A 56,897-nucleotide genomic window follows, 5' to 3' on the forward strand; every position below is an offset into this window, starting at 1 on the left:
ACGGTGACATGATCCGCTGCGCGATCCCCTCGATACGCTGGATCCGGTATTCGCGCTTGGCGAGCGTCAGCGGATGCGTATCCACGGCGCCATCTTCTCCGATCACCGTCAGGGTATGGATCAGGGGCGCATCCCGGCCGAAACCGAAAACGAAGGCGCCCTGCTCAGTGACCGGGATCGCCTCGCCATTGAGTTTCACCTGCGCACCGGGCTCGGCCTGGCCCCGGATCAAACTGCCCTGTGTCAGGGCTCCCCTCAGCTCCAGGGCACCTGAAGAAAAAGAAAGGAAAATCAGGATAAAAAAAGAGATAACACGGCGCACGATAAGCTCCATTGTTAGGCAACTGGGGGCTAAAACGTTATTATTAACACCGCCCTATCTCACATAACAAGACGAATGACCCTATGACTCGCACTCTGATCACCAACGCTGAAATTCTTAATGAAGGGATCCGCCAACAGGGCGATCTGCTGATCGAGCAGGGCCGCATTGCCCAGATCGGCGGACAGATCACCGCGCCTGCGGGTGCCAAAGTGGTCGATGCCAACGGCAAACTGCTGATCCCGGGCATGATTGACGATCAGGTCCACTTCCGCGAACCTGGCCTGACCGCCAAGGGCGACATGGCCACCGAGTCCCGTGCGGCCGTGGCCGGCGGAATCACCTCCTTCATGGAGATGCCCAACGTTCAGCCCCAGACCACCAATGTCGAGGCGCTGGAAGCCAAGTTCGCAAGAGCGGCAGAAGTCTCGGTAGCCAACCATAGCTTCTACCTGGGCGCCACCAACGACAACCTGGACGTGATTAAGTCGCTGGATCCCCACGCCGCTTGCGGCATCAAGATCTTCATGGGCGCCTCCACCGGCAACATGCTGGTGGACAATGAGCAGACCCTTGCCGGGATCTTCGCCCACGCGCCGATCCCCGTCGCGACCCATTGTGAAGACAGCCCCATGATCGCCGCCAATGAGGCGGCCGCCCGAGCCAAGTACGGAGAGGCGGTGCCTATCCATCTGCACGGCGAGATCCGTTCCCGTGAGGCCTGCATCGCCTCCACCAAGCTGGCGATCAGTCTGGCTCGCACCTACGGCACCCGCCTCCATGTGCTGCATATATCCACCGCTGAGGAGTTGGCGCTGTTCGAGGAGGGTAAAAAGCTCTCAGCCCTTCGGGACGCCAACATCACCGCAGAGGCCTGTGTTCATCACCTCTACTACAGTGACGCCGATTACGCACGACTGGGCACCCAGATCAAGTGCAACCCCTCCATCAAAACCGAGCGGGATCGACTGGCACTGCTGGACGCGGTGCGTCGGGACATCATCGACATCATCGCCACCGACCACGCCCCCCACACCTGGGAGGAGAAGCAGGGCACCTATTTCAATGCGCCATCCGGCGTTCCCCTGGTTCAACACGCCCTGCTCTCCCTCTTTGAGCACTACCATGCCGGCGCACTGAGCCTGGAAACCATCGTCCAGAAAACCAGCCACGCCGTCGCAGAGCGCTTCAACCTGAAGGAGCGAGGATACCTGCGAGAGGGGTATCACGCGGACTTGGCCCTGGTGGATCTGGAGCAGCCGTTCAAAGTCACCAAGGACAACCTGCTTTACAAGTGCGGCTGGTCCTCGTTCGAGGGGCAGACCATGCGCAGCCGTATCGCCGGCACCTGGGTTGGTGGCCATCATGTCTATGACGGCGAGACCGCCAGTCAGCAACCGCTAGGTCAACGCCTGCAGTTCAACCGCTGACCCATCTCCCTTTGATATAAAGCCCCGCTCCTTGGCGGGGCTTTGACCGAAATTACCCTCCACTCGACGGGCATGCGGGCGCCCTTTTCTTTTGCGCCCCGGGTTTGCGATAATGCCTCCCTTTTTAACGGTCCCCCGAGAGTCATGAGCCTGCCTGAGTCCAATTTGCTGAATCAACGTTTTCGCGGCTACTACCCCGTGGTCATCGATGTCGAAACCGCCGGCTTCAACGCCCAGACCGATGCCCTGCTGGAGATCGCCGCCGTTACGCTGAAGATGGATGAAGCCGGCTGGCTGCTGCCCGATCAAACCTTCCACCATCACGTCATGCCGTTCGAGGGCGCAAACCTGGAACAGGCAGCACTGGAGTTTAACGGCATTGTCGAGCCATTCAGCGCCCTGCGTGGTGCCGTGTCGGAGAAGGAAGCGCTCAGTGAGATCTTCAAGGGTATTCGCAAGGGGCAAAAGGCCGCCGGGTGTAACCGCGCCATCATGGTGGCGCACAATGCGTCCTTTGACCTTGGCTTTGTCAATGCTGCCGCCGAGCGAGCCAGCCTGAAGCGCAATCCGTTCCACCCCTTTGCCAGCTTCGATACGGCCTGCCTCTCCGGCCTGGCGCTGGGGCAAACCGTGCTGGCCAAGGCCTGCCGTGCCGCCCATATCCCCTTCGACAACAAGGAAGCACACTCGGCGCTGTACGACACCCTGCGAACCGCGGAACTGTTCTGCCACATCGTTAATCGCTGGAAAGCGCTCGGTGGCTGGCCCCTGCCTCCGGAACAACCAAATCCACCAAGCGACCAATAAAAAACGCCCCGCAAAATGCGGGGCGTTTTTTTTACTGCAAAGGCATTACAGGCCTTCGTGGTGCTCGGCCAGGAAGCGGGCAACGCCGTCCGGAGAGGCGTCCATGCCCTGCTTGCCTTTCTCCCACTGAGCCGGACACACTTCGCCGTGCTCTTCGTGGAACTGCAGGGCGTCCACCATGCGCAGCATCTCGTCGATGTTACGGCCCAGCGGCAGATCGTTCACCACCTGGTGGCGCACGACGCCCGCTTTATCGATCAGGAAGGAACCACGGAACGCCACGCCCGCTTCCGGGTGCTCTACGTCGTAGGCCTGACAGATCTCGTGCTTCACGTCCGCAACCAGCGGGTAGCGAACCTGGCCGATGCCGCCATCTTCGACGGAGGTGTTGCGCCAGGCGTTGTGGCTGAACTGGGAGTCGATGGAAACCCCGATCACCTCGACACCACGGGCACGGAACTCCTCGATGCGGTGATCGAACGCGATCAGCTCAGAGGGGCAGACGAAGGTGAAGTCCAGCGGGTAGAAGAACACCACCGCCGGCTTGCCTTTGATGGCTTTTGCCAAGTTGAAATCTTCTACGATCTCGCCGTTACCCAGGACAGCGGCAGCAGTAAAGTCGGGAGCCTTGCGGCCTACCAATACGCTCATAATCTTCTCCAGCTTGTTTTCGTTTTCAGTGTCTAAAGCGGGCTTCCCGCCCGGTGTGAAGCCATTATATGCCGCCAGGTTCCGCAGGCAAGCCATTGACCCCTCGGCTTTTTCGATTGTACCCACCACTTTTTCTTGCACACCTTGGGCGGCCGAAATTGCCATCGATACAAACGAAAACAGCCCCGCAAGCGGGGCTGTTTGGCATCGTTAGGGCTTACAGGCCTTCGTGATGCTCGGCCAGGAAGCGGGCAACACCGTCCGGAGAGGCGTCCATGCCCTGCTTGCCCTTCTCCCACTGAGCCGGACACACTTCGCCGTGCTCTTCGTGGAACTGCAGGGCGTCAACCATGCGCAGCATCTCGTCGATGTTACGGCCCAGCGGCAGATCGTTCACCACCTGGTGGCGTACTACGCCCTCTTTGTCGATCAGGAAGGAACCCCGGAACGCCACGCCCGCTTCCGGGTGCTCTACGTCGTAGGCCTGACAGATCTCGTGTTTCACGTCCGCAACCAGCGGGTAGCGAACCTGGCCGATGCCGCCATCTTCGACGGAGGTGTTGCGCCAGGCGTTGTGGCTGAACTGGGAGTCGATGGAAACCCCGATCACCTCGACGCCACGGGCACGGAACTCCTCGATGCGATGATCGAACGCGATCAGCTCAGAGGGGCAGACGAAGGTGAAGTCCAGCGGGTAGAAGAACACCACGGCCGGCTTGCCTTCGATGGTTTTTGCCAGGTTGAAATCTTCAACGATTTCGCCGTTACCCAGTACGGCGGCGGCGGTGAAGTCAGGGGCCTTACGACCAACTAATACGCTCATGCTCTTTCTCCAGAGTGTTCCGTAGACATTTGTAGAAGTTAACGTTTTCGTTAACCGATGAAGGCATTATAAGGGGGCAGGATCTGGTTACAAGAGCAGGGACCGAAGGCTTTTCCGATTGCACCATAAGGAAAATTCAATATTGAAAAATCACTCCCGAACAGAGAGAAAAACCACCGCCTGTGACTTTTTGAGCCATTCCCGCTTCTTCACTGGACACCGGGTAAATAAACCTTACCATTGGGCGGCTAAGAACCCGCCATCCAAAACCGAAGCGAGAAACTGTCCAGATTATGAATGCCGTTATTGTTGCTGTGGTGCTGATGCTTGCCCTCAGCCTGGCCCGTGTGAATGTGGTGATCGCCCTGATCATCAGTGCCATGGTTGCCGGCCTTACCGCCGGTATGGGATTGAACGACACCATTACTGCCTTCAACCAGGGGCTCGGTGGCGGCGCCGAAGTCGCGCTGGCTTACGCCCTGCTCGGTGCTTTTGCAGTGGCCCTGGCCCATACCGGCATCACGGACCTGCTTTCCCACAACATCATTCGCAAGCTAGGAAGGACGCCGGACAGCGGCGCGGTGCGCAAGGTGAAGATCACCCTGCTGATGGCGATTCTCGCCATGGCAGTCATGTCTCAAAACCTGATCCCGGTTCACATCGCCTTTATTCCGATCCTGCTCCCGCCCCTTCTGCACGTGATGGAGTCCCTGAAGCTGGATCGCCGACTGATCGCCTGCCTCATCACTTTCGGCCTGGTAACCACCTACATGGCGGTTCCTCTTGGGTTTGGATTGATCTTCCAGGAGGGGCTGCTGCTGCAGAACCTGCTCAATAACGGACTGCAGGGACTGGTGGATGCGGGCACCATCGCGCCCCTGAACGTCAACGACGTCGCCTCCGCCATGGTGATCCCTGCCGCCGGCATGGTGGTGGGTCTGCTGGTGGCGCTCTTTATCAGCTACCGCAAACCCCGGGAGTACAGCGTCGCTAAAACGCTGGCAGCGGAGCCTGAGCTCCTTAACCTGAATCCACGCCGCATCGCTGTCGCCTTTGCCGCCATCGGCCTCGCCCTCTTTGTCCAACTTTGGACCGACTCCATGATCTTCGGCGCCCTGATCGGCTTCGTGGTCCTCTCCATCGGTGGCATCGACAAGGAGGCGATCAGCACCCAGGATGCCTTTACCCGTGGGGTCCACATGATGGCGAACATCGGCTTCATCATGATTGCAGCCAAGGGCTTCGCCGAGGTGGTTCGCAGCAGCGGCGAGGTACCGATGCTGGTGGAGTCCATTCAGCAGTTTATCGGTGACAACAAGGCACTGGCCGCGCTCCTGATGCTGGTGATCGGCCTGGTAATCACCATGGGGATCGGTTCCTCCTTCTCCACCATCCCGATCATCGCCACCATTTACGTCCCCCTGGGCTTGAGCTTTGGCTTCTCCGTTCCCGCCATCATCGCGCTGGTGGGCACAGCAGCCGCCCTGGGGGATGCAGGCTCACCGGCCTCCGACTCCACCCTGGGGCCGACGTCCGGCCTCAACGCCGACGGGCAGCATGATCACATCAACGATACCGTGATCCCCACCTTCCTTCATTTCAACCTGCCGTTGATCGCCTCCGGTTGGGTCGCAGCCATGGTGCTGTAATTCCAAGCTATCTTCTTAGCCCCGCCCTTTAGGCGGGGCTTTTTTCTTACGCCCCTCCCGAGCCCATTTTGGTATGCTGTCGACCCAAGCGTCCCAACACCCTAACCTGCCCCTAAAATGGCCTACACCCTACGCCCCTACCAACAGGATGCCGTCGAGGCAGTATTGACCCATTTTCGCCAAAGCCGCGAACCGGCGGTGGTGGTGTTGCCGACCGGTGCCGGAAAGAGCCTGGTGATCGCCGAGCTGGCACGCCTGGCCCGAGGCCGAGTCCTGGTGCTCACCCACGTCCAGGAGTTGGTGGCGCAAAATCGTGAGAAGTTTGCCGCCTACGGTGAACAGAGTGCGGTTTACTCAGCGGGACTGGGCGAAAAGCGCACCGATGCCAAGGTGGTCTTCGCTTCCGTACAGTCACTGGCCCGGATCACCGAGCAGCTGGATGAGCCCTTCTCCATCGTGATCATCGATGAGTGCCACCGCATTGGCAGCGAAAGCGACAGCCAATACCAGAGCCTGTTGACCCGGTTAAGCACACTCAATCCCCGCCTTTGCATCCTGGGCCTCACCGCCACCCCCTACCGGCTGGACGGAGGATGGATCTATCAGCACCATAACAATGGCACGCTGCGCTCGACAGACGCCAAACCCTTCGCCCGCTGTGTGTACGAACTGCCTCTGAGTCACCTGATCAAGGCGGGGTTTCTCACCAAGCCCACCATCGTCGATGGTGCCGTCGCCAGTTGGTTACTGCCCAACCCCGACGGGACACTTCCGGATGTTCACCCGGAGTTTCGTGGACGGGCCACCACCCTGATCTGCGAGCAGATCGTGGAACAGGCCGAACAACGCCAGGGGGTGATCATCTTTGCCGCCACCGTGCTCCACGGGCGCGAAATCCTGACGCGCCTGCCCGATAACCAGGGCGCGCTTATCACCGCCGACACCCCCAAGAGCGAGCGCGCAGATATCATCCAACGCTTTAAACAGAAAAGGCTGAAGTACCTGGTCAATGTATCGGTATTGACCACCGGGTTTGACGCGCCGCATGTGGATCTTATCGCCCTGATGCGCCGAACCGACTCGGTGGCGCTGTTTCAGCAGATGGTCGGCCGGGGCCTGAGGCTCAGTGAAGGAAAGCGTGACTGTCTGGTCCTGGATTATGCCGGCAACGGCTACTCACTCTACTCGCCGGAGGTGGGAGAGCCCCGCCCTCACAGCGATACCGTGCCGGTCGTGGTTCCCTGCCCAAAATGTGGACATGACAACGCCTTCTGGGGGCGCACCGATGACAACGGCTTGGTGCTGGAACATTTTGGCCGGCGTTGCCAGGGAGAGCTGCCGGGGCCTGACAGCGTTCAACAGTGTGATTATCGCTTCCGCTTCAAGGAGTGTCCGGATTGCCTGTGTGAGAATGACATCGCCGCGCGCCAGTGCGGCGATTGTGGCAAGCCTCTGGTGGACCCGGATACCCGTCTCAAAGAGGTCTTGAAGCTAACGGACTACAAAGTCTTGCGCTGCAGTGGCATCAAGTTGGAGGTCAGGGGGGACAAATCCGGCCGTGATCAGCTCTGGGTCCACTGGTTTGATGAGGATGGCGATGAGCTCAATCGACCTTTCTACTTGGACACCGCAGCGCAAAAAGGGCACTTTTATCACCAGTTTGTTCGCCAGCATCTGAAATATCCCGGCCAACCACTGCGGTTACAGGATGCCCGGCACGCGGAGCAACAACAGCAACTGTTCCGCCACCCGGACTTCGTGATAGCCCGTCGTGAAAAGAAACGCTTTTGGAAGGTGATAGAGTGCGTCTTTGATTACAAAGGGCGCTATCGCACCGCGGACAGCGCCTACTGAGGCGATTTATGGTATAACCGCCTAAAACTAAAATTGGAGTATCCCCATGTTTGTCGTAATTTTTGGCCGCCCAGGCTGCCCATTTTGTGTCCGCGCTAAGAAGATCGCTGAGACCTTGAGCGAAAACCGTGACGACTTTAAGTTCCGTTACGTCGACATGCACGCCGAGGGGGTCTCCAAGGAAGATCTGGAGAAGACCGTGGGTAAGCCAGTCGCGACGGTGCCCCAGATCTTTGTCGACCAAAATCATGTCGGCGGCTGCGACGACTTCGAAGCTTACGCCAAGGAGCACCTGGGCCTGTACGCCTGAATCCCTTTAGGGCAACAAAAAAGCCAGCCTCGCGGCTGGCTTTTTTCGGTCGTGATGCTCAGATGGCGTACTTCAATGACAGCATGAAGCGGTTGAGTTCGCCCTCCTCACCACCGGTCTTCTCATTCTTCGCGTAGAGCCATTCGATACCCACTGTCATCGGCTTAACCGGCGAATAGAGCAGGTTGATGTTGCCGCTGTAGGAGGTTTCGTTGGCAGAGCCCGTCAGCATGTTGCCATAGTCCGCCTCGAAGGCCGACGCGGTAAAGTTGGAGCGCAGTTTGTCGGTCCACCAGGCTTGGTAGCTGACAAACCCACTGACGGAGGAGATGGTGTCGGTTTCACCGCTATCGCCATCGAGCAAGGCAGCGTTGGCGTAGTTCAGCGCAATGTAGCGCCCCACCCCGTCACCGTAGTTCACCATGAACTTGAAGGTATCGTTACCCACCGTTGGAACAACACCGGACAAAGAGACCCCGTAGCCAAATTCACTCTCGTCGATGCCATCTTCGTCAATCTGAAGCTGACGTAACACGGCAGCAATGGAGATATTGCTGTCACCGCCGGCGAAGTTATACCGCACCACCCCATCGGGCACATAGCTGGAGTCGGATTCGATACGGCCACCGGTGGCAGCATTCGTAAAGGTCGCCTTAGGGTTTTCAATGGCGATCTGCCAGCCACCGTTGGTATAGCGGATCATGCCCTGGCGCACAAAGGGCGTCCCTTCCGCAGCACCGATAAAGTCCAGCGCCTCAGGCAGAGCGCCGGCGTTTTGGAACGTACTCCAGGTCTGCCCGGCGGTCCAGTTGTCGTAGGTGACGGTCGCATGACGCAGTCGCGGCGAGTAGCTGTTGGACACCCGCTGGTTGCCGTCGGAGTGGGTAAAGAAATCCATCTCTAAAAAGAACTTCAACTTATGGCCATCCAGGTCACTGCTGGAAGTAAAGTTGAAGCGGGTTTCCCGGGCCTGGAAGTCGGTTACCGTGCTGCCCCGGCCATTGGGGGTAAACCCTATGGTACCCGGCACATAGAATTGACGGGACAAATCTAAATCGCCCGGCGCCCCATTATCGTAATGGCTGACAATCATGTCTGCCTTTACATAACCGCCAAACTTAAATTCAGTATCCGCCAAAGCCGGAGAAGCCGCGGTGGCCATCGCCAGGAGAACCGGTGATAAGGCCATCTTGCTCAATCGTGATTTGTCCACGTCAATCTCTCCCTGTCATAGTGATCTTGCCTTACAAATCAGCACTACTATTTCAGCAATCCACCTGAACAACCTATTAGCAAATAGTCTAAATGCCATTCACAACAGATGAACGCATTAACACCATAGTACAAAACAAGGACTTAGCTAGGATTTTACAAATTTGTTACGCAGAGACGTTTTATTGAGCATCGCAAAATGATTTTCGTCATTCCTATAGAGGGAATGGAGTCTGGAAATTGTCTGGCGGGTGCTGGTAAGGATAGGCAGCAAGGTGGTAGTCAGTGCGAAGAGTCTAAATAGAAAAAACGATCGGGGAATTCTTTCTCAGACGACAGCAGAAATATGAAATGCCTGAGTGATAAGTGCAACGACACGAAATAGGAAAAGCGGCCGGAGAAATTGTTTGGCAGGAGCCAGTAGGAAGATAAAACGAGGAGATGGTGGGTCGTGAAGGATTCGAACCTTCGACCAATTGGTTAAAAGCCAACTGCTCTACCAACTGAGCTAACGACCCACAAGGGTGCCCCCCTTCGCAAACCGCGAAAAGAGAGTGGTGGGTCGTGAAGGATTCGAACCTTCGACCAATTGGTTAAAAGCCAACTGCTCTACCAACTGAGCTAACGACCCACAATGGTACTCCCCTTCGCAAACCGCGAAAAAGAGAGTGGTGGGTCGTGAAGGATTCGAACCTTCGACCAATTGGTTAAAAGCCAACTGCTCTACCAACTGAGCTAACGACCCACAATGGTACTCCCCTTCGCAAACCGCGAAAAAGAAGTGGTGGGTCGTGAAGGATTCGAACCTTCGACCAATTGGTTAAAAGCCAACTGCTCTACCAACTGAGCTAACGACCCACAATGGTACTCCCCTTCGCAAACCGCGAAAAAGAAGTGGTGGGTCGTGAAGGATTCGAACCTTCGACCAATTGGTTAAAAGCCAACTGCTCTACCAACTGAGCTAACGACCCACAATGGTACTCCCTCTTCACAAACCGCGAAAAAGAAGTGGTGGGTCGTGAAGGATTCGAACCTTCGACCAATTGGTTAAAAGCCAACTGCTCTACCAACTGAGCTAACGACCCACAATGGTGCTCCCTCTTCGCAAACCGCGAAAAAGAAGTGGTGGGTCGTGAAGGATTCGAACCTTCGACCAATTGGTTAAAAGCCAACTGCTCTACCAACTGAGCTAACGACCCACAATGGTACTCCCCTTCGCAAACCGCGAAAAAGAAGTGGTGGGTCGTGAAGGATTCGAACCTTCGACCAATTGGTTAAAAGCCAACTGCTCTACCAACTGAGCTAACGACCCACAATGGTATCCCCCTTCGCAAACCGCGAAAAGAGAGTGGTGGGTCGTGAAGGATTCGAACCTTCGACCAATTGGTTAAAAGCCAACTGCTCTACCAACTGAGCTAACGACCCACTTAGACATCTTCAGTGTCGGCGCTGACGGCCTCCCCTGTCGACGGGCGGCTATAATACCAAGTTCGTTTTCGCTTGCAACCCGAAATTTAGGTTTTTGGGCTGCTTGGGCAAGAAAGCACCTAACCGGTCAAAAAAAGAAAATTTCATGCCGCGTTAAGGGGTTATAAAGCCCTACTTAATGTGTTTCTGGGCAATTTTTGCCGCACTGGAGCCGGCATACTGTTCAATCACCTGGGAAAAGAATTTCTGTGCTGCAGCCTCGTCGCCCTGACGCTGGACGATGAGCCCCTGCTTAAGCAGAGCATCGGCCCGCTTACCGGAGTTCGGATAGGATTGACTGAGCGTACTGAACATCTCCCGTGCCTGATCGATCTCACCCTTGTTGTACAGCAGCTGGCCCAGCCAGTAATACGCATTTGCAGTATAGCTGGACTCAGGGTACTGCTCGATGAACTGCTGGAACGCGGGAATGGCATCGTCAAAGCGACGCTCCTTGGTGGCAAGGTTCAACGCCCGGGTATAGCTGTCCGCCTCTGATAACGACTGTACCGCCGGACCTGTTGGCTTGGCCGGTGCAGCGGCCGCTGGGGCCTGACGCTTTGTCAGCTCCTGATAGAGTTGACGCTGTCGCTCCACCATCTGTTCTAACTGGTAACTCTGCTGCTCATTCTGACCACGCAGTTCACCAATCTCCCGTTGCATCTGATCGACCATCTGTTCGAGACGCAACTGGGATTGACTCTGGGCGCGAAGTAACTGCTCCAACCGCTCGACCCGGCCAGAGAGATCCGTCGCGCTCAATTGGCTATTTCCCGTCACTTCCACAACGGGGGCAGGCGCAGCCGATGACTGCGCCCCCCAACTGAGAAGTGCCGCTAGGATGACGGCTCTTTTCATAATGCTCGTTCTCTATCAGTAGACCAGAACTGCACGACGGTTTTTGGCGTGAGCCGCTTCGGTGGCAGCGCTGTCCAGCAGCTTCTCCTCACCGTAGGGAACCACTTCCATCTGGCTGGAAAGCACACCCAGGCTCTGCAGGTAACGCTGAACCGCTTTACCACGACGCTCGCTCAGGGCGATGTTGTATTCGGGCGTACCGCGCTCATCGGTGTGACCTTCCACGATGATTCGGGTGCTCGGGTTCTCCACCAGGAAAGCGGCGTGGGCTTCCAGCAGCTCCGCGTACTCCGGGCGAATCTCGGCGCGGTCAAAATCGAAGTAGAGGATGTGCTCTTTACGCAGGTCCGCGTACTTTTCACGCTGCATCTCTTCCGGGGTCATCACCGGCTCCAGGCCACCCACTTGCGGGCCCTGCTGCTCGATACCGGTCTGGTTGTCGATCATCTCGGAGTCGCTGTCCATGTCAGCGTTGGAGGAACACGCAGTCAGTGCCAGAGCGGGAATCGCGAACACCAGTCCCTTAAATACTTTATTGAGTTTCATTAAAACGTTCCTTTATTTTGTTTTGGTTTACACATTACAAGAAGGGTGACCAGGCAGGGGCTTTAACCGCCCCTACCGGCATCGGCAGGCGCGCTTTGAAGCGCCCATCCATGGAGACCGCCGCCAGAGTCTGGCGACCGTTATGACTGGTGCCGTAGATGATCATGCTGCCGTTGGGGGCAACACTGGGTGACTCATCAAGGTAGGTTTCTGTCAATACATCGATATGGCCGGTGGCCAGTTCCATGCGGGCAATGTTATAGCGACCGTTGGTACGGTTTACCATCACCAGGGACTTACCATCCGGAGTGAAGGAGCCGCCCAGGTTCCATTCGCCCTGGTAGGTCAATCGGGTAATCTTTCGGCTGGCCAGGTCGATCTGGTAAATCTGAGCCCAACCGCCACGCTCCGAGGTGAACACCAGTGAGCGACCATCCGGAGCCCAGGCCGGCTCAGTATCGATGGCGTAGTGATTGGTAATGCGATCCAGCTTACGGGTCGCCAGATCCATCACGTAGACCTCGGTATTGCCGTCCTTGGAGAGGGTCATCGCCAGTTTCTTGCCATCCGGGGACCATTTGGGTGATCCGTTAATGCCGGCGAAATCGGTGATCCGCTCGCGCTGCTGGGTGTAGAGATCCTGGATGTAGATCTCCGAGCGACGACTTTCGAAGGAGACGTAGGCCAACTTGCGGCCATCCGGTGACCAGTCCGGTGACATCAGCGGCTCACGGGAGCGTAACAGGACCGACTCGTTCACACCGTCATAATCGGCGACCCGCAACTGGTACTTGAACTCGCCGGCGCCCTCATCAACGGTCACGTAGGCGATCTTAGTCAGGAACGCGCCTTTGACGCCGGTCAGCGCCTCGTAAACCAGATCGGAGATCCGATGTCCAAAGCGGCGGAACTGGGATGCTGGGATCACCGCGCTGCGCCCTTCGATAATGTGATCTTTGTTTTCTGAGGGGCCCTTGTTGGCTTCCACCGCCGCCTGGGCACGGAGCAGGTCCACCAGTTCAAAGCGCACTTCGTAACGCTCATTCCCTACCGGGGTGACGCTGCCCACCACCACCGCTTCGGCACCCGTAGCCGCCCATGCCGCCAGGTCCATCCCGGCTTCGCTATCGAGGCTGCGCTGCGGTAAGGCATTCAGTGCCAGCGGATTGAAGCTGCCGGAACGACGAAGGTCCGAGCTCACCACGTCCGCTATCTGGCTTGGCATCGCCCCGGTGCCTTTCCACGCGAAGGGCACCACCGCCACCGGGCGGGCGGCATTGACCCCCTCGGTGATCACGATCTCCAGGGTGGCCTGGGCCGACGTGCTTATCAGCAACATCAACCCGCTCAAACTTGCCATCAGCAATTTTCTGTACTTCATCATGTCCTTAAAGCTCCGGCTCAATGCGTAAATCGATCTCTTTCATCTGGTTGTAGACATCCGGCTCTTCGGAAACCGGCAGGTTGCCCGCCGCTTTGATCGCCGCCTCGGTCGCCCGACACACCGCCGTATCACCGCCCAACACACGGTAGTTAAAAACAAAACCGTCAGGCGCCAGATTCAGGCGTACCCGGCACTGTTTGCCACGCATGTTGCTGTCGGTTCTCAAATGACGCTTGATCGCCTGACGGATCAGGATGGAGTATCGATCCACTTCGGAGAGAACCTGGCGCTGTCGGGCCTGGGCTAGCTCCGCCTGTTCCGCCGCCATCATATCGGCTAACTCCGCCTCTCTGGCGCGGCGTGCCGCTTCCTCAGCCTCTCGCTGCTTGCGTGCTTCGGCCGCTTTTCGCTCCGCTTCCGCCTTGGCCTTGCGCTCCGCCTCTGCCTTGGCGGCGGCCGCTTCTTCGACTTTGCGCTTGCGTTCCGCTTCGGCCCGTGCAGCCTCCTCCTGACGTCGCTTCTCTGCAGCCGCCTTGGCTTGTCGCTCCTCCTGCTCCTGTTTCAGCCGAGCCTGTTTCGCCGCCTCTTCCGCCTTCTTTATCTCCTGCTGGCGCTGCTGCCGCTCCTGTTCAAGGCGTCGGATCTGCTCCTGCTCCTGCTGGCGCTTGCGTTCCGCTTCCTTTGCCTTGCGCTCCCGCTCCGCCTGACGCTGTCGTTCTGCTTCCTGCTGCGCCGCTTCCGCCGCGCGGATCCGGTCCACCTGCTTTTTTACCTGGTCACTGTCCACCACAGTGGCCTGGACCACAGGCGCGCTGGATTGGGTCGGCTGCGGCCGCTCGGCACTGAAATCCACACTGACCGCCAGCAACACCAGCAGGCCCGCATGGCCAAGCAGGGAGATAATTAAAGCGGGGCTGACAGGCAATCTCTTCACGGCTTACTCCCCCGGTTCCGTCATCAGGCCCACAGAGGGGACGCCGGCACCCTGCAGGGTGATCATCAGCTGGATAACAACGTCATAGGTCACCAAGCGATCGCCATTCACCACCACCGGCCGCTCCGGGTCCACCGTCAGTTCGGCTGCGACCAGGGCCGCCAGCTCATCCAACTGCAGGGGTTTATTCTCATCCACGGTGCCGTTATCAAGGAAGTACTCCCCCTGGGCATTCACCGACGCCACCAGAGGGGGCTTGGAGTCCGAGTCCAGCGGCTCAGCCGAAGCCTGGGGCAGATCCACGTCCACCCCCTGGGTGATCAGCGGTGCCGTCGCCATAAAGATAATGAGGAGCACCAACATCACATCGATGTAGGGCACCACGTTGATCTCGGCGACCTTGCGACGCCGCTTACGCTGATACGCCGGGATCACTCGCTACGCTCCCCACCCCGGCTGTGTGCCTGCCGATGCAGAATGGCGGAAAACTCATCCATAAAGTTGGCGTAAGTGTTCTCCAGTTTTTCAACCCGGGTCGAAAAACGGTTAAAGAAGATCACCGCGGGAATGGCGGCAAAGAGGCCCATGGCCGTGGCAATCAGCGCTTCGGCGATCCCCGGCGCCACCATGTTCAGGGTGGCATGCTGCACGCTGCCCAGGGCGATGAAGGAGTTCATGATCCCCCAGACGGTACCAAACAGTCCGATATAGGGGCTGGTGGAGCCGATAGAGGCAAGCATCGGCAGATGCAGCTCCAGCTTGTCCACTTCCCGGGAGAGCGCCACCCGCATGGAGCGGTAACATCCGTCCATCACCGCATCCGGGCTGCGGGAGCTCTTGGCCAGACGCATGTATTCGCGAAACCCATTAGTAAACAGCAGTTCCAGTCCCTGATTACGCTCCCGTGACGCCAGCTCGTTATAGAGTTGATTCAGGTCCACCCCGGACCAGAACTTGTCTTCAAACTGACGAGCCTGCTGCGTCGCCTCGCGCAGCACCTTTTGACGCTGAAGGATCACCGTCCAGGCTGCGACCGAGAGGGCCATCAATAGCAACATCACCAGCTTGACCAATAAGCTGGCTTCCAGAAACAGACCGATAAATGAGATCTCAGCCGACACGTGCTAACTCCTGTTTGATCGCGGGTGGGATCCGCACCGGGCGAAACGTCTGTGCATTCAGACATCCCACCTTCACCTGGGCCTGGCAATATACCCTGCCCTGCTCATCCTGCAGTGACTGCTGGAACGCCATCGACGCTCCGGCGATCTGCTGAAGCTCAGAAACCACGGTTAATGACTGATTAAACCGTGCCGGATAGAGAAAGTCGATGAGCATCTGCCGAACCACAAAGACAACCCCATTTGCCATCAGGTCATCCTGTTCGAACCCTGCCTGGCGCAGCATCTCTGTCCGGGCATGTTCGAAAAAGTTGAGGTAGTTGGCGTGATAAACCACCCCTCCGGCATCCGTATCCGAGTAGTAGACGCGCACCGGCCAGCAATGAATAGGGTTTCCCACAAGCTATTAACGATTTAATTATGTTGTCGAGCCACTATACCCGACCGTCAGCGTACTGTGGAGGGGTGAAAATCTTGCATTTTGTTGACTTATCACCCAAATCGGCTCGACTGGTCACTTTTTGTCGCACTCTAAACTCCCGCTTCAGCTCGAGCGAACGCCGCCCGCAACAACGGGCAAGCTCGGCGAGTTTCGCACTGAGCTCACAGACTGTGATACCCCCTTTTAAGATCCCAGCACCACGTCCCTTACCGATTTTAAGCACAATTTTTTTCAACCTTGCATAGGGCGAAATGACCGTCAATCCCAAAGTCAGGGGCTCGACACGAGCGATGCTCGCCGATTTAAAGAGGCTGTTTGCACCGAAAACCTTTACCGAAACGATGGGTCAAAGCATTAGTTTTAGTAATGGTAATGGGCAGTTTTTCTTGTTTGTTCAGCGGAGGCGGACTCTCTAGAATACGCCCTGTTTTCGGAGCTCACTGGCCGGATGGCCAAAGTCTTCCGTCGTGACAGAGTTGAGCGTTCTGTCGCGTTCTCTGGTTCTTTGCTTAACTTCCTTAGAGATTGGATCAATGTCCATCTAGCCCGCTGCAGTGCAGCGGGTTTTTTTTTGGCTTTTTGTTTGGCGCGCTCGTCATACGACCTTGTGCGGACAAAAAAATGCCGCCCGGTTGGGCGGCATCGCGCTTTGGAAACGTCACCGGTTAAAGCTTGGTGAACTCATCCACATCGATAGCTTTTCGGCTCAGAGCCTGCGCTTCCAACCACTGCGCCTTCTCCTGTTCCGTCACCAGCGCCTGCTCGACAGCCAGATCCAGTGTCTCCTCGCCCATCGGGCCACGGGGCAGTTGTCCCGCCCGCTGCGCCTTCTTCAACCGCTTGGCGATCCCCGCAACCCCGTACTGTGCCAGGAACGCCTTTTCCACCAGGGCCACGCCCCCTTCGTCCTCGTCCAGGATCTGGCAGAGGTGGGTCAATCGATCCCGGGCGCTGCCCGGCTGCTGAACGGCGCGAGCTACGGCCTTGGCCTGCTCATCACTGGGACCATGGAAGTGGTTACCCAGGGGCTGGACCAACAGTCGGCAAAGCACGGAAACAAAGCGGTTGGGGAAGTTACGGAGTGCCTGACTCAGGGCCTTGGCCGCCTCGTGCAGACACTGTGCCATGGCATATTCCACGAAGGGCAGATCCGCCTGCTGACGTCCATCCATCTCGTAGTTACGCAGTACCGCAGAGCCCAGATAGAGCTGACTCAATACATCCCCCAGTCGAGCTGAAATCATCTCTCGACGCTTGAGATCACCGCCCAGGGTCAGCATCGCCAGGTCAGAAACGATGGCCAGGTTGGCAGAGAGACGAGAGAGCTGCTGGTAATAGTGCGCCGTCGGACCGGCCACCGGCTTATCCGCGAATCGCGCACCGGTCAAACCATGCCACAGGGAGGTCAGAGCATTGCGAATAGAGAAGACAATGTGGGACATCAGCAGGCCGTCGAAACGTGCCAGTCCCTTGTCGGTATCCGGATCCGCCACCGCTTCCATCTCCGCCAACACATAGGGGTGACAGCGGGTCGCCCCCTGACCGAAGATCATCAGGTTGCGGGTCAGAATGTTGGCCCCCTCGACGGTGATGGCCACCGGCATGATGGTATAGACATTACCGAGGTAGTTGTTGGGCCCCAGTTGGATCCCCTTACCGGCCTGAACGTCCATGGCATCGTTGATCACCCGGCGCCCCAGCTCCGTCATGTGGTACTTGGCAATCGCCGTGACGACCGAGGGTTTTTGATGGGTATCGATGGCCGTCAGGGTCAGCTTACGGGCCGACTCGAGAATGTAGGTGTTACCGGCAATGCGCGCCAGCGCCTCCTGAACGCCCTCGAACTCACCGATATTGACGCCAAACTGGCTGCGTACACCACAGTAAGCACTGGTGCTGCGCGTGGAAAGGTGCCCGGTTGCCGTCGCCAAGGCCGGCAGGGAGATCCCGCGGCCGGCGGAGAGACACTCCACCAACATACGCCAGCCCTTGCCGGCGTACTCGGCGCCGCCGATCAACCACTCCATTGGGATAAAGACATCCTTACCCCGGGTGGTGCCGTTCATGAACGCCTGGCTCAAAGGATCATGTCGGTTGCCATTCTCCACGCCGGGATGGTCGGTGGGGATCAGCGCACAGGTGATGCCGATCTCTTTCTGGTTGCCCAGCAAAGCATCCGGATCTTTCAGCTTGAATGCCAGCCCAAGCACCGTGGCCACCGGCGCCAGCGTGATATAGCGCTTGTCCCAGGTGACTCGAACGCCCAACACCTCTTCGCCTTCGAACTCACCGCGACAGACGATGCCGACGTCCGGGATGCCACCGGCATCGGATCCGGCGGTAGGGCCGGTCAGCGCAAAGCAGGGGATCTCATCACCATTGGCGAGCGCCGGCAGCCAGCGATCTTTCTGCGCTTCGGTGCCGTAATGGGCCAACAGTTCACCGGGGCCCAGCGAGTTCGGCACCATGACCGAAACCGCAACACTCATGGAACGGGCGGCGATCCGGGATACGATGGTGGAGTTAGCGTAAGCGGAAAATTCTAGGCCGCCGTACGACTTGGGGATAATCAGGGCAAAGAACTTCTCCTTGCGCAAGTAATCCCAAACCGCCTTGGGCATATCTTTCTGGTTAACGATCTCGTAATCGTCGATCATCGTCAGCAGGGTTTTCACCTGGTTATCCAGGAACGCCTGCTCGTCCGCGGTCAGACTGTTGGCCGGGAAGCTGTGCAGTTGATTCCAGTCCGGCGCACCGCGAAACAGCTCACCATCCCACCAGACGTTACCCGCTTCCATCGCTTCCCGTTCGGTTTGGGACAGCGGAGGCAGAACCCGCTTCATAAAATCGTAGGCCGGCTTGGCAATTACCTGCCGCCGGATGTCTTTGACTGCGAAGATCACGATCACCGCGATCGCAAGCAGAAACAACAAGGTCATGGGATATCCTTATTCTGTAACCGTTAAGAGAGAGGGCTGCGGCGCAGAAACACCGGCGGCCATGTAGGGGATCAAGCGACGCAGCACCGTTTCTACGTCATTATCCTGGTCGAAGTCCGCTTTCGCGATATCCACCAGGGCGCGATAAGAACTCATGGTAAACACCAAGGTGCCCAGGGTGTAGTGCATCCGCCAGAAGATGTCGGTGGGCTTCAGGTGTGGGGCGGTCCGGTGAACAAGCTCGGAGATCTTCTCAAGCACCTCTCCGTGGTGGGTACTCACAAACCAGCGCAGGTGTCCCTGGTTTTCGATATACCCTCGCCCCAAAAGTTGAAGAAAGAGTGCGGTTCCATGCTGACGCACATCGTTGAGCGCCATTAACGGCTCAACCATCGCCTCGAAAGCATCCTGAAGGGTGAGATCCGGCTCCTGATCAACCTCCTCCAATGCTCTGCCCAGGGCGGGCATAAACTGGTTCAGGTAACGCGCCAGAACGGCCTGTATCAGCTCCTTCTTCGAACCGAAGTGGTAATTGACCGAGGCCAGATTGACTTCCGCTTTATTGGTGATCAAACGCAACGAGGTTTCCGAAAATCCACGCTCGGCAAACAGGCGCTCCGCGGCGTTGATAATCTTATCTTTGGTGGTGAGCCGATTTGCCATGCCCTGAATCCGACTTCAATCAAACGTTCGTTTAAAATAAAGCGGTAGCTTCGGGATGTCAAAGCATGCGCACGCTCCCGCACGATGCCTCTGAACACAGGGTGCCATCCGTCATGCCGGCACGAAGGTGAGGCCAAACCGGGAAGGGATTTCCTGGCCGTGTTAGCCGTGGAAAACGGCGGCAGTGCTTCGCGAAGACTGAGTAGAATCGGCACCGCCCCAATGGGCAGGATCACAAGTTAGCAACTAAGCTAGTACATCTAGGTTAATAAGATCCTCTCCCTGACCCCGGTGGAACCCAATCTGTCATTGCCACCGGGGCTTTTTTTTGTCTTTGCGTCCCTCTTTTTTTTTACAAATGGCTAACGTACTCTCTTGCCAAATTAAAATGACAAGAGATGGATACCGTCATGCCCCACCCCTCAAGCTTGGCCCTGTTGGTGGCCTCCCTGCTCACCGGCTGTAATGCCAGCGAGCCGAACAGCACAGAAAGCAAACCAACCCCCTCTGATCAGATCCACGCTGCGGAACAGTCGCTGTCTCAACTCAGCGAAGAGGCCGCCCGGGCACAGTGGATCTATGCCAACTTCATCACCGACGATACCGCGACCTTGGCCAGCGATGTCGGCCGTGCCTTCAGTGAAAAGGCCGTCGAGTACGCGTCCCTGGCCAGCACCCTGGAGACCGCTGAACTCACCCCCATCGAGCAGCGCAAGCGCGATCTCTTGCTCCGCGCCCTCACCCTGCCGGCGCCGGTAGACAGTGATAAAAGCCAGCGTCTAGCGGAGTTGAGTACCGAGTTGGGCGGCCTCTATGGTAAGGGCCGCTACTGCATCACGCCCGAGCAATGCTTGAGCCAACCCCAACTCTCCTCACTGATGGCTACCAGCCGGGACCCGGATCTGCTCAAGGAGATCTGGACCGGCTGGCGCGAGATCGCCAAACCGATGCGGCCCCTCTTCGCCGAGCAGGTGACCCTGGCCAATGAGGGTGCCCAAGCATTGGGCTACCAGGATGTGGGGGAGTTATGGCGCAGTAAATACGACATGGCACCGGACGCCTTTCCGGTGGAGCTGGATCGCCTTTGGGGACAGGTCGAGCCGCTCTACGAAGCACTGCACTGCTATGTTCGTGGTGAACTTGGGGAAAACTATGGCGCCGATGTCGTTCCCCAGGATAGCCCCATCCCTGCCCACCTTCTGGGCAACATGTGGGCACAGCAATGGGGCCACATCTACCCTCTGGTCGCACCGGATGACCTGCCCGGCCCGGGCTATGATCTGACCGAGCTGTTGGCAGAGCACGATTTCGATGAGATCAAGATGGTCCGCCAGGCGGAGCAGTTCTTCACCTCCCTGGGATTCGAACCCTTGCCGGACACCTTCTGGCAGCGCAGCCTGTTTGTCGAGCCCGAGGACCGCGATGTTGTCTGCCACGCCTCCGCCTGGAACCTGGACAACCGGGACGACATCCGCATCAAGATGTGCATTCGTCGAAACGGCGAAGACTTCAAGGTGATCCACCATGAACTGGGTCACAACATCTATCAGCGTGCCTACAAAGATCAACCCTTCCTGTTCAAAGACAGTGCCAACGACGGCTTCCACGAAGCCATTGGAGATGTGATTTCGCTCTCCATCACACCGAGCTACCTCAAGCAGATAGGCCTGATCGATCAGGTTCCGCCGGCAGAGAGTGACATCGGCTTGCTGTTGCGCCAGGCTCTGGACAAGGTCGCCTTCCTGCCATTTGGTCTGATGATCGATCAGTGGCGCTGGCAAGTGTTCAGCGGTGAGATCAGCGCCGACCGGTATAACCAGGCCTGGTGGGATCTGCGGCAAAAATACCAGGGCGTCGCCGCGCCGGTGGCCCGGACAGAAGCCGATTTCGATCCCGGAGCCAAGTACCACGTGCCCGGCAGCGTCCCCTATACCCGCTACTTCCTGGCCCACATCCTTCAGTTCCAGATGTTTGAAGCGCTGTGCGAGGAAGCCGGTTACGAGGGTCCCATCCACCGCTGTTCCCTCTATGGCAGCGAGGCAGCCGGCACCAAGCTCAACCGCATGCTGGAGATGGGCCTGAGCCAACCCTGGCCTCAGGCACTGGAGGTGGTCACCGGCAACCCGGAGATGTCCGGCCAATCGCTCCTAAACTACTTTGCCCCTCTGCATCAATGGCTTGATGAACAGAACCGCGCCTCGGGCCGTCAATGCGGCTGGTAAAGCGGTACGCCGAAACGTTCATGCATTGAATCAATAAAGGGAGCGCTAACGCGCTCCCTTTTCAGTTAGGGGATGCCCCGGCAGGGGGCAACCAGGCTCAGAAAAACGCCTTGTGCGCCTCGGCGATCCCCTCGACCAGCATCTGGGTGCCAATCACGGCCAGGATCAACCCCATCATCTTCGAGATCACGTTCAGTACGCTAGGACCAATCGCCTTGACAATACGACCACCGAACAGGAAGAGCACAGCGGTCAAAACGCAGAGCAGACCAAACGCCAGGATGGTGATGATGGTTTCATCCAGCCCTCCGGTGGTGGCGAAGTTCATCGCCGTCGCGATGGTACCGGGACCGGCCAGGATCGGCGTGGCCAACGGAGAAACGGCGATCCCCAGTGCGGCGCCGCGCTGCGCCGCCGCATCAGCCTCATGCTCCTCACTGGACGGAGCGGGCGCCTGAAGCATGTGAAAACCGATAAGAAACACCAGAACCCCACCGGTGATCCTCAGGGCATAGAGCGTGATCCCGAAGAGATCGAATATCAGCTTACCGGAGATGGCAAACAGGGAGACGATGCAAAAGGCGATAAACACCGAGCGGATGGCGATGGCCCGGGTGGTTTCCCGATCACTGCCGCTGGTTAAACCAAGAAAGATCGGAATGTTGGCAATGGGGTTCATGATGGCGAAGAAGCCCATGAATACCGTCACCGTGTGGATAATCAACTCCTGCACTGGGCACTCCTTGGTAGTCAAACGCAAATGGCTGAAGGCTATGAGGCAAACACCAAAATTAAGGGCTTATCCAACAGCGGGTTACCCCATTAGGATAGAAGAAGTCGCCATTAAACCCGAATCTTCCCAAGGATCAACGGCGCAGGGATAAACTGTGATTGATGCAGCGGCAGGCCGGAAAGTTGATGATTATTTGCCCTGCCATCGGGCGAAAACTTAGGTATAATCGCGCCCCCTTGTCCCTTCGCCGAGTGAGTCAGAGCTTTTCGATGACCGTAAACCAGTTTGATCCCAAGCAAACCACGACACTGAATGCGCCCGCAAAAGCGATCGATGCCTTGTCGATCCCGCCCCAGCAGAGCACCACCGCCGACGGACCGGCCCGGATCGGCTTCATCAGCCTGGGCTGCCCCAAGAACCTGGTGGACTCCGAGCGGATCCTCACTCAACTTCGTACCGAGGGTTATGACATCGTCAACACCTACGAAGGGGCCGATCTGGTCATCGTCAATACCTGTGGCTTCATCGACTCGGCGGTTCAGGAGTCCCTGGATACCATCGGTGAGGCATTGAAGGAGAACGGTAAAGTTCTGGTCACCGGTTGCCTGGGCGCAAAGGACAATGAGATCCGGGAGATCCACCCCAAAGTCCTAGGGATCACCGGCCCCCACGCCTACGAAGTGGTGCTGGAACAGGTGCATGCCCACCTGCCCAAGCCCCAGCATGACCCCATGACCAGCCTGATCCCGGATCATGGCGTCAAGCTGACTCCCCGTCACTACGCCTACCTCAAGATCTCCGAGGGCTGCAACCACAAATGTACCTTCTGCATCATCCCCTCGATGCGGGGACAACTGGACAGCCGCCCCATCGGCAGCATCCTGGATGAAGCCAAGCGGCTGAAAGAGGCCGGTGTTCAGGAACTGCTGGTGATCAGTCAGGACACCGGCGCCTACGGCGTCGACGTCAAACACAAAACCGGCTTTTGGAATGGCATGCCGGTAAAAACCGCGATGCTGGAGCTGTGCGAGAAGCTGGCAGAGTTTGGGATCTGGGTGCGTCTACACTACGTCTACCCCTACCCCAGCGTCGAAAAACTGATGCCCCTGATGGCCGAAGGCAAGATCCTCCCCTACCTGGACATCCCGTTCCAGCACGCCAGTCCCCGGGTGCTCAAAGCGATGAAGCGGCCGGGCAACGCCGAGCGTACGCTGGAACAGATCCAGGCCTGGCGTGAGCAGTGCCCGGACCTGGTGATCCGCTCCACCTTCATCGTCGGTTTTCCCGGCGAGACCGAGGAGGATTTCCAGCTGCTGCTGGACTGGTTGGTCGAGGCACGGCTGGACAGGGTCGGTTGCTTCAAGTACAGCCCGGTAGAGGGCGCCACCGCCAATGCGTTGGCGGATCATGTACCGGAAGCGGTTAAAGAGGAGCGCTACCAGCGCTTCATGCAGGTCCAGGCACAGATCAGCCGTGAGAAGTTGGCGGAGCGCGTGGGTCAGGAGATGCTGGTGTTGGTGGATGAGATTGGCGAAGACGGTGCCATAGGACGCAGCTACGCCGATGCCCCTGAGATCGACGGCCGGGTGATCATCGGCGGTGAATACGATCTCAATCCTGGCGACAAGGTCTGGGTGAGCATCGAGTTTGCCGACGATCACGACCTCTTCGGTACCCTGGCAGAGGAGTGAGCCCAAAGCGGCCGAGCCGAGGGAAGGACAGCAATTTGGACACGACCGCTTCGGCGGTCGTGTCGCGCTTTGTGGACTTTATCGACTATTCGCGCTGCCGGCGCTCATAAAACCAACACAATCGCAACCAAACATCATTAGTTGCCACTACATCCTGCCGACCTTGGCGAGGTAAGCCTTGTTTTTAGCGACCTCTCCCCTCTACAATCGCCCACTGCTCGATATACACAAAAAAATAACGACAATAACCCAACTTTAGAGAGTTATTCATGAGCTCAACGAACCAGAACGCCGTCGCGACAGACGATCGCATGGAGAACAGCGGAGCCTTTCGACGTTTCCTCGATACCGTGGAGCGTCTGGGCAACCTGCTGCCCCACCCCATCACCCTGTTTGCCCTTTTCTGCTTGGCCATCATCGTTATCTCCGGCATTGCCGGCTACTTCGATCTTGCCGTAGTCGACCCTCGCCCGGAAGGGGCCCGGGGACGTGCCGATGACGGCATGATCGCCGTATTCAGCCTCCTCAGCGCCGATGGCCTGCGGATGATGGTCTCCAACATGGTGACCAACTTCACCGGCTTCGCTCCGCTTGGCACTGTGCTGGTGGCCCTGCTTGGCGTCGGGATCGCCGAGCGTGCCGGCCTGATCTCCGCCGCCCTGCGTGGCCTGGTCATGGGCTCCTCTCCCCGTCTGGTGACCTTCATCGTGGTTTTTGCCGGGATCATCTCCAACACCGCCTCTGAGCTCGGCTACGTGGTGCTGATCCCCCTGGCTGCGGTCACTTTCCATTCTCTGGGCCGTCACCCGCTGGCGGGTCTGGCCGCAGCCTTCGCGGGTGTTTCAGGGGGTTACTCCGCAAACCTGCTGCTGGGAACCGTTGATCCGCTGCTCTCCGGCATCACTGAGTCCGCCGCACACATTATCGATCCTGGCTACACCGTCGGGCCGGAAGCGAACTGGTTCTTCATGATCGTCTCCACCTTCGTGGTGGCCAGTCTGGCGATGTTCGTCACCGAACGCATTGTCGAGCCCCGTCTGGGCAAGTACGACGTCAGTGAGGCCTCCGAAGACGTCGAGCATGACGAGATGGAGGGTCTGACCGCAGCCGAGAAACGCGGCCTGAAGTCCGCCGGCCTGACCCTGCTCGCCCTCTCCGCGATTTTAGCGCTCACTGTTGTGCCTGAGTGGGGCCCGCTGCGCCACCCTGACACCGGTCTGGTCGCCGGCTCCCCCTTCCTGAAGGGGATCGTGGTATTCATCTTCTTCTTCTTCGCTATCCCCGGCATCGTTTTCGGTAAAGCGGTGGGGACCATCAATAACGACCGAGACGTCATTAACGCCATGAGCTACGCCATGTCCACCATGGGCATGTACATCGTGCTGGTGTTTTTCGCGGCCCAGTTCGTTGCCTACTTCAGCTGGACCAACCTGGGGGCGATCACCGCCGTGAAGGGCGCCGGCTTCCTGCAGGCAATCGGTCTGGACGGCCCGCTGCTGTTCATCTGCTTTATCATGGTCTGTGCCTTCATTAACCTGATGGTGGGCTCTGCCTCGGCGCAGTGGGCGGTGACGGCACCGATCTTCGTCCCCATGCTGATGCTGGTGGGTTACGCGCCGGAGACCATCCAGGCTGCCTATCGTATCGGTGACTCTGTCACCAATATCATCACGCCGATGATGAGCTACTTCGGTTTGATCCTGGCTGTCGCCTGTCGCTATAAACGGGACTTGGGGATCGGCACCCTGGTTGCCACCATGCTGCCCTACTCCATCGTGCTCTTCGTTGGCTGGACCCTGTTGTTCGTGGTTTATGTCTTCGTACTGGGCCTGCCGGTAGGCCCCGGCAGCCCAACCTACTGGACCCCAGGGGGCTAACCCCACATGGAAAACGGCCCGCTCATCGAGCGGGCCGTTTTTTCTCTCCGCTCATCAGCGCTCCGTAAGGGGTGAGACGGGCAGCGATGTCGCCCGAATGGGCCCAGACAGGGATGAAGCGGATCAGCGCTTTTGGTGACGCTCCCGATTTTCGAGCTTCTGCTTTTGGCTTTTGCGCATCAGCACATAGACCGCACCGGTACCGCCGTGGTGACGTTGGGCCGAGTGGAACGCCAGAACCTCCGGCACGTGAGGCAGCCATTTAGCCAGATAGCTTTTCAGCACGCCCCGAAACGGTTTGGAGTTTAACCCCTTACCATGAAGGATCAGGGCACAACGGACGTCGGTGAGTTGGCAGTCGGCAACGAACTGCAGCAACGCGGTACGCGCCGACTCAACGCTGTGCCCATGCAGGTCCAGGCGGGCATCCAGTTGATACTTTCCTAAGCGGAGGTTTTTGTAGACGCCATGCTGCATCCCCCCTCGGGTCCAACCGATAACGTCTTCCGGATCGATCGGCTCCACCGCCTCCAGGCTCAACCCATCGGACTCCGGCTCGGACTCAGCCTGAGCCGCCTGACGCCGGGCCAACTGGGCGTCGGTCGGCTGAAAGCCGCCCTGTGTGACCACGCGATCGCTGTCCGCAAGCGGCATCACATCGGACATCGCTTCGAGAAACAGCTCCTGCTCTCTCTTTTCCATCTTGTCCCCCTATCGCCGTGGATATCACCTTGGTACGGCACGATTATACCCACGGCTCAGCCCCTGCAACCTGGCCGCTCACAAATTGTAATGGTTTCCATCTTTACATTCGGCGCCGCTCCTCCATCATTGTTAACATAAAATTGACTGAGGTGACGCCGTGTCTCTGCGCCATATCTTGTTTCCACTCCTGCTCATCACTAGCCTGCCCAGCCACGGCAGTAACATTGATGATCTCCTCAATCCAATATACGACCAGTTTGTAGATGCTTATCAGACACTCAATGCCGACCCTCTGGTGGCAAGATACAGTAATGATGCGTGCATGATGGGGGTGTCCGAGCGTGAAGGGTTCTATGAAGGTCGGGAGGCCATTCGCGAGGCCTACCAGCGATGGTTTGACAAGGTTCGCCAGAGGGAAGCGACCATCGACATCCGCTTTCGCGTCGTTAACCGTACCCTGAGGGGCGATATGGCGACGGACGCTGGGTACTACCTTATCCGTTACCAGCCCAACCAGGAAAATGAGAAACCGGCGTCCGAATTCGCTGGCAAGTTCATCATGAATTTCCACCGGGAAAGTGACGATTACTGGTCCGTCAGCGTCGATTCCGCCACCCGGGTCAAAACCGAGCTCTTTACCGATGCCAAACCACAGCCCGGCCTCTATTTTGCGCCGACTTTCGAGACAATGGCGGTCACACCCAACCACGAAACCACACAATGACACTCTGTCCCTGTGGCAGCGGCCAAGGCTATGAACGCTGCTGCCAGCCGCTGCACCAAAGGCAGCAAATCGCTCAAAGCCCTGAGCAACTGATGCGCTCCCGATACAGCGCTTACGTGCTTGCTCAGGCTCAATACCTACTCGATACGCACCACCCGGAGTACCGAGGTGATTTGACAGTGGAAACGCTGGCGCAGGCCTGCGCCGAAACCCGTTGGGCCAGGCTTGAACTACTCTCCACTCCCCCCGCCAGTCAGGACGTGGGTTACGTTGAATTCAAAGCCTGGTACTACCAGGGCGACCGGCTCGCAGCGATGCACGAACGCAGTCGCTTCTGCCGGGACCAGGGACAATGGCGATACTGCGATGGGCAGTTCGATCCCAAGCCCGCTGGGCGTAACGCCCCCTGCGTCTGCGGCTCCGGGAAAAAGTTCAAGCGCTGCTGCGGCTAGGCGGCAACTCCGCCTTTAAGACACAAAAAAACCAGGCGCCTGCCTGGTTTTTATACGAAAAGAAGCCCTGTCAGTCGGGATTCATCTCGAAGATCAGACGCTCTGCCGCACAGGAGAACGCCAGGGTGCCGGTCAATCGTTTCTCCGACTCGGACCACTTGGCCTGAGCCTTTACATCGGCAAAGCGCGACTTGGCTTTCTCCGCCACGGCGCTGAACTCCGCCTCTGCCTCGGCTTGGCTGGCAGCATCGTATGTCAACGTCAGGACAGCATCCTCTTCAGCAATCACAGCCCCAACGTCCATAAAGGCACCACAACATTCAGTAACCAGATTTTCCCGTTTATCGTCCATTACGACCTCGTTAAGCACAGCGAATTCACCCCTGATTATAGGCTGCGTTCACCGGGCCACCGTGATCGCGATCACGGCAGATCCAACGGAGAATCCGATAACCCTATGCGTTTCTGTCGATTAGCCTACTGCAAGCTAGGATACACACCCCGTGTAAACCGCCACGGTCATGCGGCCTATGGCAACCTGCGCCCCAGGGGGAGCCTGTTCGCTCGCAGGCTTCCCCTGGGCTTCCTAAAGCTCCACACCCAAATTTCCCCCAAGCGCCGTCGCTCCAAAGCCAGCGACGAATAGAAAACAGCCAAAAAGGATGATTTGGGTGAATTTATCGCCTTAAGCAGTCAAAACTTTAGAAAAAAAGACCCTTGGGTCTTTACAGTCGGAGCGGGACTGTTAGTATACGCCCCGCACTTGTGGAGGGGTTCCCGAGTGGCCAAAGGGAGCAGACTGTAAATCTGCCGGCTCCGCCTTCGTAGGTTCGAATCCTACCCCCTCCACCATCTTTACCGCTTCGTGGCCGATTTCGGCGGCGAGCACCAGGTAACCATTACCCCGTGGAGGGGTTCCCGAGTGGCCAAAGGGAGCAGACTGTAAATCTGCCGGCTCCGCCTTCGTAGGTTCGAATCCTACCCCCTCCACCATCTTTACCGCTTCGTGGCCGATTCCGGCGGCGGGCACCAGGTAACCATTACCCCGTGGAGGGGTTCCCGAGTGGCCAAAGGGAGCAGACTGTAAATCTGCCGGCTCCGCCTTCGTAGGTTCGAATCCTACCCCCTCCACCATCTTCTACAATTAGTTTTACCCCCGGAGGGGTTCCCGAGTGGCCAAAGGGAGCAGACTGTAAATCTGCCGGCACTGCCTTCGTAGGTTCGAATCCTACCCCCTCCACCATATCGATAACGCCACCTCAGTTCCCTGAGGTGGCGTTTTTCATGGGCTTTTCTGAGTAAGAGAACCGACACTCCGCGCCGAGCGCAGCACGGTCGCTGTCATCCCCGGCGTTCCGTTTGCACCAATGGCTTCAGAAGGTAACTCAGGCCGTTGTGCTTGATCTCCAGCATTAGGGCCAGTTTGGGTCCCAGTGGGGGGGCCGGCCAGCCCCGATTCTGCATCCAAACCAGATAGGCGATAGGCAGACGGGAAAGCGGTTGTCCCGCATACTTGCCAAAGGGCATTGTCTCGTTCGCCAGTTGCCTTAACAGTTCAGGGTTCATTGCGTTACCATCTCGCCATTAACATGCCAGCCATTATACGGAAGATTTATGCCTCGCAGTTGGGTTAACTGGGCCATCGCCCAAATCGAAGCCGATTTTCAGCGCAGCGCTGATACCCACCTTATTAAACTCGACCTGCCCGCCCTACCGCAGATCGATATCTACTTGAAAGACGAGAGCACCCACCCCACAGGAAGCCTGAAACACCGACTGGCCCGCTCCCTCTTTCTCTATGCCCTCAGCAACGGATGGATCCAGTCGAACACTCCGGTGATCGAGTCCTCCTCCGGCTCCACCGCCATCTCCGAGGCCTACTTCGCACGCCTGCTGGGGTTGCCGTTTATCGCAGTAATCCCCAAAAGTACGGCTCAGAAGAAGATCGATCAGATCGAGTTCTACGGCGGCCGATGTCACCTGGTCGAACCCAAGGATATCTACACCGAAAGTGCCCGCCTGGCCAAGGAGATGAACGGCCACTACATGGACCAGTTCACCTATGCGGAGCGAGCTACCGACTGGCGCGGCAACAACAACATCGCCGACGCTATCTTCAACCAGATGAAACGGGAGCGTTTTCCCGAGCCCCGCTACATTGTGATGAGCCCCGGTACCGGCGGCACCTCCGCCACCATAGGTCGCTACCTGCGCTACCAGCAGCACAACACGGAACTGTGCGTGGTGGACCCGGATAACTCGGTATTCTTCGAGTACTACCATCGCCGTGATCCCAGCCTGGTCAGCGATGCCTGCTCGCGCATCGAGGGGATTGGCCGCCCACGGGTGGAGCCCTCCTTCATCCCCGACGTGGTAGACCAGATGCGCCAGGTACCGGACGCCGCCGCCATCGCCACCATGGAGTGGATCAGCGGCCAGTTGGGCCGTAAAGTGGGCGCGAGTACCGGCACCAACCTTTACGGCGTACTCCAGTTGGCGGAGGAGATGCAACAGCGTGGGGAGTCCGGTTCCCTGATCACTCTGCTGTGTGATTCCGGCGAACGCTACCTGGACAGCTATTACTGCCCCGAATGGGTTGCTGAGCGTATCGGCGATGTCCACCCCTACCGTGAAGCCCTTCACCGCTTTAGCCAGACCGGCCGGCTCACGGCACCCACCCCACAGGAGGCCACCCATGCCTGACATCTCTATCGCCGTTGTGGTGTTTTCTGGCGGCCAGGACTCGACCACCTGCCTGGTCCAGGCCCTTAAGCAGTACGACGAAGTTCATGCCATCACCTTCGATTATGGCCAGCGCCATGCCGAGGAGATCGCGGTGGCCCGGGAGCTGGCCAAGACCTTGGGGGTAGCCGCCCACAAGGTGCTGGATGTGAAGCTGCTCAATGAACTGGCGATCAGCGCCCTGACCCGAGACAGTATCCCGGTGGCCAACGAGTTGATGGAAAATGGGCTGCCCAACACCTTCGTACCGGGTCGCAACATCCTTTTTCTGACCCTGGCAGGGATCTACGCCTACCAGATCGGTGCCCAAACGGTGATCACCGGGGTTTGCGAGACCGACTACTCCGGCTACCCCGACTGTCGCAACGAGTTCGTGAAGGCGCTGGAAAGAGCACTTGAGCTGGGTATGGACCGGCCACTGACTCTACGCACGCCCCTGATGTGGTTGGACAAAGCCGAGACCTGGGCCCTGGCGGACCACTACCAGGCATTGCCGCTGGTGCGCGACCAGACCCTGACCTGTTACAATGGCATCATCGGCAGCGGCTGCGGCCACTGCCCCGCCTGCGAACTTCGGGCCCGGGGACTGTCCCAGTACCAAGCAGCGCCCGCTCATTACCAACATCAGCTTCAGGAGAAAGGCGCCCTTGTGTGACCGCAGCGCTCCCTTCGGCTATCCGAGCTTGGATCAGATCGGCCTGCCACTGCTACTCACAGGGCTGGCACTGTTGTGCTGGGCCAGCGGATCGGTATTTGAACACCTGATATGGGCACGCAACGATCTCGAGAGTGGGCAGTGGTGGCGGCTCTGGAGTGGCCACCTGCTGCACTCCAACAACGCCCACCTGTTGATGAATCTGGGTGGGTTGATCCTGATTTTCGCCCTGCATCAACCCCACTACCGTTTCCTGCCAATGCTGCTTCTTAGCATCGCGATGATGGCGCTGATCAGTCTTGGGATCCTCTACTGGGTACCCGGGATCAGCCGCTACGTCGGCCTCAGCGCGCTACTCCATGGCCTCTTCACCTGGGGCGCCTTGATGGATATCCGCGTCGGCTGGCGCAGCGGTTACCTGATGCTGGTCGGGGTCTTGGTCAAGGTCGGTTGGGAACTGGTTAGCGGCGGCAGTGAAGACACCGCAGCACTGATCGATGCCCGGGTCGCGGTGGAGTCTCATGCCTTGGGAGTGGCCAGCGCCCTAGCGCTCTTTTTGCCCTACTGGGGCTGGCTAAGCCTGCGCCATAAAGCGGGCAGGGCTCAGCCTTTGATCCAGAGCGACTGAACCTGTCCTACTAAACCGCGGTACAAAAACAGGGCCCTCATAGTGAGGGCCCTGTTTGGTGCTATGCGACACGTCGGTCATGAAGGGGCAAAGGCTACCAACGGGTTGCGTAACTGCCGCTGCCCTGCCCCTCCTTGAAACTTTTGGCCATCAGCCGCATCGCCTCATCATAATCCCCGTTCATGGCAGCGCGGTACTGGTCCTCCTTGAGCACACGCTCGCGGATCCCCCCCGCCGCAGTGGGAAAGTCCTGTAGCAGGAGGTTGATGTCCTCCTCCCAGCCTGGGCCATAGGGCGCCGGCGTATGATCGGTACCGTAGTAGGCGAGACCAATCACATCAGCTTGACCACGCTGGGTCAGGGCACTGCGCAGCTGCGACACCTCCATAGGCCCGGAACTATCGAGCGTTGGGCGGGGCCCCAACACCGCCGCTACGGCACCCAGCAGGGCGATCCCAAGAAACAGTTTGCGTTCAGTAGTTGCCAACATAACGCCTCCCCACACTGACTCCATCTTGGATTAAGTATGGCAAGGGGTCAGCGTTTGCGCCTATCCGCTCACCAGTTGGGCCTGCAACTGGGCCACTTCATCCCGTAACGCCGCCGCCTGCTCAAACTCCAGGTCCTTGGCATGCTGGTACATCTGCTTCTCGAGGGCGGCGATCTCCTTAACCAGCTGCTGCGGCGACTTGATGGCGTAATCCGGTTTGGCCTCCGCAACTTTGCGTGCGCCGGGACGTTTACCGCCGCCAAGGTCCATCACATCGGTGATCTTCTTATCCAGCCCCTTGGGCACGATGCCATGCTCCGCATTGAACGCCTCCTGCTTGGCACGCCGCCGCTGGGTCTCCTCGATGGCCCGCTGCATCGAGCCGGTGATGCGGTCGCCATAGAGTATCGCCTTGCCGTTCACGTTCCGGGCGGCGCGGCCTATGGTCTGGATCAGCGAACGGTCCGAGCGCAGGAACCCCTCCTTATCAGCATCAAGGATCGCCACCAGAGACACCTCCGGCATGTCCAACCCCTCCCTCAGCAGGTTGATCCCCACCAGCACATCAAAGGTGCCCAGACGCAGATCCCGGATGATCTCCACCCGCTCCACCGTTTCCACGTCGGAGTGCAGATAACGAACCTTTTGGCCATGCTCCTCCAGGTACTCAGTCAGGTCCTCCGCCATCCTCTTGGTCAGGGTGGTCACCAGCACCCGCTCCCCTACCGCCACCCGTTTACGGATCTCCGACAGAAGGTCATCCACCTGGGTGGCTACCGGGCGAACCTCGATCTCCGGGTCCAGCAGCCCAGTAGGCCGAACCACCTGCTCCACCACTTCGCCGCCGGATTTCTCCAACTCGTACGCCGCCGGCGTGGCGGACACGAACACCGTCTGCGGCGCGATGGACTCAAACTCCTCGAACTTCAAGGGACGATTGTCCATCGCCGAGGGAAGGCGGAAACCAAACTCCACCAGGGTCTCCTTGCGGCTGCGATCCCCTTTGTACATCGCCCCCAACTGCGGCACCATCACGTGGGACTCGTCGATCACCAGCAGGCCATCGTCCGGCAAGTAATCCAGCAGTGTCGGGGGCGGCTCCCCCGGTGCCCGACCGGAGAGGTAGCGGGAGTAGTTCTCGATCCCGGAGCAGTAGCCCAGCTCCAGCATCATCTCGATGTCAAACTGGGTTCGCTCCTTGATCCGCTGTGCCTCGATCAGCTTGTTGTTATCCAACAGCTGCTGATGGCGGACCTTCAGCTCCGCTTTGATATCGTCGATCGCCTCGAGGATCGTCTCCCTTGGGGTCACGTAATGGGTTTTGGGGTACACGGTGTAGCGGGCAGTGGTCCTCTCCACGGCGCCGGTGAGGGGGTCAAACAGACTGATCCGCTCAACCTCCTCGTCAAACAACTCCACCCTGACCGCATCCCGTTCGGAGTCCGCCGGAAAGATGTCGATCACCTCCCCGCGAACTCGGAAGGTTCCCCGTTCAAACGCGGCATCATTGCGCTGGTACTGAAGCTCCGCCAGGCGCTTCAGGATATCCCGCTGGTTGATGATGTCTCCGACCCGAAGGTGCAGCAGCATCGCCATGTACGCCTTAGGATCCCCCAGGCCGTAGATGGAGGAGACGGACGCCACCAGGATCACGTCACGTCGCTCCATCAGCGACTTGGTCGCCGACAGACGCATCTGCTCAATATGGGCATTGATGGAGGCGTCCTTCTCGATGAAGGTGTCGGTAGAGGGCACGTAGGCTTCCGGCTGGTAGTAGTCGTAGTAAGAGACGAAATACTCCACCGCATTCTGGGGAAAGAACTCCTTCATCTCCCCATACAGCTGGGCAGCCAGGGTCTTGTTGTGGGCAAGGATGATCGTGGGCCGCTGCAACTGGGCTACCACATTGGCCATGGTGAAGGTTTTACCGGAGCCGGTCACCCCGAGCAGGGTCTGGTGCGCCAACCCGGCCTGGATCCCCTCAAGCAACTTTGCGATGGCCTCAGGCTGATCGCCGGCGGGCTGAAAACGGGACTGAAGTTTGAAGGGGCGGCTCATGCCTGGAACACCTCTTAGCGTTTGGACGGACTCGGTAGTGGCGCGGTTGGGTGGTGAAGACAGCGATCCAGCCAGCGCCAGGCGATGATCGCCGTGACGAGATTCGCCACCACCACGCCGGAGAAAACACCCGGCAGGCCCGCCAGTTTACCACCGATCCATGCCAGCGGCAGGTAGGTGACAAAAAGCCGGATAATCGACAGAGTCAGCGCGTTCATCGGTCGGCGCAGGGCATTGAAGCTCGAGTTCGTCAGGATCACCACCCCCTGCGGTCCCCAACTGAGGGGCAAGATCGCGATCAACAGTCCCAGACTCTGGGCCACCTCGGCGTCCTGGGCAAAAAGTGCCGCCAGTTGTCCGGAAAGGGCCCAGAGCGCCAGGTAGATCCCCCCCTGCCAGATCAGGATGAACCGGATCACCGAGCGGTACAGGTGCTGCACCCGAGCCATCTGACCCGCCGCGGCATTTTGACTGATCAGTGGTGGCAGGCTCATTGACAGCGTGAGGATCACCAGGGTGGCCAGGGACTCCAGGCGGGTACCCACACCCAGCGCCGCCACCGCCGCATCCCCATACTGCGCCACAATGGCCGTCATCGCCGCCATCGCCATGGGGGTCAGCATGTTAGCCCCGGCCGCCGGCGCGGCCACCGCCAGTAACTGCCGTGCCGCCAACACCTGTGCCCGACGCCGGCGGTACCAGCCAAGCGCCTTCATCCGGACCAGCAGCATGTACAGGATGAGTAGGCTGGATAACCCGTAGGCGATCACCGTCGCCCAGGCCGCGCCCGCCAAACCCAATGCAGGAAACGGGCCCCAACCGAAGATAAACAGCGGGTCCAGGGCGGCATTGGTAAAGGCACTGGCCGCCATCACCAGACTGGGGCCCCGGGTATTACCGTTGGCCCGCATCACCGCGTTGCCCACCATGGGAAACGCCACAAAGATCGCCCCCATCAGCCAGACCGACATGTAGTCATCGGTCAATTTACGCATCGCCTCGTCTGCGCCCAACAGCCGGAAGATGGCATCGTGGCCCAACCACACCGGCACACTTATCACCAGCACCAGCAACGCCGACAGCGCCAGTGCCGTGCCGCCAGCGGCGCGGGCACGGGCCGCTCTGCCTCGCCCCAGTGCGGTGGCCACCATCGCCGAGGTGCCTATCCCCAAACCAATCACCATGGAAAAGAGGGTGAAAGTGACCGGGAAGGTGTAGGAGAAGGCAGCCAACTCTTCGGTACCCAGCAAACTGACGAAATAGGCATCCACGAAGTTAAAAGAGGTCAGCAACACCATCGCCAGCAGTAACGGCCAGGTCATGCGTTTCAGGTGGGCGACGGGGTCGCCTTGGGTTAATTGATGAACGGGCGGGCGGGACAACGACTTCTCCAGAATGAAGATCGAAACAGAAACGGGTGCGCAACCCGACTTTAACACAGTCGATTGGATTCGCGCAGCGTCCAGGGGATCGCCCGCACTCCACCGGTCAGGCTCTAAGTGATTGAATAGTATAAGGTCAAAACTTATACACAAAGGTCCATCAGTACGCCTCAAAGCGGCGTCAAACCGGGATTTTTCGACCGCGACGACGCCACATAAACACGGTTATCCACAAAAACAGTGGATAACCAGAAGAAGGTCGCGCCCCGCCTCAACTTATAAAAGTCAATGGGTTAAATACCTTATTTTTCCATCTCCGGGTGATGTTCTTGGAGGAGCGAGCTCCGGTGGTGGGGCCGCCGTGAACGGCCGGCAGGCTTGCCAAATTTCGGGCTCGGCAAGCGCAGATCCCGCACTTCGCCAATCTGCTCTTGCACCGGCACCGATTTTGCCTATCGGATCCGCCCCAATGGGATGCCTTGAAAAATCGCAGAACCCGCCGAAGTTTAAACGTAAGGACCCTTAATCGTTGCGAAATTGCACCGCCAAAAGGCCACCGGCGTCTACGCTTGGTAATAATCTGGCCTGACAGGATCGAAAGACTTGACCCTAGGCGTGGTAGGCGGTGTAACCTACGGGCCATTGAGTGAAAAAGGACTTATCACAGAATGTTCGGTATTCGATTTGGCAGCTTAGCGCTGCTGCTCACTGGTTTGTGCTCCATCGCGCTGCTGATGAGCATGGACCTGCTTCTGACACAGCAGCGAGTCAATGCCGACCGCGACGCCCTGGCCTCCCTGCTCTCCCGGGAAGCTGTCACGATCACCGAGCTGACCGAGATGTTCCCGGTACAGTACTACCGCATCGAGTCCCCGAATTCGGAGATCATTGAGCAGCACGGGATCTTTCGCGTCAACCAGCACTGGCTCGGTGCCGTTCTGCCCGCCGAAAAATTTCAAATCAGCGTAGCGCTGCCGGGTCGCCAAATCGAAATGGGGTTGGATCTGGATCACTACCTGGCTCAAAGCGATATCATCCGATACGGTCTGCTTGGCACGCTCGTTATCCTGTTTTTCCTCAGTCTGTGGCTCTCACTGGCCGCCGACAGGCGGATATGGCGCCAGAGAAACCTTCTGATCTTCGCCATCGAGCGCTTACCCAGCCTCACCCTGCCCAATGCGCTTAACGCCACCCGGGGTCCGTTCAAACCCCTGGCCAAAGCCATTATTGAGACACGTGAGCAGCTCAAACTGCAGTCTGTTGAGGACAGGCAGGCCAAGGAAGAGCATGAGCAGCGCGCCCGAATCGATCCTATTACCCAGTTAGCGAACCGCGCCGCGTTTAACCAGGATATGGAGAACGGGCTTAAGGGCGGTGTTGCCCATGGACAGTTGGTGATGCTTCGCAGTTGTGCCTTGGAGGAGATCAACCAGCGGATGGGGAAGCAGGCAGGCGACATCTACCTGGCCACCATTGCCGCCAACCTTCAGCGTCTGGCCAATGATCAGAAGCACGCCTCGCTCTACCGTTACAGCAGCAGCGACTTTCTGTTGCGACTGCCCGATGTTAAACCGGAAGAGTTAGTTCCGCTGCTGGAGCCCATCGGCAAGCAACTCAAAGAGATAGCCGAGCGCGAAGGGGTCACCTCCGCCGGCTATATCGGCACAGTCCCCTACACCGTCAACTCCCGCCTCAGTCAGCTGCTGATCCAACTGGATACGGGTGTCAGTGTGGCCCAGTCCCAGGCGCCAAACAGCTTCTTCTGCATGACTGAGGCGACCATGTCGCTGAACCTTGACCGCGACCGGTGGGAGCGCGTAATCGACGACGTATTGGAAAATGGCCGGGTGGAGTTCACCTACCAGCCGGTCTTTGAGACACACAGCAAGTCGGTCATATACGACGAGTTGTTCGTCCGTTTTCACAACGAACAGGGACAGCCTCTGCCGACGGAGACACTGTTCGCTGCCGCAGCCAGCTACGGTAAGACCGTGGATCTGGACAAGTTGATCTTCAACATGCTCACCCGCGAGATCAACCGAGACGATGACCCCGCACGCTGTTTTGGCGTCAACCTGGCCAACCGTTCCCTGAACGAGCCCAGTTTCCTGCTTTGGCTGGAGCAGCGGCTGCGCAACTCCCCTAACCTCAAGGGGCGTCTGATCCTTGAGGTTAGCGAGCACGCCATTGAAACCGGACCCGAATCGATGCGCCGCTGGATCGGCACCCTGCATAAGCTGGGGGTCCGCATCGCCATTGAGCATTTTGGTCAGGGGCTGACCTCTTTCCGTAGCCTGCATGCTCTGCGCCCGGATTTTGTCAAACTGACGTCCCACTTCACCAAGGGGATCGACAACAACAGCAACAACCGTTTCTTCATCAAGATGCTGATCGACATCGCCGTTCGCCTGGAAATCAAGGTGATCGCGACCCACGTGGAAAAGACCGAAGAGAAAACCACCCTGGAGGCCCTGCGTCTCGATGGACTTCAGGGGCATCTTCTGGCCGCCACCAAGCCCCTGACCGAAGAAACCGCCTAGATCTGTCCCCCGGCTCCGGCCGGGGGCGTTTTATGTCCTAACAGCGCAAAACCCTATTGCCGGTCGGTTGTTTAACGCGGCGGGTTTACCGATAATATCGGCTTATTCCTTGCTGTGATCCTGTTTTCATGACCGAATATCTGCTGTTGCTGGTAAGCACAGTCCTGGTGAACAACTTCGTGCTGGTGAAGTTCCTGGGCTTATGCCCCTTCATGGGGGTGTCCGGAAAACTTGAGTCCGCCATCGGTATGTCGATGGCGACGGCTTTCGTGCTGACTCTCGCCTCCACCCTGAGCTACCTGGTCAACCACTACCTGCTGGAACCCCTGGCACTGACCTACCTGCGCACCCTCGCCTTCATCCTGGTGATCGCCGTGGTGGTTCAGTTGACCGAGATGGTGGTGCGGAAAACCTCCGCCAGCCTGCATCGCGTACTGGGGATCTACCTGCCACTGATCACCACCAACTGCGCCGTGCTGGGGGTTGCCCTGCTCAATGTCACTGAGCAGCATGACTTCATCGGTTCGGTGCTGTACGGGTTCGGCGCCGCCGTCGGCTTCGGCCTGGTGCTGGTCCTTTTTTCCGCCATGCGTGAACGCTTGGCCGCGGCCGATGTCCCGACCCCCTTCAAGGGAGCGTCCATCGCCATGATCACCGCAGGATTGATGTCATTAGCCTTTATGGGCTTCATTGGACTGGTAAAGTAATTCCATGAGTAGTGTTGTTGTCGCTGTCGGGCTGCTGGCCCTGCTGGCGCTGGTATTCGGCGTGGTCTTGGGCTTCGCCGCCATCAGGTTCAAAGTGGAAGGCGACCCCATGGTCGAGCAGATCGAGCAGGCGTTGCCCCAGACCCAGTGCGGCCAGTGTGGTTACCCCGGTTGTCGTCCCTATGCCGAAGCGATCGCCAAGGGAGAGGCACCCATCAACCGCTGCCCGCCGGGCGGGGAAGCGACGGTGGCCAAGCTGGCGGACATGCTGGGGGTTGAACCCGAGCCCCTGGACGCGGACGCCGCCGACAGTCAGCCCAAGGTCGCCTTCATCATCGAAGAGGACTGCATCGGTTGCACCAAGTGTATCCAGGCCTGCCCGGTGGATGCGATCCTGGGCACCGGCAAGCAGATGCATACGGTGATCGCCGACCTCTGTACCGGCTGTGATCTTTGTGTCGAGCCCTGCCCGGTCGATTGCATCGAGATGCGCCCGGTGGCGATGACTCCGAAAAATTGGCACTGGGATCTCAAGCAGATCCCGGTCAAGCAGGTGTAAACCGTGCAGACATTACTAGAGCAACTGGATCAAGGCCAGCTATGGACCTTCCCCGGTGGGATCCACCCGCCGGAGCGCAAAACCCTGTCCAATCAAACCCCGATCAAACGGCTGCCGCTGCCACCCTCGCTATGGATACCCCTGCGGCAGCACGCCGGCAGCGAAGGGATGCTCCGGGTGAAACCCGGTCAGCGTGTCCTGAAAGGAGATGCGCTCACCTGGGCGGACTCCCCCTGGTCGGTGCCTGTCCATGCCCCGACTTCCGGTACCATCGCTGCCATCGAACCCCGAGTGACAGCCCACCCCTCGGGACTGAGAGAGCTCGGGGTTGAGCTTATCCCCGATGGCCAGGATCACTGGCGGCCGCGGGAGACCCGCAGCAGCGTCCAAGGGCTGGAGCGGGACGAACTGCACCGAGTTATCCGCGATGCGGGGATCGCCGGCCTCGGTGGCGCCACCTTCCCCGCCGCAGTCAAACTGGCACCCGCTAACCGCGTCACCGCCCTGCTGATTAACGGTGCCGAGTGCGAGCCCTACATCAGCGCTGACGACCGCCTGATGCGCGAGCACGCCGGCGAGATCCTGCTGGGGATCGAGGTGCTGATCCATATGCTGAACCCGGACCGGGTGGTGATCGCCATCGAGGACAACAAACCGGAAGCCCTGGCAGCAATATCGAAGGCTCTGGAAGCCAGCCACTTGGATCAGGAACAGGTCAAGATCCGCTCGATCCCCACCAAGTACCCCTCCGGATCGGAGAAGCAGTTGATCCAGATTCTCACTGGACAGGAGGTCCCCAAAGGCAAGCTGCCCGTGGATCTCGGCATGCTGATGCATAACGTAGGTACCTGCTACGCCATCAAGAAAGCGGTGTTCGATGATGAGCCGCTGATTGAGCGCGTGGTGACCATCACCGGTGAGCAGGCTGGCCAGGCTGGAAACTACTGGACACTGCTGGGCAGCCCGATCCGCTGGGTATTGCAACAAAGCGGCGCCAACCCCCTCCCCGCCCAACCGCTGATCATGGGAGGCCCCATGATGGGCTTCGCCCTACCGGATATTGATGCCCCTGTGGTCAAGGCCACCAACTGCCTGTTGGTACCCAGCCGTGAGGAGTTGCCGGAACAACCCAAACCTCGCAACTGTATCCGCTGCGGTGACTGTGCCCAGGTCTGTCCTCAGCTGTTGCTGCCACAGCAGCTTTTCTGGCATAGCCAGGCTAAGGAGTACGACAAGGCCGATAAGCTCAACCTGTTCGACTGCATCGAGTGTGGCGTCTGTGCTTATGTCTGTCCTTCAGACATCCCCTTGGTGGAGCACTACCGTATCGCCAAGGCCGCCCTGCGCGACCAGTCCACCAGCGCCGCTAAGGCGGAACAGGCCAAGATCCGATTCGAAGCCCGCAAGGCTCGACTGGAAGCGGAGAAACAGGCCCGGGAGCAGCGGTCACAGCGGGCCAAGGCCACACCGGGGGCCGCGCCCAGCGCCGGCGTCGCCGCGGCCATTGCCAAACTCAAGGCCAAGCAGGCCGAACAGAGTCCGGAAGCGAACGAGGGCAAGGGCGACGAGCAGGATATGGCGGAGCTGCGTCGCCAGCGCAAAGCCCAGGCCCGGGTGGCCAAGGCACAAAAAGCGCAGCCCTCCCCGGACGATGCCCCTAAAGCCGCCGTCGCCGCCGCTATCGCCCGTGCCAAAGCCAAGCAGGCACAAGCGCAGGGCAGTGCCGAGCCCACAGAGCCGAGCCAGGACACGCAGCCAACGCCAAAACCCTCCACAAGCAGCAGCGACAGTGCCAAAAACCCCGCCGTGGCTGCTGCCATTGCCCGTGCCAAGGCGAAGCAGGCGCAAAAGCAGGGCGAGAAGGGCGACACTGAGCGCACCAGGGAAACCTCCGTGGACCAAAGCGGCTCCGCCGGCCCATCAGGTGCTTCAAAAAGCCCCGCCGTAGCCGCCGCTATCGCCAAAGCCAAAGCGAAACAGTCCGCCGCAACCGCAGAGGCCCGCCCAGCAGGCGATACCCTCACCCAAGGCGGTACCGGCGACGCCCCTGAGAAAAAAGATGCCGGCGACGCCAAACGCAAAGCCGCCGTGGCTGCCGCCATCGCCAAAGCCAAAGCGAAACAGGCCGCCGCGACCGCAGAGGCCCGCCCAGCAGGCGATACCCTCACCCAAGGCAGTACCGGCGACGCCCTTGAGAAAAAAGATGCCGGCGACGCCAAACGCAAAGCCGCCGTAGCCGCCGCTATCGCCAAAGCCAAAGCGAAACAGGCCGCCGCGACCGCAGAGGCCCGCCCAGCAGGCGATACCATCACCCAAGGCAGTACCGGCGACGCCCAGGAGAAAAAAGATGATGGCGACGCCCGGCGCAAAGCCGCCGTGGCTGCCGCCATCGCCAAGGCCAAGGCGAAACAAGCGGCTGCCCGCTCCCAAGGTGGCGACACTCAAAAGAACGATGAGAATGAGAACGACTGATGGCATTTAAGATCGCCTCCTCCCCCCACCTTTCGTCGCGGACCCCCACCGCCAAAGTGATGCTGCTGGTGGCCCTCTGCACGATTCCCGGCGTGCTGGCCCAGTGGTTCTATTTTGGCTGGGGCACCCTGGTGCAGATCACCCTGGCGGTACTCACCTGCCTGCTGGCGGAAGCGTTCTGTATCCGACTGCGTGGACGCGATGTCGCCCTGACCCTGAAGGACAACACGGCCCTGGTAACCGGGCTGCTACTGGGGATCTGCCTGCCACCATTGGCCCCGTGGTATATCCCGGTGCTGGGAAGCATTTTCGCCATTGTCTTGGTCAAGCAGCTCTACGGTGGCATCGGTCAGAACCTGTTTAACCCCGCCATGGCAGCCTACGTCACCCTGTTGATCTCCTTCCCGGCGCAGATGACCCAGTGGCTGCCGCCTCAGCACCTGGCAGCCCAGACCCTGGGACTCACAGAGAGTCTGGTGGCGATCTTCGCCGGCTTTGCGCCGCTCGACATCAGTTTCGAAGCGCTGCGACTGGGTATCGATGGCAGTACCATGGCCACGCCGCTGGACACATTGAAAACCGACCTTACCCGGGGCTTCACCACCGGTGAGAGCCTCGCCAAGCCTATCTACGGTGCACTGGGCGGCGAAGGCTGGCTCTGGGTAAACCTGGGCTTCCTGCTCGGTGGCCTGGCCCTGCTCAAACTCAAGGTGATCCGGTGGCATATCCCCGTGGCGATGCTGGGTACCCTATCGCTTTGCGCCCTGCTGGGCATGCTACTTGCGCCGGATGCAACCGGACCGCTCGGTCTGCACCTCTTCTCCGGTGCGACCCTGTTTGGCGCCTTCTTTATCGCCACGGACCCGGTCTCCGCGGCGACCTCCAACCGGGGTCGCCTCGCCTTCGGCGCGCTGATTGGCCTGCTGGTCTACCTGATCCGAAGCTTCGGCGGCTACCCGGATGCGGTGGCGTTTGCCGTCATGCTGGCCAACCTGAGCGTGCCGTTGATCGACTATTACACCCGCCCCCGCACCTACGGACACCGGAGCTAAGATGATCCCGTCCATGACCCGAAACGGCCTGCTCCTGGCCCTGTTTGGCCTGGCGGCGGCTGGCCTGGTGGCCCTCACCCATGAGGGCACCAAGGACCGGATCGCCGAGCAGCAAAAGCAACAACTGGTCGCGACCCTGGCCCAGATCCTGCCAGGCGACCTGTACAACAACGCGCCGCACGATGACTGTCGCCTGCTGCAAAGCCGGCAATATCTCGGCACCCGCGAACCCCAGCCGGCGTTCATCGCCCGACGGGATTCAGAGCCGGTGGCAATGGCAATGGAAACCGTGGCCCCGGATGGCTACAACGGCGATATCCACCTGATTGTCGGGATCCGCTGGAACGGGGAGATCCTCGGGGTGCGCACCCTCAACCATAATGAGACACCCGGCCTTGGGGATCTGATCGACATTCGCCGCTCCGATTGGGTCACCCGCTTCAGCGGCTACCAGCTCGAGTCGGAGAAAGATCCTCGCTTTGCGGTCAAGCGTGACGGCGGTGAATTTGACCAGTTCACCGGTGCCACCATCACCCCTCGGGCCTATGTCAAAGCGGTGAAAAACGCCCTGATCTACTTCAACAGCAACAAGGCTAAGCTGCTCCAGGCCCCTCGCTGCTGGAGTGAAAACGAACAAGGAGCACAGCCATGAGCCATCCCCCCTATCGCGATATTGCCTGGCAGGCTCTGTGGAAAAACAACCCCGGCATCGTCCAGTTGCTGGGGCTCTGCCCGCTGCTGGCGGTGACCAATACCCTGACCAACGCCCTGGGGCTGGGGTTGGCCACGTTGCTGGTGCTGGTCGGTTCCAACATCCTGGTCTCGTTGCTGCGTAAAGGGATCCCCAACGAAATCCGGATCCCGGTGTACGTAATGATCATCGCCTCCTTGGTGACCTGCGTGCAGTTGCTGGTCAACGCCTACGCCTATGGGCTCTATCTCAGCCTGGGGATCTTCCTTCCGCTCATCGTCACCAACTGCGTCATCATCGGTCGTGCCGAGGCCTTCGCCTCCAAGAACCCGGTGGGGATCGCGGCCTGGGACGGTCTGATGATGGGGCTGGGTTTCACCCTGGTACTGATGATCCTTGGCGGTACCCGCGAGCTGGTTGGCCAGGGCACCCTGTTTGATGGTGCCGACCTGCTCCTGGGGGATTGGGCCACGATACTCAGGGTCCAGGTGTACCATCTCGACAGCCCCTTCCTGCTGGCGCTGCTACCGCCTGGAGCCTTTATCGCCATGGGGTTACTGATCGCGGCGAAAAACCGGCTCAATAGCCGCGTAGAAGCGATGGTCAGCCCCCGAAGCGATGTAAAAGCCCCGGTTGAGCGGGTACGGATAAGCTAACAAAGGGACTTAAGAGGCATGAATAAAGAGAAAAGGCGCCAGATCCTGGAGCGCCTGCGTACCAACAACCCCCACCCGGAAACCGAGCTGGAGTTCTCCTCTCCCTACGAACTGCTGGTGGCGGTGGCGCTCTCCGCCCAGGCCACCGACGTCTCCGTCAACAAAGCAACCCGCAAGCTGTTCCCGATCGCCAATACGCCAGAGGCGATGCTCAACCTTGGGGTCGAGGGAGTGAAGGCGCATATTAAGACCATCGGCCTTTACAACACCAAGGCGGAGAATGTCATCAAGGCGGCACGCATACTGGTGGAGCAACACAATGGGGAGGTTCCCCAGGACAGGGCGGCGCTGGAAAAGCTGCCCGGCGTTGGCCGTAAGACCGCCAACGTGGTCCTCAACACCGCGTTTGGCTGGCCCACCATTGCCGTCGACACCCATATTTTTCGCGTATCCAACCGCACCAAGTTCGCAGTGGGAAAAAATGTCGATGAGGTGGAGCAGAAACTGCTCAAAGTGGTTCCCGCCGAATTCAAGGTCGATGTCCATCACTGGCTTATCCTTCACGGGCGATACACCTGCCTCGCGCGCAAACCCCGTTGTGGGTCCTGCCTGATTGAAGACCTCTGTGAGTTCAAGGAAAAGGTCTACCCGGAGGAGTAAGGCCCCGCTGAAACTGAGCAGATTTTAAACCCTCGTCGCCCTGCCGCTTAACGATTGCCCGAACACTCCGCCGCGGCCTTGCACCGGTCCAGGCTTTCTGGTCTAATCCCCTCGCTGTCGCACACAAGCGACAGCTTATGGCGCGTTGGCAGAGTGGCTATGCAGCGGATTGCAAATCCGTGGACCTCGGTTCGACTCCGGGACGCGCCTCCAACTACGAAACAAAAACGCCGCTCCTCGGAGCGGCGTTTTTGTTTTTCCTCTTCCCCACTCCAAGCCCCTAAATTCTCGGCACAAAGAGTCATTATTTGCCAAGCTTGATGCGTTGATTAACAACGCACTACGGAGGCTCCATGAATCTTTTCTGTCGCTCCATCGCCCGCAAACTAGTCTGGGTCACCCTGCCCCTTGTGATGGCATTCAGCGCCGTCCTTCATGCCGAAGATACGCTGGCTGACCACTGGATGGTCACGCCCAAAGCCGGCGAGCAAAAGACGTTCGAAGAGGCACTCAAGAAACATCTCAACTACCGCCAGGGCAAGGGCGATCCTCGCCAGTGGAAGGTGTACGTCCAGGTCCTGGGTGAGAACCTCAATACCTATATTATCCGCAGCTGCTGCTTCAAATGGGCGGAGATGGACCAATACCGTCAGTGGGGCCAGGATAATCGCACTACGGATCATTGGAACGACCATGTTAAACCCTTGGTGGCCCATGCATCCCATAATTTCAGCCGCCTGGATATGGTCAACAGTCACTGGCCGGAAGATGACAGCGAATACCAGTATTTCGGCGTCAGCCAAATGAAGGTCAAGGCCGGCCATGCCGCCTCGACCCGTAGCGATCTCGCGACCATCAGCGATCACGCCAAGGAGATGAAGTGGCCCTACTTCTGGTCCTGGAGCTGGCAGGAGGCCGGGGATAACACCCTCTCGCTGGTGACCCCTTTCCCCAACTATGCGGCCATGGAATCCCCACAAACCAGCTTTTTCGAAGCCCTGAAACAACACCTCTCATCAGAGAGCCGGGCACAGAAGTTGATAGAGAGCTGGAGCAGCCACTTCAGTGACAGTCGCTACGACCTCTACCGTCTGCGCACTGACCTGTCGATGACCAAACCATAGAGGGAACTGCCCCGAGCATAAAAAAACGCTGCCGATGGCAGCGTTTTTTCGTTTCTGGGATCACACTACTGCGCGTCATCCAGGTGCTCGGTGAGATGCTCTGACTCCTCGATCCGCGCCTTGAGTTTCTGGCCCGGCCGGAAAGTCACGACCCGACGCGCACTGATGGGGATATCTTCCCCGGTTTTCGGATTGCGTCCGGGACGTTGATTCTTTTCCCGCAACTCGAAGTTTCCAAAACCTGACAGCTTTACCTGCTCGCCGTTTTCCAGCGCTTGGCGGATCTCCTCGAAGAAGATCTCCACCATATCTTTGGCATCCCGCTTATGCAGGCCAAAGGAGTCCACAAGTCGCTCTGCCATGTCGGCTTTGGTCAGCGCCATAATGTTCAGTCCCTCAACTGTGCGTTGAACTCTGATTGCAGGGCGTTGACAATCTTCTCGACCGCCTGAGCGATCTCTTTCTCTTCCAGAGTGCGCTCAACGTCCTGCAAGGTTAAGGCGATGGCGAGGCTCTTATGCCCCTCTTCCACACCTTTACCGCGATATACATCGAACAAGTTTACGGCAACCAACTGATTTGAGCCAACTTTTCTTATCAGATTCTTAACATCCCCAGCGTTGACGCTGTCGGCCACCACCACCGCGATATCCCGACGGTTAGCGGGAAACTTGGATACCGGTTGCGCCTTGGGCAGCACACGCTGTTCGATCGCCGCCAGCTCGAGCTCAAACACGATGGTGCGACCATTCAGGCCGAGCTTCTTCTCGTGCTGCGGGTGAATCGCACCGATGTAACCGACCACCTTGTCGCCTTTGACAATCTCGGCGCTTTGGCCAGGGTGCAGTGCGGGGTTGGCCGCTGGACGGAAAGAGAAGGCGTGCGGGTCATTGGTCAACGCCAGTACCGCTTCGAGATCGCCCTTGAGATCGAAGAAATCCACGCTGTTAGCCGCCATGTCCCAGTGCTCATCACTCTGGGTACCGGCAATCACCGCTGCCAACATCCCCTCCTGGCGTACACCATTCTCAGCCTGCTCATCAGGGATGAAACGCAGGCCGGACTCAAACAGGCGGACACGCCCCTGCTGACGGGCCTGATTATAGGCCACCGCACCCAACAGCCCGGTGAGCAGCGATAGGCGCATGGCGGACATCTCGGAGGAGATGGGGTTGGGCAGGACCATCGGCGCCACGTCCGGGTGCAGACGGGCCTGCAACTTGGGATCCACGAAGCTGTAGGTGATCGCTTCCTGGAAGCCACGATCCACCAGCAGGCTGCGAACACGCTTCACCGGCAGGACCGCTTCACGGTGGTCCGTCATGGTCAGCGCAGCAACCGGAGCGAGGTTGGGGATGTTGTTGTAGCCGTAGATCCGGGCCACTTCCTCGATCAGGTCCTGCTCGATGGCCATGTCAAAACGCCAGCTTGGTGCGGTCGCCTGCCAGCCATCGGTCACCGTGGTCACGTCACAGCCCAGACGCACCAGGATGTTGTGCACCGTGGCGTCATCGATATGGTGGCCCAGCAGGCGGTCCAGCTTTTCGCGGCGCAGGGTGATGGTGGCCGCCTTGGGCAGGTGTTGGTCCGATTTCACCTCGACCACGGGACCCGCTTCACCGCCGCAGATGGCGATCAGCAGTGCCGTCGCCCGCTCCATCGCCTTGGCTTGCAGTTGGCTGTCGACGCCGCGCTCGAAGCGGTGGGAGGAGTCGGTATGCAGACCGTAAGAGCGTGCTTTACCAATGATGGAGAGCGGGTTGAAGAAGGCACACTCCAGCACCACATCGGTGGTCGCCTCGGTGACACCGCTGTGCTCACCACCGAAGATCCCCGCCAGGGCCAGCGGGCCCTTATCATCGGCGATCAACAGGGTGTCTTCGCGAGGCTCCACCTGGTTACCATCCAGCAGGGTCAGGCTTTCACCGGCCCTGGCCAGACGGACCTGGATATCACCCTGAAGCTGGGCACGGTCAAACGCGTGCATCGGCTGGCCATACTCCAGCAGCAGGAAGTTGGTGACATCCACCACGGGATCGATAGAACGGATCCCACCGCGACGCAGCTTCTCCTGCAGCCACAGCGGAGTCTCAGCCTTAACATTGATGTTCTTGATCACCCGGCCCAGATAACGGGGACAGTGCTCGGGAGCATCAACCCGGATCCCAACCACATCATCGATCACCGGTGCGACCGGAGCCACTTCCGGTTCGGTGACGTCGCAGCTGTTGAGCACACCCACTTCCCGTGCCACGCCCACCAGGCCGAGACAATCGGCGCGGTTGGGGGTCAGGTCGATCTCGATCTGCCGGTCGTCCAGCTTCAGGTAGTCACGGATGTCGGTGCCAACAGGTGCGTCAGCCGGCAACTCAATGATGCCATCGGACTCAACGTCGATACCCAGCTCGGTGAAGGAGCAGAGCATGCCGTGGGAGGGTTGGCCACGCAGCTTGGCTTTCTTGATCTTGAAGCCACCGGGCAGCTCGGCACCCACGGTCGCACAGGCGACCTTCAGACCCAGGCGGCAGTTCTTGGCGCCGCAAACGATGTCCAGCAGCGCATCGCCACCGACATTGACCTTGGTCACCTGCAGTTTATCCGCATCCGGGTGGGGGCCACATTCGACCACTTCACCCACCACAACGCCACTGAAAGTGGCGGCCACCGGCTCGATACCGTCCACTTCCAGGCCCGCCATGGAGATCTGCTCGGACAGTTCCAGAGTGCTGATCGCCGGGTTTACCCACTCACGCAACCAGGATTCGCTGAATTTCATTTTCCCTCTTTCCTCTTACTGGAACTGCTTCAGGAAGCGCAGATCGTTCTCGAAGAACGCACGCAGATCGTTGACGCCGTAGCGCAACATGGTCAGGCGCTCAACGCCCATGCCGAAGGCAAAGCCGGTGTACTTCTCCGGATCAATGCCCACGGACTCCAGCACCTTGGGGTGCACCATGCCGCAACCCAGTACCTCCAGCCACTTGTCGCCTTTGCGGCGAACATCCACCTCGGCAGAGGGCTCGGTGAAGGGGAAGTAGGAGGGGCGGAAACGTACTTCCAGGTCCTCTTCGAAGAAGTTGCGCAGGAAGTCGTACAGCACGCCCTTGAGCTCGGCAAAGGAGACCTTCTCGGCCACCAGCAGTCCCTCCACCTGATGGAACATCGGCGTGTGGGTTTGATCGTAATCGTTACGGTAAACGCGACCGGGACAGATGATCCGGATCGGTGGCTGCTGCTTCTCCATAGTGCGGATCTGGACACCACTGGTGTGGGTACGCAGCATCAGCGCCGGGTTGAAGAAGAAGGTGTCATGATCGGTACGAGCCGGATGGTGCGCCGGGATATTGAGGGCATCGAAGTTGTGGAAACTGTCCTCAATCTCCGGCCCGTTGGCCACTTCAAAGCCCAGGTCGGCAAAGAAAGCTTCGATACGCTCGATGGTGCGGCTCACCGGGTGCATACCGCCGCTGGCCAGCTTGCGCCCGGGCAGCGTCACATCGATGGACTCCGCCGCCAGCTTGGCGTTCAGCGCTTCGGTCTGCAGCCCTTCGATGCGGGCATTGAGGGCTTGCTGCACCTGCTGCTTGCCCGCGTTGATCTTTTGACCCGCGGCAGGACGCTCCTCCGCAGAGAGCTGACCCAGTGATTTCATCAGGGCGGTGATCTCACCCTTCTTGCCCAGGTAATTTACCCTAAGCTCATCCAATTGTTTCAGATCGTGGCTGGCCTCAATGGCCGCCAACGCCTGAGCAACGATATCTGCTAATTGCTGCATCTGTATATTTCTCGGTACCGGTCCGACTGTTGTGATCCGTCAATTCTACCCGGGCGGTGCGGCAAAACCAGCAGGGTGTTGCGCAATCCCGACCCGAAAAGGCCGGCGCCGACACCCGCACCGCTGCTTCGCACTGCTCAAAGCTGGGGCTGACAAAGGGTACAGAGTCTACTGTATTGTGGCCTTTAGAAAAACCTCCAAGAGGACCACGGGGCAAGCGTCGCCCCCGATGTTGTTGAAAGATCCATGGTCAACCCGGATCGCGGGAGCTAACCCGGCGGCTTAAGCTCAATTGAAACGAGGCGAAGATAATGGACAGCACAAGAAAGGGGATCTTACTGGCGCTGGCCGGCGTCACCATCCTCAGCTTCGACAGCTTGCTGGTCAGGCTGATCCAGGCCTCCCCGTGGGACCTGCTGTTCTGGCGCGGCACCCTATTGAGCCTTACCCTAATGCTGGTCAATGCCCTGACCCGACACTTTCACCCCCCCGCCCCTTCCCGTGACCGCCCATCCTCGCTTCAGCCCTTACTGGGCGGCGCCGCCTTCGCCTGCTCCACCGTGCTGTTTGTGCTGGCGCTCAGCCACACCCAGGTCACCAGCGCTTTGGTGATCATCAACACTGCACCCTTTTTTGCCGCCCTCATCGCCCTGCTGTTTCTGCGTGAATCCCTGCAACTGCACACTCTGGCGGCGATTGTGGTCGCCACCTGCGGCGTCGGCTTAATTTTCGAATACGCCCCGAAAGCCAGTGAGATTCAAGGCGACCTTTATGCCCTTGGGGCCGCCCTGGGAACCGCCTGCTACCTGGTAGTGATGCGGGCTGCCAAGGGAGAGAACGGTGCCAAGACTCTGATGATGGCGGGAGTCTTTACCGCGCTGTTTGCGCTCTTCAAAGGGGCCGATCCGACCGCCCTCTCGGGCACTCACCTGCTCCTGATGCTGATCCTGGGTGTTTTGGTGGTGCCCGGCTCCGGGCTTTGCATCGCTCGGGCCCCAAAATATCTCCCCGCCGCCCAGACCGGCCTGATCCTGCTGTTGGAGATACTGCTTGGGCCACTGTTTGTCTTCCTGGCCCTTGGCGAGCGTCCCTCGGATAACGACATTGCCGGCGGCACCCTGGTGTTGTGGACCCTGGTCGCTCATACCCTCTATGACGAGTTCCGCCAACGGCGTAAGGGCAGCCCTCCTTAACCAGCAAAGGTTAACCGCCAGGCCCAAGTGGACTCCCGGGCCAGCGCTCTTGGTTTCTTCCTCGACCCGGGCCTCGAACACTCAAGGTGTGACATGCATCACACTTGCAACTTTTGTTGAAACCGACGATGAACTCTACCGGGCCTTAGGCGTCTGACCCAGTAAGCAAGCTTCCCTGCAAACGAACCCTTGCCTTTTTGAGTTCTGACATCTCTGTCTTCTTTGCCTGACTGGGTCATCTTGCCGTCTCCTAACCGGGGCGGCTTTTTTTTGCTTTCTGCCTGGGATCAATGCAGACGCAGCACTCTTCCAGCTTTGCACCGGTTGCCGCAGAGGCACTCCCTGAGAAGGGCTCAGAACATAGGCTTCCGAGCCTTACGTGTACATCCCCACGGTGCGCACCAGCAGCGTCCCTCACTCTGCGCTTTAAAGGAGCAGGTCCGCAACGGTTGCTTGGCGCGCCGTTACTACAGCATCAAGTGCTGGTCAAAAAATCGGGCCATCGCCTCCAGTGTCTGTAATCGGTGGGCCTCTGCACTCAGATTGTGATCCCCATGCTCCAATTCGATGTAGGTAACAGGCTTATTTTCGGACCGAAGGGCATCTGCCATCTCACGGCTTTGCGCCACGGGAACGATCTTATCGTCGCTACCGTGGATCAGCAGTACCGGGATAGTGATGCGGTCTGCGTGCCTCAATGGTGACCGCTTGATCCACTCATCCCGGTCGCTGCCCATCTGTCGCTCGAACACATCGTAATTGGTAAATTGACGGCGGTTTCTCATCATCCCGGGAAGATCACTGACCCCGGCAAAGCTGGCTGCACACTTAAAGGTATCGGCCTGGCTGACTGCCGCCATCAGAGCGGCATAGCCACCATAACTCGCACCGGCGATACAGATACGCTGAGGATCGCTGGTTCCCCGCTCAACCAGGAATTGGGCCGCATCCTCCAGGTCATGCTGCATCGCACCTCCCCAATCGCCAATGGATTGCATAGCGAACTCATAACCATACCCCGCAGAGCCGCGGAAGTTCGGCTGGAAGACCGCATAGCCGCGATTCGCAAACCACTCACTCCAGTAGTCAAAGTCGGCAATATCAACGCTCATCGGGCCACCATGGGGCAGGATAATGGTAGCCAGTGGATGGGGATGTTCATCGCCCTTAGGGCGAGTCAAAAATCCTTCTATTTCGAGTCCATCCCGTGCTTTGAACCGAAGTGTTTCCTTGCCAGCGTATCGGCTTTCATCCACCTGGGGATAGCGGCTGCCCAGATAATCCAGAGTACCCGCTTTACGGTTCCCCAAGAGGTAATCACCAGTGAAGGAGGGAGATTCGGTGTAGAGCACGTAATGGTTGAGGTCATCGCTGATACTGATAATGCGGTTTTTGGCTTCAGGCAGCGCACTGTCCAGCGCGGTTTGCAACTTAAGGTAAGCCTCATCCCAATACACCGAGCCATCACTCAAGCCCACCGCTTTGCCACTCTTCGGCGAGTAGATCAATCCCCCACCCACGTCGTAGGTATCATGGGCAAGCAACAGTTCCCGTTTAAGAAGCGGATCCCTGAGATCCACCCTGAAGATGCCGTAGCGCCCCTCAGAATCCGCCCTGATGTAGAGGATGTTGGGGTCAAGGTCGAACCCAAGCACGTGGATATCCGGGGCTTCAAAGATCTCATAGTCCCAAATATTACGAATAAATTCCCCTTCGATATCCATCAGCCGGTAAAAGATGCGGGTATCATCCAGCCCAAGACCGATTCTTACCCTGGCCTGCCGATCGGTAACCCAGTGGTAGATATCGCTGCGAGCACGATAAACCCGGCGGTACGTCCCCCGCATCACGTTGACCTTATAGACAGAAGGCGAACCGGGGGTATCGATGTCGGCAGAGATCAGGACGTGGTTGGGTTCTTCCGGCAAAAAATGGATAACCCGATCGAGGAATTGCGGCACGTACCCGTTGGCAGACTTCAGCCGCACTGCCAATTTCGGTTCACGGTCCTCACCCAGCGTCATCTTAAACATTTGGGTATGGGTGTATTTTACGCCTCGTTGCCACTTGGTGTTGCCGACTCCAAACAACAAGGTGCTGTTATTGGCCCATTCATACCAGTTCAAGGTGATCTCCAGGTTATCGGCCTTAATCAGCCCCTGAGTCTTCCCATTCACCAGGTCGCTGACGGTCAGCACAAGGTAACCGTCGATGTTGCGAAGCATCGAAAGGTAGCGACCATCCGGAGAGAGCTTGACCCGACTCATATCTGGCAATCTTCCGTAGGCTTCCACCGGCAGGGGCTGGCGCGGCTCTGCACTGAGCGTGACTGGAAAGAGCGACCCGAGTAGGACGATAAGAAGCGTGAGTCGTATATACGATGCCATAACAATAGTCCTGTGTATGCCGGAGCCGTCCTTGTCTCCAGAGCACTATCATCCAGATTTTTCGGCATGTTATCAAACTGTTGTCGCCGTTCTCGTCTGCAGGCTAGAGCATCGCCCTGCTTTGCTCGCCAGAGCAGGGTTGGTCAGTAAAACCGCATCAGCGACATATGCAGTGAGTGGGCAATGGGCTGTGACCCTATAAGAGACACCAGCAATCTACCGGGATCCAGCCCTCACATGCCTCACTGGCGCTTAGCAATTTCCGCTTTCAAGCGATAGCATTAACCCGTACCTGTTCCTACCGGATTGCCCATGAGCGCCCCACGACAAGAGATCTTCTACCTTCACCTGCTTCGTGCGGTTGCGGCCATCGCCGTCATCGCGATCCACGTTTTGGGTCCCTTTCGCCAAATGTACGGCGAGATCCCTCTCGATGCCTGGTTCAGTGCCGTGGCGATCAACGCCTCCGCCCGCTGGGCAGTGCCGCTCTTCATGATGATCAGCGGAGCACTGCTCCTTTCCAGCAGTAAACCCTTCGATGCCCAATACTACCTGCAGCGCCGGCTGGGTAAGGTGGTGGTCCCGTTCGTCGGCTGGACCCTGATCTACCTCGCCGCCACCTCGCTGCTGGAGGGCCCCCAGGCAGGTCTCACTGCCCTGATCGCACTGAACACGGATCCGGCCTGGTATCATCTCTGGTTCTTCTACGATTTTATCCCGCTCTACTTCGTGATCCCGCTGCTGGCACCGCTGCTCAAGGCGATGTCTGAGGAGCAGGTCAAACTCCTGGTGGTCGCCTGGCTGACCCTGACGCTGATGCACCTGCTAAAGGTGCCCACACCGCTGAGTCAAAACCTGATCCTTTACAGTGGTTACCTGGTGCTGGGCTGGTACCTGTTTAATCACGATACTCGGGCACAGTGGCGCTACTGGATAGGGCTGGGGGTCGCCGCACTGGCGATCAACTGGGTGGGCAGCTATCTGTTGACGGCCGAGAAAGGAAGCTACAACGCCCTGTTTATGGGCTACAAGACACTCAATACGGTACTGATTGGCGCCATGATCTTCCTCCTGGCACAGCGCTACGCCGAAGCGGTCGGTCCGCGGCTTCGCCGCTGGGTCACCTCGCTCTCTACCTACAGTCTTGGGATCTACCTGCTCCATCCGATGTTGCTTATCCCGGTACGGACCGCGATAGAGCGCCATTACGATGCCTTTGGCCACCCTGCCCTGGCGATCCCGCTGATCACTCTGGTGACCCTGCTAGTGGCCTGGGCATTAACGGCGCTGCTAAGCCGTATTCCGCTGGTCCGTAAGCTGGTGCCCTGAACGACGCAAAGCCATGTCCCGTTCAGGGCGTCGCATCGTCACTGGAGGGTAGTTCGGGCGGCGGCGTTCTGACCTCCGGCGTTGGACTCATATGCACCTGTCGCTGCGGATAGGGGATGGAGATCCCCTCCTCGTCGAAGCGGGCTTTTACCGCCCGGGTGATATCCCAGTAAACGTCCCAGTAGTCGTCGGTACGCACCCAGGGACGGACGATAAAATCCACCGAAGACTCCCCAAGCCGGTGCAACTTGATGGTGTGCGCCGGCGTTGGCAGTACCGCGGGATGCTCAGTGACGATGGACTCCAGCAACCGCTCGGCATGGTTAATGTCATCCTCGTAAGAGATACCAAACTCCATATCCACCCGCCGTAACCGTTCGGCGGTAATGTTCTTTATGGTATCGCCCCAGATCTTGGCGTTGGGTACCATGAAAACCTGGTTGTCGAAGGTTTTAATTGTGGTGTTGACCAGGCTCATATGGAATACCTTGCCCGCGACTCCGCCGGCCTCAACATAGTCCCCCACATCGAAAGGCCGGTAGATCAGAATCATCATCCCGGAGGCAAAGTTAGACAGGGTATCCTGCAGCGCAAAGCCCACAACTAAGCCCGCAACGCCCAAACCCGCCAGCAACGGTGCCAGGTCTAACCCCACCTGGGCCAAGGCCCAGAGGACCCCTATCACCATCACCACCCGACCGGTGATCCCCACCAAAAACTCCCGTACCAGGGTGCTCAGTTTGCTTCGCTCGTGGTGGACCGCCTTGGACACCATTTTGCGCACCAGGCGCGACGCAAGGATCGCGGCCAGCAGCACCATCGCAAACACCATGATCCGTGAAAACACCTCACCGAGGTTTTCGTTCAGCCAGCGTAAAATACCGTTACCCAACCCCTTAAGGACCGTCAGCGCGGCTCTCCAGCTGCTCAGAGCCTCCACCAAGTCACCGGTGGTTTTGAATATCACCTCGTTGTAGTCGCCGGTATCCAGTCCGAGCGATTCCATCACTGGAAGCAGTTGCCGCAGGCTGTCGACGCCAGTTTTTATCATCCGTTCGTGGGACTGGATCCGCGACTCCAACTCTGACTTCATCGACTCCGGTTGCGACACAAGCTCCCGCTGCAGCATGGACATCTGGTGGGCACTGGCGCGCAGCGTCAAAGAGAGATATCCCGCCAGTTGGCTGACATCGGAGCGAAAGCCTTCGACCGAACTGTCCGGCGTCACCTGCCATTTGGACTGGGACTCCAGGTTACGGGCAATCTCCCCAATCAGCCAGTTCATGTATTCAAACACCGCATCGAAGGTGATCCACACCATCAGCGCCTGGTCCGATTCGGCCGCTTCATAACGCTGAAAAACCTGCTGCGTCGCCCTCTTGGACCAGGCCAAACGCTCAATTAAGAAGCGCTGATGCGCCAGCAGAAGGTTGCCCACTACAGCATGCTGTTCCGGCCCCACAGATTTGGGCAAGCCTTTGATGAAGCGATCGATATCCCGGCTTAGCTCGGTACTGCTATCCGCGATCTCCTGCTGTACCAGCTGACGATGCAGCTCCGACTCCCGCTGTGCCCACTCCTGCTCCAACTTCTCCACCCGGGCGTCGGTTTCCGTCAGTTTCTTATGCCACTCGGTATCGACCACCGCCAACGCCCGGGGACAAAGCAAGACCGCCATCAGCATCAGCCAGAGCCTGGCCACGTTTCTCCTTACCTGGGGTGTCATCGCTTTGCCTCGACTGTTTCATGCCCATTAGCAGTGTAGAAACGGATCTCCGCGAACGCCCGCGAACAAATACGAACGAGTCTCAACACGATCCCCTATTGAGCCGACCTCCTCACCGTGATATAAAGCTCGCCCTTTGATATCCGAAACACCACAGCCATGACCAGCAGCCGCACTCAGAAACGTCTCGACTCCCTCTCCATCGCCGCCTCCGTGATTTGCATGATCCACTGCCTGGCGGTACCCGTGATGCTC

General features: G+C 58.7%; 50 protein-coding genes and 14 tRNA genes (2 of these 64 only partly in view). 30 read left to right on the top strand and 34 right to left on the bottom strand.

Going from position 1 to position 56,897, the window contains the following annotated elements:
• Window positions 1-334, bottom strand: partial view of a M23 family metallopeptidase gene (locus tag ABD997_RS04440; protein WP_425557041.1) — the 5' end (the start) only. 491 nt of this gene lie to the left of the window's left edge; 334 of the gene's 825 nt are visible here — the first part of the coding sequence; its start codon is at window positions 332-334; its stop codon lies off the left edge, out of view.
• A 71-nt stretch (window positions 335-405) separates the two neighbouring features.
• Between ABD997_RS04440 and ABD997_RS04445 the strand changes: the two genes are divergently transcribed.
• Together ABD997_RS04445 and rnt are read left to right on the top strand one after the other, a co-directional pair.
• Window positions 406-1,752 carry a dihydroorotase gene (locus tag ABD997_RS04445; RefSeq protein ID WP_345315809.1) on the top strand — a complete coding sequence of 449 codons (1,347 nt, stop codon included), beginning with the start codon at window positions 406-408 and terminating at the stop codon, window positions 1,750-1,752.
• A gap of 144 nt (window positions 1,753-1,896) precedes the next feature.
• The gene (rnt, locus tag ABD997_RS04450) at window positions 1,897-2,559 is read left to right on the top strand and encodes a ribonuclease T (RefSeq protein WP_345315810.1); all 663 of its coding nucleotides are present in this window, start codon (window positions 1,897-1,899) and stop codon (window positions 2,557-2,559) included.
• A gap of 45 nt (window positions 2,560-2,604) precedes the next feature.
• Here rnt and ABD997_RS04455 read toward each other — a convergent pair whose 3' ends face one another.
• Window positions 2,605-3,210: a peroxiredoxin gene (locus tag ABD997_RS04455; protein WP_345315811.1), complete on the bottom strand. Its 606-nt coding sequence runs from the start codon at window positions 3,208-3,210 to the stop codon at window positions 2,605-2,607.
• Between the two features lie 217 nt (window positions 3,211-3,427).
• The gene (locus tag ABD997_RS04460) at window positions 3,428-4,033 is read right to left on the bottom strand and encodes a peroxiredoxin (protein WP_345315812.1); all 606 of its coding nucleotides are present in this window, start codon (window positions 4,031-4,033) and stop codon (window positions 3,428-3,430) included.
• Between the two features lie 293 nt (window positions 4,034-4,326).
• Between ABD997_RS04460 and ABD997_RS04465 the strand changes: the two genes are divergently transcribed.
• The 3 genes from ABD997_RS04465 (at window position 4,327) to ABD997_RS04475 (ending at window position 7,846) form a co-directional block, all read left to right on the top strand.
• Window positions 4,327-5,682 carry a Na+/H+ antiporter family protein gene (locus ABD997_RS04465; RefSeq protein ID WP_345315813.1) on the top strand — a complete coding sequence of 452 codons (1,356 nt, stop codon included), beginning with the start codon at window positions 4,327-4,329 and terminating at the stop codon, window positions 5,680-5,682.
• Window positions 5,683-5,799: 117 nt separating this feature from the next.
• A complete protein-coding gene (gene radD / locus ABD997_RS04470) occupies window positions 5,800-7,536 on the top strand; it encodes a DNA repair helicase RadD (protein ID WP_345315814.1) in 1,737 nt (578 codons plus the stop codon).
• A gap of 46 nt (window positions 7,537-7,582) precedes the next feature.
• On the top strand, window positions 7,583-7,846 hold the full coding sequence (locus ABD997_RS04475) for a GrxA family glutaredoxin (protein WP_345315815.1): 264 nt from the start codon (window positions 7,583-7,585) through the stop codon (window positions 7,844-7,846).
• Between the two features lie 58 nt (window positions 7,847-7,904).
• Here ABD997_RS04475 and ABD997_RS04480 read toward each other — a convergent pair whose 3' ends face one another.
• The 19 genes from ABD997_RS04480 to psrA form a co-directional block, all read right to left on the bottom strand.
• Window positions 7,905-9,035, bottom strand: a complete 1,131-nt coding sequence (locus ABD997_RS04480; protein ID WP_425557045.1) for a DcaP family trimeric outer membrane transporter — start codon at window positions 9,033-9,035, stop codon at window positions 7,905-7,907.
• Window positions 9,036-9,500: 465 nt separating this feature from the next.
• Window positions 9,501-9,576, bottom strand: a tRNA-Lys gene (locus tag ABD997_RS04485).
• Between the two features lie 37 nt (window positions 9,577-9,613).
• A tRNA-Lys gene (locus ABD997_RS04490) sits at window positions 9,614-9,689 on the bottom strand.
• 38 nt (window positions 9,690-9,727) lie between these two features.
• Window positions 9,728-9,803, bottom strand: a tRNA-Lys gene (locus tag ABD997_RS04495).
• A gap of 37 nt (window positions 9,804-9,840) precedes the next feature.
• Window positions 9,841-9,916 (bottom strand) — tRNA-Lys (locus tag ABD997_RS04500).
• A 37-nt stretch (window positions 9,917-9,953) separates the two neighbouring features.
• Window positions 9,954-10,029: transfer RNA gene (locus ABD997_RS04505), tRNA-Lys, on the bottom strand.
• Between the two features lie 38 nt (window positions 10,030-10,067).
• Window positions 10,068-10,143, bottom strand: a tRNA-Lys gene (locus ABD997_RS04510).
• A gap of 38 nt (window positions 10,144-10,181) precedes the next feature.
• Window positions 10,182-10,257, bottom strand: a tRNA-Lys gene (locus ABD997_RS04515).
• A gap of 37 nt (window positions 10,258-10,294) precedes the next feature.
• A tRNA-Lys gene (locus ABD997_RS04520) sits at window positions 10,295-10,370 on the bottom strand.
• Window positions 10,371-10,407: 37 nt separating this feature from the next.
• Window positions 10,408-10,483: transfer RNA gene (locus tag ABD997_RS04525), tRNA-Lys, on the bottom strand.
• A gap of 174 nt (window positions 10,484-10,657) precedes the next feature.
• Entirely contained in the window at window positions 10,658-11,383 is a 726-nt protein-coding gene (gene ybgF, locus ABD997_RS04530) for a tol-pal system protein YbgF (protein ID WP_345315817.1), read from the bottom strand.
• A 15-nt stretch (window positions 11,384-11,398) separates the two neighbouring features.
• Complete coding sequence (gene pal, locus ABD997_RS04535) at window positions 11,399-11,929, bottom strand: peptidoglycan-associated lipoprotein Pal (protein WP_345315818.1); 531 nt, start codon at window positions 11,927-11,929, stop codon at window positions 11,399-11,401.
• Between the two features lie 34 nt (window positions 11,930-11,963).
• Window positions 11,964-13,313: a Tol-Pal system beta propeller repeat protein TolB gene (gene tolB / locus ABD997_RS04540; protein WP_425557042.1), complete on the bottom strand. Its 1,350-nt coding sequence runs from the start codon at window positions 13,311-13,313 to the stop codon at window positions 11,964-11,966.
• Between the two features lie 4 nt (window positions 13,314-13,317).
• Window positions 13,318-14,247 carry a cell envelope integrity protein TolA gene (tolA, locus tag ABD997_RS04545; RefSeq protein ID WP_345315820.1) on the bottom strand — a complete coding sequence of 310 codons (930 nt, stop codon included), beginning with the start codon at window positions 14,245-14,247 and terminating at the stop codon, window positions 13,318-13,320.
• Window positions 14,248-14,250: 3 nt separating this feature from the next.
• Window positions 14,251-14,682: a protein TolR gene (tolR, locus tag ABD997_RS04550; protein ID WP_345315821.1), complete on the bottom strand. Its 432-nt coding sequence runs from the start codon at window positions 14,680-14,682 to the stop codon at window positions 14,251-14,253.
• Window positions 14,679-15,368, bottom strand: a complete 690-nt coding sequence (gene tolQ / locus ABD997_RS04555) for a protein TolQ (RefSeq protein ID WP_345315822.1) — start codon at window positions 15,366-15,368, stop codon at window positions 14,679-14,681. The genes tolR and tolQ overlap by 4 nt, the downstream gene beginning before the upstream one ends.
• Window positions 15,358-15,768, bottom strand: coding sequence for a tol-pal system-associated acyl-CoA thioesterase (gene ybgC, locus ABD997_RS04560; protein WP_345315823.1), 411 nt, complete (start codon window positions 15,766-15,768; stop codon window positions 15,358-15,360). Before ybgC ends, tolQ begins: the two co-directional genes overlap by 11 nt.
• A 707-nt stretch (window positions 15,769-16,475) precedes the next feature.
• Complete coding sequence (locus ABD997_RS04565; RefSeq protein ID WP_345315824.1) at window positions 16,476-18,749, bottom strand: acyl-CoA dehydrogenase; 2,274 nt, start codon at window positions 18,747-18,749, stop codon at window positions 16,476-16,478.
• Between the two features lie 9 nt (window positions 18,750-18,758).
• Window positions 18,759-19,412 carry a TetR family transcriptional repressor PsrA gene (gene psrA, locus ABD997_RS04570; RefSeq protein WP_345315825.1) on the bottom strand — a complete coding sequence of 218 codons (654 nt, stop codon included), beginning with the start codon at window positions 19,410-19,412 and terminating at the stop codon, window positions 18,759-18,761.
• Between the two features lie 398 nt (window positions 19,413-19,810).
• On the opposite strand from psrA, the gene ABD997_RS04575 reads away from it, so the two are divergent.
• Window positions 19,811-21,634 carry a M2 family metallopeptidase gene (locus ABD997_RS04575; protein ID WP_345315826.1) on the top strand — a complete coding sequence of 608 codons (1,824 nt, stop codon included), beginning with the start codon at window positions 19,811-19,813 and terminating at the stop codon, window positions 21,632-21,634.
• Between the two features lie 97 nt (window positions 21,635-21,731).
• Here the strand turns inward: ABD997_RS04575 and ABD997_RS04580 are convergent, their stop codons facing one another.
• Entirely contained in the window at window positions 21,732-22,367 is a 636-nt protein-coding gene (locus ABD997_RS04580) for a MarC family protein (RefSeq protein WP_345315827.1), read from the bottom strand.
• Between the two features lie 269 nt (window positions 22,368-22,636).
• Here ABD997_RS04580 and rimO point away from each other — a divergent pair, with 269 nt between their 5' ends.
• Both rimO and ABD997_RS04590 read left to right on the top strand, forming a co-directional pair.
• Complete coding sequence (gene rimO, locus ABD997_RS04585; RefSeq protein ID WP_345315828.1) at window positions 22,637-24,058, top strand: 30S ribosomal protein S12 methylthiotransferase RimO; 1,422 nt, start codon at window positions 22,637-22,639, stop codon at window positions 24,056-24,058.
• A 269-nt stretch (window positions 24,059-24,327) separates the two neighbouring features.
• Complete coding sequence (locus ABD997_RS04590) at window positions 24,328-25,935, top strand: AbgT family transporter (RefSeq protein ID WP_345315829.1); 1,608 nt, start codon at window positions 24,328-24,330, stop codon at window positions 25,933-25,935.
• 123 nt (window positions 25,936-26,058) lie between these two features.
• Here ABD997_RS04590 and smrA read toward each other — a convergent pair whose 3' ends face one another.
• Window positions 26,059-26,637: a DNA endonuclease SmrA gene (gene smrA, locus ABD997_RS04595; protein ID WP_345315830.1), complete on the bottom strand. Its 579-nt coding sequence runs from the start codon at window positions 26,635-26,637 to the stop codon at window positions 26,059-26,061.
• 160 nt (window positions 26,638-26,797) lie between these two features.
• On the opposite strand from smrA, the gene ABD997_RS04600 reads away from it, so the two are divergent.
• Together ABD997_RS04600 and ABD997_RS04605 are read left to right on the top strand one after the other, a co-directional pair.
• Window positions 26,798-27,364 carry a YybH family protein gene (locus ABD997_RS04600; RefSeq protein ID WP_345315831.1) on the top strand — a complete coding sequence of 189 codons (567 nt, stop codon included), beginning with the start codon at window positions 26,798-26,800 and terminating at the stop codon, window positions 27,362-27,364.
• A complete protein-coding gene (locus tag ABD997_RS04605) occupies window positions 27,361-27,816 on the top strand; it encodes a YchJ family protein (RefSeq protein ID WP_345315832.1) in 456 nt (151 codons plus the stop codon). The genes ABD997_RS04600 and ABD997_RS04605 overlap by 4 nt, the downstream gene beginning before the upstream one ends.
• Window positions 27,817-27,886: 70 nt before the next feature.
• Here the strand turns inward: ABD997_RS04605 and ABD997_RS04610 are convergent, their stop codons facing one another.
• Window positions 27,887-28,168: a DUF406 family protein gene (locus ABD997_RS04610; RefSeq protein WP_345315833.1), complete on the bottom strand. Its 282-nt coding sequence runs from the start codon at window positions 28,166-28,168 to the stop codon at window positions 27,887-27,889.
• A 415-nt stretch (window positions 28,169-28,583) separates the two neighbouring features.
• Here ABD997_RS04610 and ABD997_RS04615 point away from each other — a divergent pair.
• The 4 genes from ABD997_RS04615 (at window position 28,584) to ABD997_RS04630 (ending at window position 29,059) form a co-directional block, all read left to right on the top strand.
• Window positions 28,584-28,668, top strand: a tRNA-Tyr gene (locus ABD997_RS04615).
• Between the two features lie 56 nt (window positions 28,669-28,724).
• A tRNA-Tyr gene (locus ABD997_RS04620) sits at window positions 28,725-28,809 on the top strand.
• Window positions 28,810-28,865: 56 nt separating this feature from the next.
• A tRNA-Tyr gene (locus ABD997_RS04625) sits at window positions 28,866-28,950 on the top strand.
• Window positions 28,951-28,974: 24 nt separating this feature from the next.
• Window positions 28,975-29,059, top strand: a tRNA-Tyr gene (locus ABD997_RS04630).
• Window positions 29,060-29,157: 98 nt separating this feature from the next.
• Here the strand turns inward: ABD997_RS04630 and ABD997_RS04635 are convergent.
• Window positions 29,158-29,382, bottom strand: a complete 225-nt coding sequence (locus tag ABD997_RS04635) for a DUF3820 family protein (protein ID WP_345315834.1) — start codon at window positions 29,380-29,382, stop codon at window positions 29,158-29,160.
• A 48-nt stretch (window positions 29,383-29,430) separates the two neighbouring features.
• On the opposite strand from ABD997_RS04635, the gene ABD997_RS04640 reads away from it, so the two are divergent.
• The 3 genes from ABD997_RS04640 to rrtA are packed head-to-tail and all read left to right on the top strand — an operon-like array spanning window position 29,431 to window position 31,841.
• Window positions 29,431-30,519 carry a PLP-dependent cysteine synthase family protein gene (locus ABD997_RS04640; RefSeq protein WP_345315835.1) on the top strand — a complete coding sequence of 363 codons (1,089 nt, stop codon included), beginning with the start codon at window positions 29,431-29,433 and terminating at the stop codon, window positions 30,517-30,519.
• Window positions 30,512-31,213: a 7-cyano-7-deazaguanine synthase QueC gene (gene queC, locus ABD997_RS04645; protein WP_345315836.1), complete on the top strand. Its 702-nt coding sequence runs from the start codon at window positions 30,512-30,514 to the stop codon at window positions 31,211-31,213. The genes ABD997_RS04640 and queC overlap by 8 nt, the downstream gene beginning before the upstream one ends.
• Window positions 31,206-31,841: a rhombosortase gene (rrtA, locus tag ABD997_RS04650; protein ID WP_345315837.1), complete on the top strand. Its 636-nt coding sequence runs from the start codon at window positions 31,206-31,208 to the stop codon at window positions 31,839-31,841. Before queC ends, rrtA begins: the two co-directional genes overlap by 8 nt.
• Window positions 31,842-31,935: 94 nt before the next feature.
• On the opposite strand, the gene ABD997_RS04655 is transcribed toward rrtA, so the two are convergent.
• The 3 genes from ABD997_RS04655 to ABD997_RS04665 are packed head-to-tail and all read right to left on the bottom strand — an operon-like array spanning window position 31,936 to window position 35,711.
• Window positions 31,936-32,331, bottom strand: a complete 396-nt coding sequence (locus ABD997_RS04655) for a hypothetical protein (RefSeq protein ID WP_345315838.1) — start codon at window positions 32,329-32,331, stop codon at window positions 31,936-31,938.
• Window positions 32,332-32,391: 60 nt separating this feature from the next.
• Complete coding sequence (uvrB, locus tag ABD997_RS04660; RefSeq protein WP_345315839.1) at window positions 32,392-34,389, bottom strand: excinuclease ABC subunit UvrB; 1,998 nt, start codon at window positions 34,387-34,389, stop codon at window positions 32,392-32,394.
• A gap of 14 nt (window positions 34,390-34,403) precedes the next feature.
• The gene (locus ABD997_RS04665) at window positions 34,404-35,711 is read right to left on the bottom strand and encodes an MATE family efflux transporter (RefSeq protein ID WP_345315840.1); all 1,308 of its coding nucleotides are present in this window, start codon (window positions 35,709-35,711) and stop codon (window positions 34,404-34,406) included.
• 728 nt (window positions 35,712-36,439) lie between these two features.
• Here ABD997_RS04665 and ABD997_RS04670 point away from each other — a divergent pair.
• The 10 genes from ABD997_RS04670 (at window position 36,440) to ABD997_RS04715 (ending at window position 46,232) form a co-directional block, all read left to right on the top strand.
• Entirely contained in the window at window positions 36,440-38,311 is a 1,872-nt protein-coding gene (locus ABD997_RS04670; RefSeq protein ID WP_345315841.1) for an EAL domain-containing protein, read from the top strand.
• 128 nt (window positions 38,312-38,439) lie between these two features.
• Window positions 38,440-39,018: an electron transport complex subunit RsxA gene (gene rsxA, locus ABD997_RS04675; RefSeq protein ID WP_345315842.1), complete on the top strand. Its 579-nt coding sequence runs from the start codon at window positions 38,440-38,442 to the stop codon at window positions 39,016-39,018.
• 4 nt (window positions 39,019-39,022) lie between these two features.
• Window positions 39,023-39,577 carry an electron transport complex subunit RsxB gene (gene rsxB, locus ABD997_RS04680; protein ID WP_345315843.1) on the top strand — a complete coding sequence of 185 codons (555 nt, stop codon included), beginning with the start codon at window positions 39,023-39,025 and terminating at the stop codon, window positions 39,575-39,577.
• Window positions 39,578-39,580: 3 nt separating this feature from the next.
• Window positions 39,581-42,049 (top strand): electron transport complex subunit RsxC, encoded by a 2,469-nt coding sequence (gene rsxC, locus ABD997_RS04685; protein WP_345315844.1) that lies wholly within the window; start codon window positions 39,581-39,583, stop codon window positions 42,047-42,049.
• The gene (gene rsxD / locus ABD997_RS04690; protein ID WP_345315845.1) at window positions 42,049-43,101 is read left to right on the top strand and encodes an electron transport complex subunit RsxD; all 1,053 of its coding nucleotides are present in this window, start codon (window positions 42,049-42,051) and stop codon (window positions 43,099-43,101) included. Before rsxC ends, rsxD begins: the two co-directional genes overlap by 1 nt.
• Before the next feature lie 13 nt (window positions 43,102-43,114).
• Window positions 43,115-43,753, top strand: coding sequence for an electron transport complex subunit RsxG (rsxG, locus tag ABD997_RS04695; protein WP_425557046.1), 639 nt, complete (start codon window positions 43,115-43,117; stop codon window positions 43,751-43,753).
• Window positions 43,750-44,448, top strand: coding sequence for an electron transport complex subunit E (locus tag ABD997_RS04700; protein WP_345315847.1), 699 nt, complete (start codon window positions 43,750-43,752; stop codon window positions 44,446-44,448). The genes rsxG and ABD997_RS04700 overlap by 4 nt, the downstream gene beginning before the upstream one ends.
• Window positions 44,449-44,466: 18 nt before the next feature.
• On the top strand, window positions 44,467-45,108 hold the full coding sequence (gene nth / locus ABD997_RS04705) for an endonuclease III (protein WP_345315848.1): 642 nt from the start codon (window positions 44,467-44,469) through the stop codon (window positions 45,106-45,108).
• Between the two features lie 139 nt (window positions 45,109-45,247).
• Window positions 45,248-45,321 (top strand) — tRNA-Cys (locus tag ABD997_RS04710).
• Window positions 45,322-45,461: 140 nt separating this feature from the next.
• Window positions 45,462-46,232, top strand: coding sequence for a hypothetical protein (locus ABD997_RS04715; RefSeq protein WP_345315849.1), 771 nt, complete (start codon window positions 45,462-45,464; stop codon window positions 46,230-46,232).
• Window positions 46,233-46,297: 65 nt separating this feature from the next.
• Here ABD997_RS04715 and ABD997_RS04720 read toward each other — a convergent pair whose 3' ends face one another.
• The 3 genes from ABD997_RS04720 to pheS are packed head-to-tail and all read right to left on the bottom strand — an operon-like array spanning window position 46,298 to window position 50,007.
• Window positions 46,298-46,615 (bottom strand): integration host factor subunit alpha, encoded by a 318-nt coding sequence (locus ABD997_RS04720; protein WP_345315850.1) that lies wholly within the window; start codon window positions 46,613-46,615, stop codon window positions 46,298-46,300.
• A 5-nt stretch (window positions 46,616-46,620) separates the two neighbouring features.
• On the bottom strand, window positions 46,621-49,008 hold the full coding sequence (gene pheT, locus ABD997_RS04725; RefSeq protein WP_345315851.1) for a phenylalanine--tRNA ligase subunit beta: 2,388 nt from the start codon (window positions 49,006-49,008) through the stop codon (window positions 46,621-46,623).
• 15 nt (window positions 49,009-49,023) lie between these two features.
• On the bottom strand, window positions 49,024-50,007 hold the full coding sequence (gene pheS / locus ABD997_RS04730; RefSeq protein WP_345315852.1) for a phenylalanine--tRNA ligase subunit alpha: 984 nt from the start codon (window positions 50,005-50,007) through the stop codon (window positions 49,024-49,026).
• Between the two features lie 311 nt (window positions 50,008-50,318).
• Between pheS and ABD997_RS04735 the strand changes: the two genes are divergently transcribed.
• A complete protein-coding gene (locus ABD997_RS04735; protein WP_345315853.1) occupies window positions 50,319-51,200 on the top strand; it encodes a DMT family transporter in 882 nt (293 codons plus the stop codon).
• A gap of 467 nt (window positions 51,201-51,667) precedes the next feature.
• Here ABD997_RS04735 and ABD997_RS04740 read toward each other — a convergent pair whose 3' ends face one another.
• Complete coding sequence (locus ABD997_RS04740) at window positions 51,668-53,587, bottom strand: alpha/beta hydrolase family protein (protein ID WP_345315854.1); 1,920 nt, start codon at window positions 53,585-53,587, stop codon at window positions 51,668-51,670.
• Window positions 53,588-53,899: 312 nt separating this feature from the next.
• Between ABD997_RS04740 and ABD997_RS04745 the strand changes: the two genes are divergently transcribed.
• On the top strand, window positions 53,900-54,916 hold the full coding sequence (locus tag ABD997_RS04745; protein ID WP_345315855.1) for an acyltransferase: 1,017 nt from the start codon (window positions 53,900-53,902) through the stop codon (window positions 54,914-54,916).
• 22 nt (window positions 54,917-54,938) lie between these two features.
• Here the strand turns inward: ABD997_RS04745 and ABD997_RS04750 are convergent, their stop codons facing one another.
• Complete coding sequence (locus ABD997_RS04750) at window positions 54,939-56,618, bottom strand: mechanosensitive ion channel family protein (RefSeq protein ID WP_345315856.1); 1,680 nt, start codon at window positions 56,616-56,618, stop codon at window positions 54,939-54,941.
• Window positions 56,619-56,801: 183 nt separating this feature from the next.
• Between ABD997_RS04750 and ABD997_RS04755 the strand changes: the two genes are divergently transcribed.
• Window positions 56,802-56,897, top strand: partial view of a MerC domain-containing protein gene (locus tag ABD997_RS04755; protein WP_345315857.1) — the start only. It continues 303 nt past the right edge of the window; the window shows 96 of its 399 coding nt (coding positions 1-96); it begins with the start codon at window positions 56,802-56,804; the stop codon falls past the right edge of the window.

Source organism: Ferrimonas gelatinilytica, assembly GCF_039544205.1.
GTDB lineage: Bacteria > Pseudomonadota > Gammaproteobacteria > Enterobacterales > Shewanellaceae > Ferrimonas > Ferrimonas gelatinilytica.

Bases quoted from the DNA above. Each gene is read 5' to 3' on its own strand.
- ABD997_RS04445 (WP_345315809.1), top strand. From the start codon at position 406: ATGACTCGCACTCTGATCACCAACGCTGAAATTCTTAATGAAGGGATC.
- rnt (WP_345315810.1), top strand. From the start codon at position 1,897: ATGAGCCTGCCTGAGTCCAATTTGCTGAATCAACGTTTTCGCGGCTAC.
- ABD997_RS04455 (WP_345315811.1), bottom strand. From the start codon at position 3,210: ATGAGCGTATTGGTAGGCCGCAAGGCTCCCGACTTTACTGCTGCCGCT.
- ABD997_RS04460 (WP_345315812.1), bottom strand. From the start codon at position 4,033: ATGAGCGTATTAGTTGGTCGTAAGGCCCCTGACTTCACCGCCGCCGCC.
- ABD997_RS04465 (WP_345315813.1), top strand. From the start codon at position 4,327: ATGAATGCCGTTATTGTTGCTGTGGTGCTGATGCTTGCCCTCAGCCTG.
- radD (WP_345315814.1), top strand. From the start codon at position 5,800: ATGGCCTACACCCTACGCCCCTACCAACAGGATGCCGTCGAGGCAGTA.
- ABD997_RS04475 (WP_345315815.1), top strand. From the start codon at position 7,583: ATGTTTGTCGTAATTTTTGGCCGCCCAGGCTGCCCATTTTGTGTCCGC.
- ABD997_RS04480 (WP_425557045.1), bottom strand. From the start codon at position 9,035: ATGGCCTTATCACCGGTTCTCCTGGCGATGGCCACCGCGGCTTCTCCG.
- ybgF (WP_345315817.1), bottom strand. From the start codon at position 11,383: ATGAAAAGAGCCGTCATCCTAGCGGCACTTCTCAGTTGGGGGGCGCAG.
- pal (WP_345315818.1), bottom strand. From the start codon at position 11,929: ATGAAACTCAATAAAGTATTTAAGGGACTGGTGTTCGCGATTCCCGCT.
- tolB (WP_425557042.1), bottom strand. From the start codon at position 13,313: ATGATGAAGTACAGAAAATTGCTGATGGCAAGTTTGAGCGGGTTGATG.
- ABD997_RS04565 (WP_345315824.1), bottom strand. From the start codon at position 18,749: ATGACCTTGTTGTTTCTGCTTGCGATCGCGGTGATCGTGATCTTCGCA.
- psrA (WP_345315825.1), bottom strand. From the start codon at position 19,412: ATGGCAAATCGGCTCACCACCAAAGATAAGATTATCAACGCCGCGGAG.
- ABD997_RS04575 (WP_345315826.1), top strand. From the start codon at position 19,811: ATGGATACCGTCATGCCCCACCCCTCAAGCTTGGCCCTGTTGGTGGCC.
- rimO (WP_345315828.1), top strand. From the start codon at position 22,637: ATGACCGTAAACCAGTTTGATCCCAAGCAAACCACGACACTGAATGCG.
- ABD997_RS04590 (WP_345315829.1), top strand. From the start codon at position 24,328: ATGAGCTCAACGAACCAGAACGCCGTCGCGACAGACGATCGCATGGAG.
- smrA (WP_345315830.1), bottom strand. From the start codon at position 26,637: ATGGAAAAGAGAGAGCAGGAGCTGTTTCTCGAAGCGATGTCCGATGTG.
- ABD997_RS04605 (WP_345315832.1), top strand. From the start codon at position 27,361: ATGACACTCTGTCCCTGTGGCAGCGGCCAAGGCTATGAACGCTGCTGC.
- ABD997_RS04610 (WP_345315833.1), bottom strand. From the start codon at position 28,168: ATGGACGATAAACGGGAAAATCTGGTTACTGAATGTTGTGGTGCCTTT.
- ABD997_RS04635 (WP_345315834.1), bottom strand. From the start codon at position 29,382: ATGAACCCTGAACTGTTAAGGCAACTGGCGAACGAGACAATGCCCTTT.
- ABD997_RS04640 (WP_345315835.1), top strand. From the start codon at position 29,431: ATGCCTCGCAGTTGGGTTAACTGGGCCATCGCCCAAATCGAAGCCGAT.
- queC (WP_345315836.1), top strand. From the start codon at position 30,512: ATGCCTGACATCTCTATCGCCGTTGTGGTGTTTTCTGGCGGCCAGGAC.
- ABD997_RS04655 (WP_345315838.1), bottom strand. From the start codon at position 32,331: ATGTTGGCAACTACTGAACGCAAACTGTTTCTTGGGATCGCCCTGCTG.
- uvrB (WP_345315839.1), bottom strand. From the start codon at position 34,389: ATGAGCCGCCCCTTCAAACTTCAGTCCCGTTTTCAGCCCGCCGGCGAT.
- ABD997_RS04665 (WP_345315840.1), bottom strand. From the start codon at position 35,711: ATGACCTGGCCGTTACTGCTGGCGATGGTGTTGCTGACCTCTTTTAAC.
- ABD997_RS04670 (WP_345315841.1), top strand. From the start codon at position 36,440: ATGTTCGGTATTCGATTTGGCAGCTTAGCGCTGCTGCTCACTGGTTTG.
- rsxA (WP_345315842.1), top strand. From the start codon at position 38,440: ATGACCGAATATCTGCTGTTGCTGGTAAGCACAGTCCTGGTGAACAAC.
- rsxB (WP_345315843.1), top strand. From the start codon at position 39,023: ATGAGTAGTGTTGTTGTCGCTGTCGGGCTGCTGGCCCTGCTGGCGCTG.
- rsxD (WP_345315845.1), top strand. From the start codon at position 42,049: ATGGCATTTAAGATCGCCTCCTCCCCCCACCTTTCGTCGCGGACCCCC.
- rsxG (WP_425557046.1), top strand. From the start codon at position 43,115: ATGACCCGAAACGGCCTGCTCCTGGCCCTGTTTGGCCTGGCGGCGGCT.
- ABD997_RS04700 (WP_345315847.1), top strand. From the start codon at position 43,750: ATGAGCCATCCCCCCTATCGCGATATTGCCTGGCAGGCTCTGTGGAAA.
- nth (WP_345315848.1), top strand. From the start codon at position 44,467: ATGAATAAAGAGAAAAGGCGCCAGATCCTGGAGCGCCTGCGTACCAAC.
- ABD997_RS04715 (WP_345315849.1), top strand. From the start codon at position 45,462: ATGAATCTTTTCTGTCGCTCCATCGCCCGCAAACTAGTCTGGGTCACC.
- ABD997_RS04720 (WP_345315850.1), bottom strand. From the start codon at position 46,615: ATGGCGCTGACCAAAGCCGACATGGCAGAGCGACTTGTGGACTCCTTT.
- pheT (WP_345315851.1), bottom strand. From the start codon at position 49,008: ATGAAATTCAGCGAATCCTGGTTGCGTGAGTGGGTAAACCCGGCGATC.
- pheS (WP_345315852.1), bottom strand. From the start codon at position 50,007: ATGCAGCAATTAGCAGATATCGTTGCTCAGGCGTTGGCGGCCATTGAG.
- ABD997_RS04735 (WP_345315853.1), top strand. From the start codon at position 50,319: ATGGACAGCACAAGAAAGGGGATCTTACTGGCGCTGGCCGGCGTCACC.
- ABD997_RS04740 (WP_345315854.1), bottom strand. From the start codon at position 53,587: ATGGCATCGTATATACGACTCACGCTTCTTATCGTCCTACTCGGGTCG.
- ABD997_RS04745 (WP_345315855.1), top strand. From the start codon at position 53,900: ATGAGCGCCCCACGACAAGAGATCTTCTACCTTCACCTGCTTCGTGCG.